The organism is Wenyingzhuangia heitensis, assembly GCF_011762155.1.
GTDB lineage: Bacteria > Bacteroidota > Bacteroidia > Flavobacteriales > Flavobacteriaceae > Wenyingzhuangia > Wenyingzhuangia heitensis.
Genome location: NZ_JAASQL010000003.1, coordinates 230,686 through 288,356, shown reverse-complemented (window position 1 = coordinate 288,356; position 57,671 = coordinate 230,686). Strand labels below are relative to the sequence as shown.

Annotated in this window: 37 protein-coding genes and 3 tRNA genes (2 of these 40 only partly in view); 34 read left to right on the top strand and 6 right to left on the bottom strand. The window is 32.1% G+C overall.

The window, feature by feature from the left end; all coding sequences use genetic code 11:
• A protein-coding gene (locus tag FHR24_RS12040) for an acetyl-CoA C-acyltransferase (protein WP_167189027.1) crosses the window boundary here: on the bottom strand, positions 1-291 show its beginning. The gene continues 891 nt to the left of window position 1, outside the view; only the first 291 of its 1,182 coding nucleotides appear in the window; the start codon lies at positions 289-291; its stop codon lies beyond the left edge, outside the window.
• A gap of 74 nt (positions 292-365) precedes the next feature.
• Here FHR24_RS12040 and FHR24_RS12035 point away from each other — a divergent pair, with 74 nt between their 5' ends.
• From FHR24_RS12035 to FHR24_RS12010, 6 genes are all read left to right on the top strand, one after another.
• Positions 366-2,426 (top strand): HD family phosphohydrolase, encoded by a 2,061-nt coding sequence (locus FHR24_RS12035; protein ID WP_167189024.1) that lies wholly within the window; start codon positions 366-368, stop codon positions 2,424-2,426.
• Positions 2,427-2,507: 81 nt separating this feature from the next.
• A tRNA-Ser gene (locus tag FHR24_RS12030) sits at positions 2,508-2,591 on the top strand.
• 19 nt (positions 2,592-2,610) lie between these two features.
• A tRNA-Pro gene (locus FHR24_RS12025) sits at positions 2,611-2,685 on the top strand.
• Positions 2,686-2,716: 31 nt separating this feature from the next.
• A tRNA-Arg gene (locus FHR24_RS12020) sits at positions 2,717-2,790 on the top strand.
• Between the two features lie 137 nt (positions 2,791-2,927).
• Positions 2,928-4,049 carry a Zn-dependent alcohol dehydrogenase gene (locus FHR24_RS12015; protein ID WP_167189021.1) on the top strand — a complete coding sequence of 374 codons (1,122 nt, stop codon included), beginning with the start codon at positions 2,928-2,930 and terminating at the stop codon, positions 4,047-4,049.
• A gap of 3 nt (positions 4,050-4,052) precedes the next feature.
• Positions 4,053-4,853, top strand: coding sequence for an alpha/beta hydrolase (locus FHR24_RS12010; protein WP_167189018.1), 801 nt, complete (start codon positions 4,053-4,055; stop codon positions 4,851-4,853).
• Positions 4,854-4,855: 2 nt separating this feature from the next.
• On the opposite strand, the gene FHR24_RS12005 is transcribed toward FHR24_RS12010, so the two are convergent.
• The gene (locus tag FHR24_RS12005; RefSeq protein WP_167189015.1) at positions 4,856-5,755 is read right to left on the bottom strand and encodes an AraC family transcriptional regulator; all 900 of its coding nucleotides are present in this window, start codon (positions 5,753-5,755) and stop codon (positions 4,856-4,858) included.
• Between the two features lie 200 nt (positions 5,756-5,955).
• Here FHR24_RS12005 and FHR24_RS12000 point away from each other — a divergent pair, with 200 nt between their 5' ends.
• The gene (locus tag FHR24_RS12000; RefSeq protein WP_167189012.1) at positions 5,956-7,236 is read left to right on the top strand and encodes a glycoside hydrolase family 117 protein; all 1,281 of its coding nucleotides are present in this window, start codon (positions 5,956-5,958) and stop codon (positions 7,234-7,236) included.
• Positions 7,237-7,310: 74 nt separating this feature from the next.
• On the opposite strand, the gene FHR24_RS11995 is transcribed toward FHR24_RS12000, so the two are convergent.
• Positions 7,311-11,534, bottom strand: a complete 4,224-nt coding sequence (locus FHR24_RS11995) for a hybrid sensor histidine kinase/response regulator transcription factor (RefSeq protein ID WP_167189009.1) — start codon at positions 11,532-11,534, stop codon at positions 7,311-7,313.
• Positions 11,535-11,914: 380 nt separating this feature from the next.
• Here FHR24_RS11995 and FHR24_RS11990 point away from each other — a divergent pair, with 380 nt between their 5' ends.
• Positions 11,915-13,309 carry a glycoside hydrolase family 28 protein gene (locus FHR24_RS11990; RefSeq protein WP_167189007.1) on the top strand — a complete coding sequence of 465 codons (1,395 nt, stop codon included), beginning with the start codon at positions 11,915-11,917 and terminating at the stop codon, positions 13,307-13,309.
• A gap of 95 nt (positions 13,310-13,404) precedes the next feature.
• Here the strand turns inward: FHR24_RS11990 and FHR24_RS11985 are convergent, their stop codons facing one another.
• Together FHR24_RS11985 and FHR24_RS11980 are read right to left on the bottom strand one after the other, a co-directional pair.
• Positions 13,405-15,378: a sulfocyanin-like copper-binding protein gene (locus FHR24_RS11985; RefSeq protein ID WP_167189004.1), complete on the bottom strand. Its 1,974-nt coding sequence runs from the start codon at positions 15,376-15,378 to the stop codon at positions 13,405-13,407.
• A 17-nt stretch (positions 15,379-15,395) separates the two neighbouring features.
• Positions 15,396-17,309, bottom strand: coding sequence for a family 16 glycoside hydrolase (locus tag FHR24_RS11980; protein WP_167189001.1), 1,914 nt, complete (start codon positions 17,307-17,309; stop codon positions 15,396-15,398).
• A gap of 309 nt (positions 17,310-17,618) precedes the next feature.
• Here FHR24_RS11980 and FHR24_RS11975 point away from each other — a divergent pair, with 309 nt between their 5' ends.
• The 20 genes from FHR24_RS11975 (at position 17,619) to FHR24_RS15730 (ending at position 46,821) form a co-directional block, all read left to right on the top strand.
• A complete protein-coding gene (locus FHR24_RS11975; RefSeq protein WP_167188998.1) occupies positions 17,619-17,963 on the top strand; it encodes a c-type cytochrome in 345 nt (114 codons plus the stop codon).
• 5 nt (positions 17,964-17,968) lie between these two features.
• The gene (locus FHR24_RS11970) at positions 17,969-18,727 is read left to right on the top strand and encodes a 3-keto-disaccharide hydrolase (protein ID WP_167188995.1); all 759 of its coding nucleotides are present in this window, start codon (positions 17,969-17,971) and stop codon (positions 18,725-18,727) included.
• Positions 18,728-18,876: 149 nt separating this feature from the next.
• Positions 18,877-20,280: a sulfatase family protein gene (locus tag FHR24_RS11965; protein WP_167188992.1), complete on the top strand. Its 1,404-nt coding sequence runs from the start codon at positions 18,877-18,879 to the stop codon at positions 20,278-20,280.
• A gap of 166 nt (positions 20,281-20,446) precedes the next feature.
• Positions 20,447-22,294: a sulfatase-like hydrolase/transferase gene (locus FHR24_RS11960; RefSeq protein WP_167188989.1), complete on the top strand. Its 1,848-nt coding sequence runs from the start codon at positions 20,447-20,449 to the stop codon at positions 22,292-22,294.
• Positions 22,295-22,305: 11 nt separating this feature from the next.
• Entirely contained in the window at positions 22,306-24,012 is a 1,707-nt protein-coding gene (locus tag FHR24_RS11955; protein WP_208412348.1) for a sulfatase-like hydrolase/transferase, read from the top strand.
• A 110-nt stretch (positions 24,013-24,122) separates the two neighbouring features.
• Positions 24,123-25,814, top strand: a complete 1,692-nt coding sequence (locus tag FHR24_RS11950) for a sulfatase-like hydrolase/transferase (RefSeq protein WP_167188986.1) — start codon at positions 24,123-24,125, stop codon at positions 25,812-25,814.
• A 175-nt stretch (positions 25,815-25,989) separates the two neighbouring features.
• Positions 25,990-26,604 (top strand): sulfatase-like hydrolase/transferase, encoded by a 615-nt coding sequence (locus FHR24_RS15575; RefSeq protein ID WP_208412347.1) that lies wholly within the window; start codon positions 25,990-25,992, stop codon positions 26,602-26,604.
• Positions 26,595-27,533 (top strand): sulfatase-like hydrolase/transferase, encoded by a 939-nt coding sequence (locus tag FHR24_RS15570; protein WP_208412346.1) that lies wholly within the window; start codon positions 26,595-26,597, stop codon positions 27,531-27,533. Before FHR24_RS15575 ends, FHR24_RS15570 begins: the two co-directional genes overlap by 10 nt.
• Before the next feature lie 270 nt (positions 27,534-27,803).
• Positions 27,804-30,872, top strand: coding sequence for a glycoside hydrolase family 2 TIM barrel-domain containing protein (locus tag FHR24_RS11940; RefSeq protein WP_167188983.1), 3,069 nt, complete (start codon positions 27,804-27,806; stop codon positions 30,870-30,872).
• A 37-nt stretch (positions 30,873-30,909) separates the two neighbouring features.
• The gene (locus tag FHR24_RS11935; RefSeq protein ID WP_167188980.1) at positions 30,910-31,956 is read left to right on the top strand and encodes a LamG domain-containing protein; all 1,047 of its coding nucleotides are present in this window, start codon (positions 30,910-30,912) and stop codon (positions 31,954-31,956) included.
• Positions 31,957-31,959: 3 nt separating this feature from the next.
• Complete coding sequence (locus FHR24_RS11930; protein WP_208412345.1) at positions 31,960-33,498, top strand: sulfatase family protein; 1,539 nt, start codon at positions 31,960-31,962, stop codon at positions 33,496-33,498.
• A 12-nt stretch (positions 33,499-33,510) separates the two neighbouring features.
• Complete coding sequence (locus FHR24_RS11925) at positions 33,511-34,635, top strand: glycoside hydrolase family protein (protein WP_167188977.1); 1,125 nt, start codon at positions 33,511-33,513, stop codon at positions 34,633-34,635.
• Between the two features lie 5 nt (positions 34,636-34,640).
• On the top strand, positions 34,641-36,377 hold the full coding sequence (locus FHR24_RS11920; protein WP_167188974.1) for a glycoside hydrolase family 2 protein: 1,737 nt from the start codon (positions 34,641-34,643) through the stop codon (positions 36,375-36,377).
• A gap of 5 nt (positions 36,378-36,382) precedes the next feature.
• Entirely contained in the window at positions 36,383-37,849 is a 1,467-nt protein-coding gene (locus tag FHR24_RS11915) for a sulfatase family protein (protein ID WP_243846548.1), read from the top strand.
• A gap of 209 nt (positions 37,850-38,058) precedes the next feature.
• Positions 38,059-40,152 carry a LamG-like jellyroll fold domain-containing protein gene (locus FHR24_RS11910; protein ID WP_167188970.1) on the top strand — a complete coding sequence of 698 codons (2,094 nt, stop codon included), beginning with the start codon at positions 38,059-38,061 and terminating at the stop codon, positions 40,150-40,152.
• A gap of 153 nt (positions 40,153-40,305) precedes the next feature.
• Positions 40,306-41,727 carry a glycoside hydrolase family 28 protein gene (locus tag FHR24_RS11905; protein WP_167188967.1) on the top strand — a complete coding sequence of 474 codons (1,422 nt, stop codon included), beginning with the start codon at positions 40,306-40,308 and terminating at the stop codon, positions 41,725-41,727.
• A 1-nt stretch (position 41,728) separates the two neighbouring features.
• The gene (locus tag FHR24_RS11900) at positions 41,729-43,264 is read left to right on the top strand and encodes a sulfatase-like hydrolase/transferase (RefSeq protein ID WP_167188964.1); all 1,536 of its coding nucleotides are present in this window, start codon (positions 41,729-41,731) and stop codon (positions 43,262-43,264) included.
• Positions 43,265-43,270: 6 nt separating this feature from the next.
• Entirely contained in the window at positions 43,271-45,244 is a 1,974-nt protein-coding gene (locus tag FHR24_RS11895) for a beta-L-arabinofuranosidase domain-containing protein (RefSeq protein ID WP_167188961.1), read from the top strand.
• Between the two features lie 71 nt (positions 45,245-45,315).
• Complete coding sequence (locus tag FHR24_RS11890; protein WP_167188958.1) at positions 45,316-46,689, top strand: sulfatase; 1,374 nt, start codon at positions 45,316-45,318, stop codon at positions 46,687-46,689.
• A gap of 9 nt (positions 46,690-46,698) precedes the next feature.
• Positions 46,699-46,821, top strand: a complete 123-nt coding sequence (locus FHR24_RS15730) for a hypothetical protein (RefSeq protein WP_262886528.1) — start codon at positions 46,699-46,701, stop codon at positions 46,819-46,821.
• A gap of 162 nt (positions 46,822-46,983) precedes the next feature.
• On the opposite strand, the gene FHR24_RS11885 is transcribed toward FHR24_RS15730, so the two are convergent.
• On the bottom strand, positions 46,984-49,416 hold the full coding sequence (locus FHR24_RS11885) for a LamG domain-containing protein (RefSeq protein ID WP_167188956.1): 2,433 nt from the start codon (positions 49,414-49,416) through the stop codon (positions 46,984-46,986).
• Positions 49,417-49,754: 338 nt separating this feature from the next.
• Here FHR24_RS11885 and FHR24_RS11880 point away from each other — a divergent pair, with 338 nt between their 5' ends.
• From FHR24_RS11880 to FHR24_RS11855, 6 genes are all read left to right on the top strand, one after another.
• Positions 49,755-51,053, top strand: coding sequence for an MGH1-like glycoside hydrolase domain-containing protein (locus FHR24_RS11880; protein WP_167188952.1), 1,299 nt, complete (start codon positions 49,755-49,757; stop codon positions 51,051-51,053).
• Between the two features lie 36 nt (positions 51,054-51,089).
• Entirely contained in the window at positions 51,090-52,607 is a 1,518-nt protein-coding gene (locus tag FHR24_RS11875) for an alpha-L-fucosidase (protein ID WP_167188949.1), read from the top strand.
• A gap of 5 nt (positions 52,608-52,612) precedes the next feature.
• The gene (locus FHR24_RS11870; RefSeq protein ID WP_208412344.1) at positions 52,613-54,049 is read left to right on the top strand and encodes a sulfatase family protein; all 1,437 of its coding nucleotides are present in this window, start codon (positions 52,613-52,615) and stop codon (positions 54,047-54,049) included.
• A gap of 2 nt (positions 54,050-54,051) precedes the next feature.
• Positions 54,052-55,461, top strand: a complete 1,410-nt coding sequence (locus FHR24_RS11865) for a sulfatase-like hydrolase/transferase (protein WP_167188946.1) — start codon at positions 54,052-54,054, stop codon at positions 55,459-55,461.
• A gap of 112 nt (positions 55,462-55,573) precedes the next feature.
• Positions 55,574-57,085, top strand: coding sequence for an arylsulfatase (locus tag FHR24_RS11860; RefSeq protein WP_208412343.1), 1,512 nt, complete (start codon positions 55,574-55,576; stop codon positions 57,083-57,085).
• Position 57,086: 1 nt separating this feature from the next.
• Positions 57,087-57,671, top strand: partial view of a sulfatase family protein gene (locus FHR24_RS11855; RefSeq protein WP_167188940.1) — the 5' portion only. The gene runs 930 nt beyond the window's last position; 585 of the gene's 1,515 nt are visible here — the first part of the coding sequence; the start codon lies at positions 57,087-57,089; its stop codon lies off the right edge, out of view.

Below are 57,671 nucleotides of genomic sequence, written 5' to 3'. Positions count from 1 at the left end.
AGAAATGGCTTTCATACCCGATGCACAAACCTTGTTAACCGTGGTACAAGGAACGGTATTCTTTAATCCTGCATAAATTGCAGCTTGTTTAGCAGGAGCTTGTCCTAGGCCAGCTTGTAAAACGTTTCCTAGGTACACTTCTTCTATTAAGTTTGATGGAATTTTTAGTTCATCAATAATTCCTTTTATAACAATAGCACCTAACTTAGGAGCTGTTATGGTAGATAAACTTCCAGTAAAACTACCAATTGGAGTTCTTTTAGCAGCAACAATTACAATTTTTTCAGACATAATAGAAACAGATTAATAGTATATTAATTTACAAAAATTAATTGTTTATTTTTGAGTAATATCAAAATCACTTAATGAAAAATATCATTAATCGTATCTATCAAAATCAATCCATTATTTACAAGATCTTTTTGTTTGTAATAGTGGTTTTTTCTATTGTTTATTTTTTTCCAAAAGGAGGGAAGTTTAAGTATGAATTTCAAAAAGGAAAACCCTGGCAATATGAAAATTTATTAGCTCCTTTTGATTTTGCAATTCAGAAAACTGATGAAGAGATTTCAAAGGAAAAAGAGGAGCTGACTAACGAATCTACTGTATATTACGAGTACAAAGAAAATATAGAATTAGATGTAAAAAAGAAGTTTAAAAGTTTTTACGATGAATCTATTCAGGACAAAGGACTTGTTAATAATTTTAATACTCAAATTTACAAAGCAACTGCTATAGATTTAATTAGTTTTATTTATAACAAAGGTTTTGTAGATACAAGTATAAAAAAAGGGGGGGCTTCTGATAAAATGGTTTTTATTAGAAAACAACAAGAGGTTAGTAAAATGGTTTTTGGTCAAATGATTACTCCAGATGAAATATTGCCTTTAATTAACACTACACTAAAAGATCAGGTAGACTATACATACAAAAGTATTATTACAAATATATTGTCAGAAGTTTTAGTACCCAACGTATTTTTTGATGAGGTGTATACCAATAAAGACTTAAAAGAATTACTTTCATCAATATCTTATACCAAAGGAAAAGTATCTACCAAAGAGTTAATTATAGCTAGGGGAGATATTGTGGAAGGAAAAAAGTTAGAAGTTTTAAATTCCTTAAAAGAAGAATACAAGTCTCAAATATGGACAAAAAAGAATTATAGATGGATTCTTACAGGTTACATTATTCTAGTTTCTTTAGCTATGGGAATGTTAATGTTGTTTTTGTATTTAGATAGAAAAGAAATTTATGAAAACAATACACAAGTAACCTTTATCTTTTTAAACGTATTGTTAATGGTGTTTTTAGAAACACTAATGATAAAACAACAAACAGAATATTTATATGTAGTACCTGTGTGTATTTTGCCTATAGTTATGAAAGCTTTTTTTGATGCTCGTGTAGCTATGTTTTCTTATTTATTGATGGTAATAATGCTTGGTTTTGTAGTTCCCAATAGTTTTGAGTATATCTATTTACAAACTATTGCAGGTTTTGTAACTATTTTAACGGTGTCTGATATTCATAAAAGAGGAAACTTGTTTATTTCGGTTATTAAAATAACCTTGGTTTATATGCTTACTTATTTGGCTTTTTATATAATTCATGAGGGTGGAATAAGTCAAATAAAGAGCAGTTATTTTGTATTGTTTGCTTTAAATGGAGTATTGTCATTTTTGTCTGTGTTCTTAATCTGGTTGTACGAAAAATTATTTGGCTTGGTGTCCGATATCACTTTGTTAGAATTGTCTAATACCAATAGTTTATTGTTAAGAGAGTTAAACGAAAAAGCTCCAGGGACTTTTCAGCACTCCATGCAAGTCGCTAATTTAGCCGAAGCTGCAGCGAATGAAATTAAAGCCAATGTAATGTTGGTAAGAACAGGAGCACTATATCATGATATAGGAAAAATATTAAACCCTTTTTATTTTACAGAAAATCAATCAACAAGTGTAAACCCACATAACGAATTATCTCCTAAAGACAGTGCTAAAATTATTATAGGACACACCATAGAAGGGATAGAATTGGCTAAAAAATATAGATTGCCAGACAGAATTATTGATTTTATTAGAACACACCACGGAACTAGTTTGGTATATTATTTTTATAAAAAAGAGATGGAGCAAAATCCAGAAACAGTAAACCAAGACGATTTTAGATATCCAGGACCTATACCATTTTCTAAAGAAACATGTATTTTAATGATGTGTGATGCAGCCGAAGCAGCCTCTAAAAGTCTGTCTGAACCTACTGCTACAGCTATAGATAGCCTAATAGAACGTATTGTTGAAAAACAAAAATCAGAAGGACAGTTTTTAAATGCAAATATTACTTTAAAGGAGATAGAAAGTGTTAAAAAAGTGATTAAGAAAAAGCTTAAAAACATCTATCATGTAAGAATTGAGTATCCAGAGTAAAAAAAAATAAAAAAAGGTTGCAAGCATTTAACTAATCTTATATATTTGCACTCGCTAAACGAAGTATGTTTCATACTTTAAGGAGAGGTGCCAGAGTGGTAATGGAGCAGTTTGCTAAACTGTCGACGGGTAACTGTCGCCAGGGTTCGAGTCCCTGTCTCTCCGCTTTAAAATGATGACTACTCGGGGTGTAGCGTAGCCCGGTCATCGCGCCTCGTTTGGGACGAGGAGGTCGCAGGTTCGAATCCTGCCACCCCGACAAAATGTTTTCGTAGAAACATAAAAACTACGGGCCCTTAGCTCAGCTGGATAGAGCACCTCCCTTCTAAGGAGGCGGTCGAAGGTTCGAATCCTTCAGGGCTCACTTAAAACCTTACTATTAATTTAGTAAGGTTTTTTTGTGTTTTATAGCTTCCTTTTTATAGTTAAGTATAATTATTTGTTAATAAAGTGTAATTTAAGGTGGTTTATAAATGATAATTTCACCAAAAAATAAAGAACATGTTAGCAAAAGCAGCCATAGCAAAAGGAGATGGAAAGTTTTCTATAGAAGAAATTGAAGTAAAAAATCCGATAGGAGATGAGGTTTTGGTTAAAATTTTGGCAGCAGGATTGTGTCATACAGACCATGATTCTTTAACATGGGGGCGAACTATTATTTTAGGACATGAAGGTGCAGGAGTGGTTGAGGCTGTTGGAGAAAACGTGAAATCTGTACAGCCAGGAGATAAAGTTATTTTAAACTGGGCTATTCCTTGTGGTACTTGTTTCCAATGTCAAGAACAAAATCAACATATTTGTGAAAATAATTCACCTGTAGTTGCAGGTGATAATTTGCCTGATGGTGAAGTATCCAAAGGTCACGCACGATTAGAAAGCACCTTGTATCAAGGAAAAGGAATAGAAAGATCTTTTAATATAGGAACTTTAGCAACACACACTGTTGTGAAAGAGCAGGCTGTGGTAAAATACAATACAGAAATTCCTTTTAGTTCGGCATCCATTATTGGTTGTGGAGTGATGACGGGTTATGGGTCTGCGGTAAACACTGCTCAAATTAAACCAGGTTCTAGCGTAGCTGTAATTGGTAATGGGGGTGTTGGTTTAAATGTAATACAAGGAGCTAGAATTTCTGGTGCCGTTAAAATTATAGCAATAGACACCAATCCTACTCGTTTAGAAATGGCTAAACAATTTGGTGCTACTCATACCATTCAAGCTGATAGAAATGATAAAAATTTACAAAACGCAACGGCACAAGTAAAAGAAATTACAGGGAATGGAGGTGCAGATTATGCTTTTGAGTGTACGGCAATCCCTGCTTTAGGAGCTGCTCCTTTAGCGATGATTAGAAATGCGGGAACAGCTGTACAGGTTAGTGGTATTGAAGAAGAGGTTACTATAGATATGCAATTATTTGAGTGGGATAAAATTTATATCAATCCTTTATATGGTAAGTGTAGACCGCAAATAGATTTTCCTATTTTATTAAATCTATATCAAAAAGGTGATTTGTTGTTAGATGAAATGGTAACAACTACCTATAAATTTGAAGATTTAGAACAGGCTTTCAAGGATATGTTGGCAGGTAAAAATGCAAAAGGTGTAATTTTATTCGATTAAATAATGTCAAAATTTAGAACTACAGAGCTATCTGATGCTCAATTTGAATCTAATAATTTAAGATATATTACTGTAAAAAGTAACAATTTAAAAGGGAGGGGAGACTTAAGTGTTTTTGTTCCTTCGGATAAAGAATATTCAGATTTACCTATTGTTGTTTTATTGCATGGTGTATATGGTAGTCATTGGATTTGGTCTCAAAAAACAGGAATTCATTTAAAAATGAAATCGTGGATTGAAGCTAGAGAAATTGAACCTATGATTGTGGTAATGCCTTCTGATGGCTTGTGGGGTGATGGTAGTGGATATGTGCCTCATTATACAGGAGTTAATTTTGAAAAATGGATTGTAGAAGATGTGATTAATGCTGTGGTAGAGTTAATTCCTCAAGCATCAGAAAAATCTAAGTTGTTTATTTCTGGATTATCTATGGGAGGGTTTGGAGCCTTAAGAATAGGTTTAAAACATCACGATAAATTTACGGGAGTCTCTGGGTTGTCTTCTATTACGGTTTTAGAAGAGATGAAATTATTTGTAGAAGAGGATTTAGAAGCATATCAACAAAGTATTTCAGAAAATATTTCGGTCTTAAAAACAGCTTTAAAACACAAAGATAATTTGCCTCCGTTTAGGTTTGATTGTGGTGTTGATGACGAATTAATTGAAGGAAATAGAACATTACATCAAGAATTAAAAAAAGAGGGAATTCCCCATATTTATAAAGAAAACCCTGGAAAGCACGAATGGATTTATTGGGAAACACATATTAAAGAAACCATATTGTTTTTTAACAATCTTCTTTAAGGTTAGGTTGTAATTTCTCTACTACTTTTTCTGAATTTAAAAGGAGATTCTCCTACTATTTTTTTGAATTGTTTGTTGAAATAAGGAACAGAATTGTAGCCACATTCGTATCCAATTTCTTTAATAGCCATGTCCGTATTGGTTAATAATCTTTTGGAAAAATCTATTCTGATGTGATTTAAATAATCAGAAAAAATCATTTTAGTTTCATTTTTAAAATACCTGCAGAAAGAAGGTAATGTCATATTAGCCATTTCTGCACAGGTTTTAATATCTATGTTTTGATTGTAGTTTTCCATTAAATATTCATGGATTTTTAACATTCTATGAGATTTAAACTGAAAATTTTCAGTTAAATAGTTTTCCGATGCTAAAATGGAATAATCACTTATACTAACTAGATTTAAAATTTTTAAAAGCTTAATTAATTGATTAAATGCATTTTCTTTAGGCATTTCTTCTAATAAAGAAATAATCTGATTTTTGTATTGTCCGTCTATTTTTAAACCTCTAGAGGATAGTCTTAATATTTTTCTAATTCCTTTTAATTCGGGAATATTAACAAAGCTAGACCCAAAAATATTTTTTTTAAACTGTACATAAATTGACTCACAAAATTTATTTGGATGTTCTTCTAAGTAGTTGTTGTCAGTAATCCAAGCATGAGGTAAAAAACTTCCTAGTAACACCAAATCACCTACTTCAAACTTTTCACCATGATCTCCTACTAAGCGAGTTCCAGCCCCTTCTTTAATTAATAAAAGCTCAAACTCTGGATGATAATGCCAGTTTCCATTAAAATATTGCTGTTTGTATACTCCTGTGTGAAATGAAGCATGTTCTTTTTTCTCAATTTTTTCTAGAGAAACAACAATTTTTTTTGAAGTTTGGTCGGTTTTCAAATGATAATAATGTTTTAATTTATGCTAATATAGTTAAATACATGTGTTTTTAAAAATAGATATTTAAAAGTTTAAAATCTCATCAAACTAGACAATATATAAACATGGTTATTTTGTGTCTACGGTTTTTAAATTAAAAGGTATCTTTAAAATCCTTTACTAAATAGAGGGAGTTTTAAAAACAAATAAGAATTAAAATAATGATGAAAAAAAACTATGTAATAGGAGTAACAATGTACTTTGTACTCTTGTTGGTTTCTTGTGGTACAGCAGAAAAAGAAAAAAATAACGAGTCAGCAAAAGCATTTCCGTTTATGTTGCCAGATGAAAAACCAGACAGGGAGTTAAGTGCGGCTATGGAACGTTTGTATGATGATTATGCAGCTCCAAAACCAGAGGAGAACGAATTGTTTTCTCAGTTTAAATACACAGAATTAAAAGGGTTTAATTATAGCGATGGTGACGGTACAATAAGTAGAAGAGATCCTTCTAAAATTGTTTTTCACAACAATAAATATTACGTTTGGTATACATACAGACATACATCAACTCCTCCTCAGGGAGCTAAAAAAAGTAATGATACCATTCCGTCATCTGACTGGGATTTGGCAGAAATTTGGTATGCAACCAGTACAGATGGTTTTAACTGGGAAGAGCAAGGAGTGGCTATTAAAAGACCCAAAAAACCGATTGTAGGTTGGAGAGCAGTTACCACTACAGATATTTTAGAGTGGAAAGGGAAATACTATTTGTATTATCAAGGATTTATGGAAGCAAGCGGAAAAAGAGGAGATGATTGTCCTGTAGCAGTATCTTATGCAGATTCTCCTGATGGTCCTTGGACTCCTTATAATAAAATTGTAATTCCTAACGGAGAAGAAGGAGAGTGGGATCAGTATTCTATTCACGATCCATATCCGTTGGTGTACAAAGGAAAAATTTATTTGTATTACAAGTCTGATACAGGAGTAAAACCACATTGGGTTAGAATGCAAGGACTGGCTACGGCAGATAATCCTTTAGGTCCTTTTACAAAAAGCCCTTTAAACCCTGTAATTTCATCAGGTCACGAAACTTCTTTATTTCCGTTTAAACAAGGAATTGCTGCATTGGTTTATAAAGACGGAAATGAACACAATACCATTCAGTACGCAAAAGATGGAGTTAATTTTGAAATAGCATCAATTACAGAACTAATGCCATATGCTGCTGCTCCTTTTGTTGCAGATGCGTTTACTGATACTAAGGATGGTAGAGGAATTACTTGGGGAATTTCACATTTTATCAACTTAGGAGGTAGAGGAAAAATACATTCTAAATTGGTACGTTTTGATTGTGACTTAAGTCAAGACATAGATGATCCTGAAATGAAACAACACAGAGTTAACCACGATACAGATGTGTATTACAGACAAGGGTTGAGTATGAAACAAAAAGCAAGAATAGCTAAAGAAAACAAAGAATTAACCAAATCTAAATAACGGTTTGGTTGTTAAAAAAGTAAAAAGCATCTCTAAAACTAGAGATGCTTTTTTATTTGAAATTTATTTTTTACTTATTCTTCGTTAACTCCAAGATTATTTTTGTTAATGTAGTCACTAGGGGTCATGTTAAATTGTTTTTTAAAACATTTGGCAAAATAAGAAGGGCTATTAAATCCAGTCATGTACATGATTTCTTTTACAGATAAATCACTTTTTTCTAACAATTGCACAGCTCTTTTTAATCGAATACTTCTAATAAATTCACTAGAAGATAAACCAGTGATTTCTTTCAGTTTTAGGTATAGATTACTTCTACTAACGCTCATTTCTTTCACCAACATTTCAACACTAAACTCAGTATTCATCATGTTTTTCTCTACAACTTCCATGGCTTTTTCTAAGAAAATTTCATCGGCAGAGGTTACTGTAACATCCTCAGGTTTTAAAATAATTTCTTGGTTAAAACGTTTTCTTAGGCTGTCTCTTTTGCCAATAATATTTTTAATTTTTAGTTGTAGTAACTCTAAATTAAAAGGTTTGGTAATGTAATCATCGGCACCACTTTCTAAACCTACAAATTGATTGTCTTGTGACGTTTTAGCGGTTAATAAAATAAAGGGAACATGGCTTATTTCTGAGGTTTCTTTACATTTTTTACAAAATTCAGCTCCGTCCATTTCTGGCATTACATAGTCACTAATAATAATATTAGGGACTTGCTTTTTGGCTAGTTCATATCCTTTTAAACCGTTTTCGGCTTCTAGTATATTGTATTTATCTTTTAAAGATTGTTTTATAAATGATCTAATATCTTTGTTATCATCTACTACTAAAACAATTGGCAGTTCAGAGCGTTTTCCAATCATTTGTTCGTCTTTTTCTTGATCTTGAACAGAAACCTGATGTGAAGATGATACGTATGCAGTTGTTGTGTTTACATTGTCTGTTTCGGTACCAAGCTCAATATTAGGTTTGTCTAAATAGGCTTGTTTGTCGAGTGGTAAATTTACCGCAAATGTAGAACCACCCCATTCGTTATCTACTACAAAAATAGTTCCCTGGTGTAAGTCTACTAGGCTTTTAGTATAACTTAATCCTATACCTGTTCCTGTAGGATTGGCTAGTTCTTTGGCAGAATTGCTGTAAAATCTATTAAAAATACGTTGTTTTTTAGAGTCTGTAATACCAAATCCAGAATCGCGAACCTCTATTACTAATTTATTGTATACCGATTTTTTTGTTAGTTTTTCTGAATGATAGGTTTTTTTGATATATACATATACGTCTACAGTTCCGTTTTCAGGACAAAATTTAAAGGCATTAGAAAGTAAGTTGTTCATTACCTTTTCTAAAGCATCTGGACTAAAGTAAGCGTATATTTTTTCTTCTTCTGTTCGTATGGTGTATTTAATTTTTTTCTTTTCGCTAATAAACCTAAAGGGTTCTGCTATCTCTTTAATAAAACGAGCAATATTTTTATGGTATATGGTTAAGCCCATTTGACCTTTATCCATTTTCTGAAAGTCTAAAAGCTGTGTAACCAATCGTAATAAGTAATCAGTGTTTTTATCCATTAATTGGTATTGATGCTTGACTACATTTTCATCTAACAACCCAATTTTAGTTTGAAGATATTCTAAAGGACCTTTTATTAGTGTTAAAGGAGTTCTAAATTCATGAGAAATATTGGTAAAGAACTCCATTTTCATTTGTTGTAGTTCTTCGTATTTTTCTTTTTCTATGGTTTCTAATTCTAGTTCGTGCTTTTGCTCTGTTCTAATAAGTGTAAATCGCCAAAAGGCAATTAACAATCCTATTACAATTAATACATATATAATATAAGCCCAAATAGTTTTCCAAAAAGGAGGAGTAATTTCTATCACAATTTTTTTAGGACTGTCATTCCAAATACCATCTCCATTAGAAGACTTTACGCTAAAGGTATATATTCCTGGAGATAGGTTTGTGTACGTTGCAAAACGCATTGTAGAATTGGTGTAGTTCCATTTTTCTTCAAAACCAGATAATTTGTAAGCGTATTGGTTTTTTTGAGGAGAGGAGTATTGTATTCCTGTAAACTCAAAAGAAATGCTGTTTTGATTGTGTTTAAATTCAATTCTGCTAGTATTGTTGATCGAATTTTTTAAAAGGATATTTCCGTTGTAATCTTTACCTACTTGTATTTTTTTGTTAAATAAAGAAATTTTAGTAATTAAAGTTTGTGGTGCGTGTGGATTGTCTTTTATGTTTTCCGGATAAAAAGAATTAAATCCATTTATACCACCAAAAAACATTTCACCATCTTCTTTTTTATAACAAGCTAATTCTTGAAACTCATTACTTTGCAATCCATCATAGGTATTGTAGTTTTTAAAAGTACTTTGTTCAGGGTTAAATTTGGTCAATCCCATATTAGATGATAACCATAAATTTCCGCTATCATCTTCTAAAATTCCTTTAATTACATTGTTTGGCAAACCATCATCATCTGTATAAGATTTAAATTTTGCATGTTCCTTTGTTGGGTCAGATATTAATTTGTTCAAACCTCCTCCAAAAGTACCTATCCATAATTCACCTTTTTTAGTTTCGTGTATAGATAGAATATAATCGTAGCTTAAGCTGTTTTTGTTTTTAGGATTGTGGGTGTAAGATCTAAATTTTGGGTTTTCTTTTTCTATTTCGGAATATGGTAATTTACTCAATCCTTTACCGGTTGCGAACCACATGTTTTTATGTGAATCTTGAAAAATATTTCGAATAATGTTATTAGAAATTTGGTTTTTATTTCCTGTGTTATAAAAGTTTTTATGAATTTTAAATTGACCATTTTCATACTTTAATAAAAAGACTCCTAAGTTATAAGTTCCAACCCAAATATTATTCAAATGGTCTACTGTTATTGCAAAAACCGCATTTGTAACTGCTTTAATTTTAATAGGTTTGGTGTTGTAGTTAGAGTTGGGGTTGGTAATGTCTATAAAAGAAAGGTTAGGAGGGTTTGCACCACCAATTAATAAAAGTTTTTTGTTAATTGTTTTAAATTCTTTTAAAACAATTGGTCTTGTGCTTGCTTTGGGAATTTGAAGAAAAGGGTTAGTGCTATTGTAGTTGTTTTTTTGATAATTTAACCCACCTCCTTCGGTTCCAATCCATAGTGTTTTATTAGAGTCTTCTAGAATGGCTCTAACTTTATCGTTGCTAATACTATTAGGGTTTGAAGTTTGGGTAACATGGTTAAACTTTTTTCTTTGTGGGTCTAGCTTATTAATACCTCCTCCGTTTGTACCAATCCATAAAATTCCTGTAATATCCTTGTATAAGGAGGTAACAATGTTTTTGCTTATACTATTTGGGTTTTTAGGATTGTTTATGTACGTGTTTATTAGTTCTGGGATCTTGTGTTTGTCATCGTTTCTAAAGCATAATAGACCGTTTTGAGTAGCAACCCATATTTGGTTTTTAGCATCTATAGAAATACTGACACAAGGTCCAGAAAAAAACTTTTTTAGTTTTCGGGTTCCTTTTTTTTCGATAAACATTCCATTAGATGAAGCAACTATAAGTCTGTTGTTAGAGTCTTCTGTAATTTGTTTTATTTGATTTGTTCTCGGTTTCGTTTTGTCTTTATAAAATTCAAATTCAATATAATTATTAAGGTCTGTTAACTTGTACAGGCTATATATAGTTCCCACATACAGTTCTCCTGATTTAGACTCATAGATAGTAGTTACGCTTTTGTTTTTAATTAAATGATTTTCAGGTAGGCTTATATGATTAAAAACAATAGAATCTTTAGAAGTAGGTTTGTTGCAATCTACCATGTCTAATCCTTCTTTGGTACCAATCCATAATCGGTTTTTAGAATCGTGATATACAGAAGTAATATAATTGCTTTTTACGGAATTGTTAGACTTTTTAGAGTGTAAGTAATTTGTGAATTTTTCTGTTTTACTATCAAAATAATTAAGACCTCCACCAGTAGTACCGATCCATAAATTATTGTCATTATCTCCCGTAAGTCTAAAAACTAGATTGCTGCTAATTGAATTTGGTTTGTTGCTAGGTTTGTAGTGTGTAAATTTATATCCATCATATTTGTTTAAACCATTGTGGGTACCAAACCATAAATACCCATTTTTAGTTTGATGAATTGTGTTAATATCACTTTGAGACAACCCATCTTTAACAGATAAATGTGAAAAGATGACATTTTGTTGAGCGTAACAAAACGTAGAAATAAGAAATACAAATAATGAAAGTATATGGAATTGTCTTAAGTAATTTTTAAACATAAACAGAGGTCATAATTTTAATAGTATTTGAAGATGTTTTATTTTAAAAACCCATCAAACAAATGTCTTTACATATCAAATATAAGGCATTTATAGTTCTTTGTTAAAAGGAATCTAAAGCTAAAGTTATTCTAAAACTTAAAGCAATTGGTTTTAATTAAAAAAACACATAAACTTCTTTAAAATAATTGATATTCTTTAATTTAATTGAGATACATATGATTTTATATCTAGTATAGATGATTCCTAAGTAAATCTCTAATTCTACTTTGTAAGTTAACTAAAAAAACAATGCATTTGTTCATTAAAAAGAATTGATTTGTTTCCCTTTATTGGTGCCTAAATTTATATTTTGCTCATCAATTTTAATTTAGATAGCAATGAAAGTTTTTTTATTAAGTTTTATGGTGTTTTTACAAACTCAGGTTTTTGCAAAAACCTACAATGTAATAGATTTTGGAGCCAAGGCAGATGGTGTGACCAAAGACACCAAAGCCGTACAAAATGCTATTGATGCTTGTACCAAAGAAGGAGGAGGAATTGTTTTAATTCCTGCCGGAAAAACGGTAATGATTGGGACTATTTATTTAAAAGATTTTGTAACACTTAGGGTAGAAAATGGAGGGGTGTTGTTAGGAAGTCCAAATTTTAAAGATTATGCTACTGATACCCATAAAAATACTTATAAAAATGAAACTCATATGGATAGATGTTTGATTTTTGCCAGTGATGCAAAATCATTCGCCATTGAAGGATATGGAATTATAGATGGGAATGGAAGTCCTAAAAACTTTAATAAAAAAAACGGAAACGGTCGTCCTATGATGTTGCGTTTTTTAAACTGTAAAGATATTCATATGCGAAATATTACGTTGCAAAATCCTGCTGCATGGACATCTGCTTGGTTGTATTGTGATGAAATTGTAGTTGAAGGAATCAAAATTAAAAGTAGAATTAATCACAATGGAGATGGATTAGATTTTGATGGATGTACCAATGTTAGAGTGGCCAATTGTTCTTTTGACACAAGTGACGATTCTATTTGTTTGCAAACTTCTAGACCAGACAAGCCATGTAAATTTATAACAATTACCAATTGTGTATTTACAAGTAAATGGGCAGCCATGAGAATTGGATTGGCTTCTCGTGGAGACTTTGAATCTGTAACCGTAAGCAATTGTACTTTTCATGATATTCTAGATTCAGGTTTAAAAATTCAAATGAATGAAGGAGGAGTTATGAAGAATATGACCTTTTCTAATATTGTAATGAAAAATGTACCAAGACCTATTTTTATGACATTTTGCCAACAAAGAGCAGGAGTAGATGCTCCTTTAGAAATGTTGCCAATGAAAGCGATGCATAATTTTGTGTTTGATGGTATTATTGCTGATAATAGTGAGTTAGATGTAAACTCTGCCATTTTTATTACAGGAATGCCAAATCATGATATTACAGATGTTCAGTTGCACAACATACAAATGACAGTTGCTGGTGGTGGAACCAAACAAGATGCAAAAAGAGAAATAAAAGAATATACGTTAGAAACATTGGGGAATTGGTGGCCAGAGTTTAAAAAAGTAGGAGTGCCAATTCCTGCATCGGGAATTTATGCTCGCCATTTAAACGGGTTTTATATAAGTAATTTTCATGTAAAAACAGTCAATAATGATGAGAGACCTCTAATAGTTTTAGAGGATGTTAAAAACAATAAAATAGACAATGTTTATTTAAATAGAAAAGAAATTAAAAGAAAACAAATAGTTAAAAAATAAGAGTTGATAATTTTCTTAAATAGCAAATAAAAAGACAGCAACCTATTTCTAGGTTGCTGTCTTTTTATTTGTGATTCTCTTAATATTAAGAAATATTATTTTACAATTAACTGTGTTTGCATTGTATAAGCATGACCAGGGAATGTACAAACAATCCAGTACTGCCCAGGTTTGGTTGGAGCTGTAAAGTAGATAGTCTCTGTGCTTTCTGGTCCAACAATTCCTGAATGGAATAACACCAAATCAGTATCTGGCACATAGCTTAATTCGGGTCCTTCTAAACCTAGTTGTAGTGCCATATTTCCTACAGTAACAGGAGTGTCTGCTCCAGGTTTCATAATTACCATGTTATGTAACATGTCATCATTGTTGGTTAAGGTTAACTGAATTTTAGATCCACTCTTTATAGTAATTTTTTTCAAGTTGTATTGTAGTCCAGGAATTGTACCTAATTCTATTTTTTCATCTGCACCTTTTTTGCCCCATGAAGCTGGCATTTTTGTAGCACGTTTAGGTTGGTCGATTACTTTTTTAGGAGTATCAGCCATTGCCATGTGTGCAGATTTTAATTTACCACCAGGTACTTCGTTTAAAGTGTAAAATCCTTTATTGTGTAATAACAATTCTCCAGATTTAGATTCCAAATTTGGCATTTCAATTTGGTGAATATATCCTAAACGCATACCATGAATAGTCAATTTAACTTTTAATCCATCTTTAGAAACTTCTGCATGGTGAACCATTGCAGATTTAAGCTCTTCAATTGGACTTCCGTAAGTTTGGTGGTATTTGTAAGTAAAAGAAGCTACTTTGTAGTTCATAATATCTTTGGCCATTTTTTTGTCTACGGGTTTTGTGAATTCTAATTCAAAACCATCATTTAAAGCTTTCATTGTTTTTACTTCAAAAGGTGTTTTACCTGTCCAAACTAAACGTTGTAAACCAAATTGTTTTCTACCAATAGATCCCCATCCACGACTTGTCATACCCACAAACATACTATTGTCGTTACTCCAGATCATTCTTAAAACTCCAGAAGAAAAACCTTCTACAAATCCAAAAGCAGCTCCTTGATATACTCCGTTTACTTTTTCTAAAGAAACACGAACAATTCTACTATTTCCTTGATCTCCTACAAACATTTGTCCTTTAAAAGGTCCAAAATCACCTTCGGTAGTATCAAAAATAATGTCCGAAGTAGAAGTTCCTAAAATAGTATGTGGTAACCATAAGGCAGGAGCTTTTAATTCTTTTAACTCTTTACCGTATTCATACATAGAAAGGTAGTCAGATTTAATGTCTGAAGGTTTTAGTTTTAAAGGAGAGTTTGGTTCATCTGTCCATCTTAAACTTTCTGGATGTCCAGCAAAATCACCTTTTTCTAAATGTGTTATTCTACCAGAACCAACCCAGTCTCCTTGGTTTTCTGAATAAAAAATATCTCCGTTAGGCATAATACCTAATCCTGCTGGAGATCTAAATCCTGTAGAAAATGGAATCATTTCTCCTTTGTTGTTAAATTTTAAAAGCCAACCTCTCCATTTAGAAAAACTCTGTCCACCGTTTGCCCACGTAACGTTTAAGTGAACAAACATGTTTCCATCTTTGTCTACTCTAGGTCCATAAGAATATTCGTGATAGTTACCAGACAACGGCCAAGAGAAAAAAGTTTTGTAATAATCTACTTTTCCATCTTTGTTGTCGTCAATCAACTCTGTTAATTCACCACGTTGAGAGGCAAAAAATGAATTGTTTCTGTATGCCAAACCTAAAACTTCGTGCATACCACTTGCAAATAAGCTATAAGTAGGTTGTTCAGAATTGGGTTTGTCAATTACCCAAACTTCACCTCTACGAGTAGAGACTCCTAGTTTATTATCGTCTGTTAAAGCTAATCCCCCTACCTCTAGTGTAATATCTTTGGGAATGGGAACATCTACTATTTTGTAATATTCAGCTTCTTGAGCTGCAAGTGCTTTGTTTAGTACTTTGTTTTTTTTCTGTGCAACTACCGCTTGATTGATGAAAAGTACGCTTGTAAGTGCTAGTATTTTATGAATTGTTTTCATTTTGTGACTTTTTAAAATTACCAGATTATAGTATAGTTGATTGCTTGTTTTCCTGCAGGAATTTTAACAAGCAATTCATTGGTTCCTTTTATAGAACGAATAATAGGAGTAATGTTTCCATTTCCAGAAAAATCTATATAATAATTATTATCTATAATATAGACTCCATCAGATCCAATTTCTATTTGAGAAGCATCTGTTAATTTATGCCAAATTTCTGATTTAGAATCTGTAGTAATTTGTCTTTTTAATTTTCTTTCATCAGAGGAAGGAACAAACTTGTTGCTAATGTTAGCCCCATTTAGTTCACTTAAAAAAGTAGGATTGTTATTTGTATCTACTTTGTATCCTTTCTGAATTAATTTAGTGTCGTGTTGGTATCCTTTAGCTAATTGTTTTTTGGTGTTGTAGTCTTCTTTTGGCCAAGCATCTTTTTCGTTTTTTAAAAGTGCAAAATCTTCATCTCCATGAAAAGAAATAGTAGGTCCATCAGGGTATCCTAATTGTTCTTTTCCTCTAGAGTGCCACATATGTGTAGCGTTTAAAAATCCTAAATTCCAAACATGTAATAAAGAACCTGTTTCTAAATCATATGCATAATTAATTTTTTGAGGAAAGCCAACAGAAATAGCATGAGATCTTTTAACTCCTTTGTGCATCATAAAACTACGTTGTGTAACAGCATTGTTTTCTTGTGGATCTATAATTAAAAAACGCATATAGGTTTTTGCTTCTTCTCTTTCAGATATTTTTCTTTTCTGAATGGAATGACGTTGCATTCCTTCTCCTTCAACAAAAAGTTCAAAACCAGAATTCCCCCATCTACCTACTTGATTGTATATAACGGTAAAAGGAACTTCTCCTTTTTTAAGTTTACGTAATGCATAGTTAGGTATTTCGGCATTGTTTTGGTTTATGTTCATAACCGTATCATCTCCTATGGCTAATAAAGCACCACCAAAAACTCTCATTTCAAAAACATAATTAGCTGTTTCAGGAATGGTAAAAGTTCCTGTATAAGCAATTAAGTTTTTTGCATTTTTCTGTACATCTTTAAGAGGAGAAATAGCATTTACTTTTTTATCCTTTATTTTTTTTAAGTTGTTAATTGCTTTAATTCCACTAATTTTTTTATTGCTTTCGTAAATAGTAGCCTTAATGTTGTTAATAGCTATTTTACTGTCTTTATTATATAGTTTGTATTTTATGTTTTTAAAAGCGACAGGTCCGTGGTCTCCTTGTAGAACAATTGGTCCCATAGCTTTTTCATCTTTTTGAAAACTAGCTCCACGTGTAGGTCCTGTTACTTCCGCATTTTCAACAATTAAAACTCCGTTTAGGCTAACTTCTTCAAACCAAGCATTTTTAATTTTCTCTCCCTTATCGTTAAAAGTTGGAGCGTGAAAAATAATTTTTAAGTGTTGCCATAAACCAGGAGCTTTGGCTGCATTTACAGAAGCAGCAGTACCTTCATATCCTTGTTTACCTTTTTCTTTGTTTTTGTCCCAACGTTGATATACGCTACCTATATCGCTATATTTTGGAGTTTTAACACCCCAACTATCATATAGTTGAATTTCATATCTACCTTGGAAATAAATTCCAGAATTAGAACCTACAGGCATCATTACATCAAGTTCTAGTTCAATGTCACCGTGTTCAAATGTGGTAACAAGGTGTTTGTTCTTTTTTTGATCATTGGTGTTTACCAATATCCCTTTACCTTTTTTAGCAAAAATGGTTTTCTTTTTAGTTCTGTCAATAGAAACGCTAGAGGCTACCTGCCAATTCTTACCTGTTTTTTTAAAATCAGATAAATCATCTAAACTTATTGTACTATAAGGTATAGATATTTGTTTTTTTTGAGCAACTAGATTTCCGAAGAAAAGAAAGCAGCTAAGTACTAAATAGGATAGTATTTTGTTTTTCATTTTAGAGTTTTGTTAAAGTGTAATTCGGAATTATTTCCTATATGTTTTGTTATTTTGTGTTTAAATAAACAGATGTATTACGGAATAAGTATGTTTGTGATAAAAGTATTAAACTTATTGTTTTAATGTGTTCAATATTATTCATTGGCTAATATCAAACGATTTTTTAAAAAATAAATAAGATTTTTATGAAAATTTTAAATGACTACTACAGTAGTTATTATCTTTATAGATTAAAACTAAAGAGTATCATATAAAACCTCTATTGGTTGTAGAAAATAATTTTAACACTAAAAAGCACATTGTTATATGAAACATATCATTACCTCGGTTTTTGCATTATTGGTAATTATGAATGCAAAAGCACAAAAAAAGACAGAAGAAAAAACACAAGTTGTTTTATCTGATGAAGAAATTAAACCCTTATTACTTAAAAATGCTTGTATTGGTTGTCATAAAAAAGATAAAAAATTAGTAGGACCTGCTTTTAAAGAGATTGCAAAGCGTAATTATTCTAATGAAAGAATTTTAGAATTAATTTACAAACCAGAACCTAAGAATTGGCCAGAATATAAAACACCAATGGCTCCGTTGTCTTTTGTAACCAAAGAAGATGGTTTAAAGTTAGCCGCTTGGATCAATTCTTTAAAATAAACTAGATGAAAAAAATAAAATTTTTAGCAATATTATTTTTAGGAATGCTAAGCATAAATGCACAAAACAAAGAGTTGGCAGACCCTAAAGATACAGAAGTTTACCAGCCAGTTCCTCCTACAGTACAACCCTACAGTCAACAAGGTGTCCCTAGTGATGCTATTGTTTTGTTTGATGGAAGTAGCTTAACAGAGTGGGAATCCTCAAATGATAAAACAGCAACTACCTGGAAATTAAACAAGGCTGATAAAAGCATGACCATTCACAATGGAGGTACCAAAGAAAATGCAACCATTCAGACCAAAAAAGAATTTGGATCTGTACAACTACATATAGAATGGAAATCTCCTAGTAAAATTGTAAAAAGCGGTCAGGGTAGAGGTAATAGCGGTGTGTTTTTACAAGGTCGTTATGAGGTTCAGGTACTAGACAATAATAATAACGATACCTATGTAAACGGTCAAGTGGGTTCTGTATACAAACAATCTATTCCTTTGGCTAAGGCATCTGTGGCTACAGGAGAATGGAATACGTATGATATTATATATCATGCACCAGAGTTTGATGGAGATAAGTTGGTGAAACCAGGAACATTAACCTTACTACACAACGGAATTTTAGTTCAAGATCATTTTGTTATCAAAGGCCCTACACAATATAGAGGAGTGCCAAAATACAATTCACACGGCAAAGCTTCAATTAAGTTACAAGACCACGGTAGTCCCGTTAGTTATAGAAATATTTGGGTAAGAGAATTAAAATAAACAGAACACATAAGTATAAAAAAAGCATCGTTGTATAAATTACAGCGATGCTTTTTTAATCATATATACTTCTAATAGAGACGTATGTTACAATTAAAGTATAAGTATACCTTTAAATTGCAATCATTAATAATCATAAAAAATAGATAATGACCTTAAAAAAAATAAGTTTGTTTTTGTTTTTAGCTGTTGCTACCGTTGCAACGGCTCAAAAAAAGCCCAATGTATTAATTATTCTATCAGACGATCAGGGTTGGGGAGATGTTGGTTTTAACGGAGCTAAAGACATTCCTACTCCCAATTTAAATGCTTTGGCAAAAGATGGAATTATTTTTAGCCAAGGATATTCGTCTCATCCTTATTGTAGCCCAAGTAGAGCGGGGTTGCTAACAGGTAGATATCAACAAAAGTTTGGACACGAAAATAACCCAGAGAACGAAAAACAAGAAGAAGATACTGTAATAGGTTTGCCTTTAGATGAGTTGATGATTTCTGAATTGTTACAGCAAAATGACTACCAGACATGTGCCATTGGGAAATGGCATTTAGGAAATGCAAAAAAGTTTTTACCCAACCAAAGAGGTTTTGATGACTGGTATGGATTTAGTGGAGGTGGATTTAACTATTGGGGAAGAACAACTCCAGAAAATAGAGCATTGGGAGTAATGAGAGATGGAAAATTGGTTCCAGAAAATGAATTGACCTATTTGACGGATGATTTTTCTAACGAAGCTGTGAATTACATTGATAAGTATACAAAAAATGAAAAACCATTTTTTATGTATTTGGCTTACAATGCACCACACGCACCTATACAAGCTACCAAAGAGTATACAGATAAAGTAACGCATATAGAAGATGGAGAAAGAGCAGCTTATGCCGCTATGGTTGTAGGTATGGATGCTGGAATTGGAAAAGTAATTCAGAAATTAAAAGACACAGGAGAGTATGAAAATACTTTAATTATTTTTTATAGTGACAACGGAGGTCATGGCCATGGAGCAAGTAGTTATCCGTACAGAGGTCATAAAGGAATGTTGTTTGAAGGAGGAATACGTGAACCTTTTACCATTACTTGGCCTGCAAAAATTAAAGGAAACAGAGTATATAAAGAGCCTATTATAGCGTTAGATATTTTTCCTACCATTATGGCAGCAGCAAATATAGAGGCTCCTCCATCTAAAAAAATAGATGGAGTTGATTTAACATCTATTCTAACTAAAAAGAACAAAACCTTAAAAGAGAGACCTATGTTTTGGCAATATTCTGGTGGAGAAGGCTATGCAGTAAGAGATGAAAATTACAAGCTAATCTATTCGTATTACAAAAAAGATACCTACTTATTTGATATCGAAAAAGATGAATTAGAACAAAACAACATTGCATCTGAGCATCCTAAAGTGGTGGCAGAGTTAACTGCTAAATATAAAAAATGGGCAAAAGACAATGCACAACCTCTTTGGGAAGATGCTCATTTATTTAACTGTAATAGAGAAGAAAAAAAGCGAAATATTATCATAAACAAAGCCATAGCAGGAGATAAAAACAAATAATCATTTTTTTAAAACCATTCAAGACCCCTAGTAAATACTAGGGGTCTTTTCTTTATAAAATCATATGTGTTCTATGTCAAATCATACGTGTTTTTAATAAGAGAGTTGTTATTTAAACCTTATGCTAAAAAAAAGTCTTAACACTACTTAAACTAAAAGGTGTATTATGAAAAAACGAATATCAGTGCTAATTCTCATGGTTTTGAGCTTGCAATTAACAGCTCAAAAAACAAAACCAAATATTCTTTGGATAATGACAGATGATCAAAGAATGGATTCTAACGCTTATTTTAACGAAATTAAAACAGGGACTAAAGAAAGCCCATTAGGATATGTAGAGTCACCCAATTTAGATGCCTTGGCAAAAGAAGGAGTGGTGTTTCCAAACATGCATTGTCAATCCCCAGGTTGTGCTCCTTCAAGAGCGGGTTTAATTATGGGTAAATATTCATTTCGTTCGGGAGTTTATGGATTTGAATACTTTCATAACAATCCAGATTTTTTTAATCAATTACTCCCTTCAGCAATGGAAGATCAAGGGTATCAAACTGCTTTGTTTGGTAAAACAGGTGTGCGTTTAAAAGGATACAAATCTAAAACGCCTAAAGAAAAAATGGGCTATTATCAACAATATGTAGATTATGGACAAGATTTAAGACGTACCGGAAATACAGATTGGGACAATACTTCTGTTTGGGGAAAAGTAGACGGAAAAGGACAGAAAATTGATGATAGAGTTAATTTTTATTATCCTGATGGAACTCATAAGTCGTTTTCTAGAAAAGAAACCATTTCTGATGCTGAGAAAAAGATAAAAGCAGAAGTAGAAAAAGAATTAGATATTTTATATGCATATACACGTAGTACATCAGACATGATTATTGGAGGTGTAAATTCTATGCCCGCAGGTAAAACATTAGATGGAAATATTCTTACGGAGTTTTTATCGTATTTAAAAAATGAAAATAAAAGCTATAAAATATTAAGTGGAAGAAAGTTTAAAGGAGCAGATTCAAGTAAACCTATATTTGCAAACTTGAGTTTCCACTTTCCACATACACCGGTAATGCCACCAAAAGAGTTTAGAGACCGTTTTAAAGACAAGGTGTATGAAATTCCTGAGTTTGATAAAAAAGAATTGAAAAAACTTCCGAAGCAACTACAAGATTATTATAAAAAAACTAAAATTGACGGTTTAAAATACGAAGAAAAGCAACAAGCTATACGTGATTATTACGCTTTTTGTGCCTACGGAGATGACTTGATTGGAAAGGCAATTCAAGAGTTTAAAGCATATAGTAAAAAACACAAACAGGAATATGTAATTGTATACGTATGTGGAGATCATGGTTGGCAATTAGGAGAGCAAGGAGTAGAAGGAAAGTTTTCTCCTTGGGATTTGTCTACGCACACAACCGCTATTGTAGTCTCTTCTGACAAAAAAACATATCCTGCAGGTAAAGTATATGATGGGTTTACAGAATATGTTGATGTAATGCCTACATTATTGGCTGCTGGTGGAGCAGATTTATCGGAGCCTAAATTTAATTTTTTAGACGGGTACGATATGGGAACGATATTAAAGGATAAAAAATTAAAGAGAGATTATATTATAGGAGAAATAAATCACGTAGTCGGACCAAGGGCTTATATAAAAACTAAAGACTTTTCTTTTTCTATGCAAACAAGAGCACATAGAGGTAAAGCAAGTAAAAAGTACCCGCCAAATGTTGATGTAAAATGGGGTTTAGAAGCTCCAAGAGAAGAGGTGCAAATGGCCTTGTATGATTTACGAGTAGATACCAAGGAAAGAAATAATGTAGCAAATGATAAAGAATACATTGCGTTAGCAGATTGGTTCCGTAATAAATTAGGAAGTATTGTTTTAGGAGATGGTCGTGTAGAGTGCGATTGGGGACAAGCAAATACCTATAATATTAGCAATTTTGCAAAAGGATCAGATGATAAAAAAGCGGACATTCCTAAAAAAATAATCCCATCAATTAAGAAATAAAAAGTAATAAAATGATTCAAAAATTAAGTTTTCTATTGTTGTTAACTACCAGTTTGTTAGTTGCACAAAAAAATAAAAAGCCAAATATTATTGTGGTTTTGGCGGATGATATTAGCGCACGAGAAATGCCTATTTACAAATCAGACACTTGGAGTCCACCCACAGGTGGTAATACACAAGATGTAAAGTATAGAGCAAACACTCCTGTCTTAGATAAAATAGCACAAGAAGGTTTGTATATAAAAACTGCCTGGGCTGCGGTAGTATGTTCTCCTAGTAGAGCCATGATGATGACAGGTCGTTATGCACACTTACACAAGTGGTGGGGGAATAAAACCACAGGAAAATATACTAATGAAGAGGGGAAACCTGCTACGTATCCTTTTTACGAAAGTTCACCTTTAGGAATTGCAGAAGTAGCAAAACAAGGAGGTTACACAAGTATTTGGGCAGGGAAATCGCAAATGCGTAATCCTAACTTAAATAAATACGGATTTGATGAAGGAGTATTTACTCCAGGGGAATCTTCTATGGAAGGGGAAAATCCTTACACTGATTTTCAAGTTGAATTGAAAAAAGTTGATGGTAAAAAACAGGTGATTAATAATGATACAGGAGAAAAAGCTGCTACCTATCCACAATCTGGTTGGTATTGGAAACCTCATGTAATGTTAATGAACAATCCATCTTCTAAAAAACAATTTGAATGGTGGCCAAATACCAAAGAATCTAAAAAAGAATACGGTTTAAATACTTACGGTCCCGATGTAGAATTGGATTTTATTTTCGATTTTATGGAGCGTAAAACCAAAGAAAAGAAACCTTTCTTTGTGTATCATACTACACATTTAGGTCACGATGCTTTTGATTTTTTTAATCCACAGACTCATACAAAATGGCCTGGAACTCCAAAAGTTGAATGGAAAAATGGGAAATATACAAGAACACAACCAAATGTAACTGGAGATAAAGGAGTATACAATACACATGGTACAGTAACAGAACCAGGAATTCATAATCACATCAACTATTTAGATTATCAAATGTCTTTGTATTTGCAAAAATTAAAAGATCTAAAAATAGACAAAAACACTATTGTTATTTTTTGTGCAGATAACGGAACAAGTGGATATGGTAAAAACAGTGCAGAGTCTCAAAAGGGAACACATGTTCCTTTTATAGTATACGCTCCAGGTTTAGGATTGACTAAAAAAGGAGAACAAGATGTATTGGTAAATTTAGCAGATGTACTGCCAACTATTGCAGAAATTGGTGGAGTTAGTCTTCCTAAAGATTACGAAATTAACGGAGTTAGTTTGTGGCCTTTCTTAACCACCAAGCAAAAAGAACACAGAGAATGGATTTATGGTTACAAAGACGGACAGCAAATTATTAGAAGTAAAAGCGTGTTAAAAGACGGGTTTAATAAATGGTATGATGTAAGTAACACACCATCGGATTTAATTTCTTATCCAAAAATTAACAATTGGAATGATGCTTCTAAAGAGTTAAAAGAAGAAAAGGCAGCATTGGAAAAAATTCTACCTCAATTTAATACATTCAAAACAGCTCAACATGGTCCATTAACAGAAAAACATAAAAAACAAGTAGAAGAGCAAGAGGCTTTAAAAAAAGAAAAATTAAAAGCGTTGAAAGCTAAAAAAAGAGCAACTCAACAAGCTAAAAAGAATAAGAATAAAAAGAAGGAAAAATATTAAAATAGAAATCAAGTTAAAAAAGAACCTGTAGCGAAAGTTACAGGTTCTTTAGGTTTAGGGCTGTCGGAAACGTTCCCGATGATTCATAAATAATGTTTAAATTTAAAAAGATGAAAAAAATAACCTTGTTACTGTTTCTAGCTACATTATCAATAATGGCTCAGAAAACGAAAAAACCTAATATTATTTTGGTGTTGGCTGATGATATTAGTGCACGAGAATTCCCCATTTATAAATCAGATACATGGAGTTCTGCTATGGGAAACAAAAATTCTCAAGATCCTAATTTAAGAGCTAGTACTCCTGTGTTAGATAAATTAGCAAAAGAAGGAATGTATGTAAAAACGGCTTGGGCTTCTGTGGTTTGTTCTCCTAGTAGAGCTATGTTAATGACAGGTAGATATCCGCATTTACACAAATGGTGGGGAAACAAAACCATTGGACAGTATACCGATGAAGACGGGAATTTAGGAACCTATCCTTTATTTGCAAGTTCTCCATTAACTATTGGTCATGTGGCTAAAAAAGGAGGTTATGCTTCTATTTGGTCTGGAAAAAGTCAAATGCGTAATAAAAACTTACAAAATTTTGGTTTTGACGAAGGAGTGTTTACTCCAGGAGAATCGGCTATTACAGAAATTGGAGAAAATCCATATTCAAACTTTACGTTAGAACAAAAAAAAGTAAATGGAAAAAAAGAACTGATCAACCTAGACTCAGGAAAACCATTAGACTTTTCATATTATGCTTCTTCTAGTTGGTACTGGAAACCTCATGTAATGTTAATGAATCACCCATCCTCTAAAAAACAATTTGAATGGTGGCCAAATACCAAAAAATCTAAAAAAGAATACGGAGTAAATACCTATGGACCCGATGTAGAATTAGATTTTATTTTCGACTTTATGGAAAGAAAGGCAAAAGAAGACAAACCTTTCTTTGTATACCATACTACGCATTTAGGACATGGAGCTATGAATTATTTAAACCCAGAACAGCATAAATACAAATGGATTGAAACTCCAAAAATTACTTGGAAAAACGGAAAGTATATTAAAACAAAACCAAATATTACTGGGGGAAAAGGAGTGTACGATACGCATAATTCTTTATCAGAAAGCGGAATTCATGCACACGTAAACTATTTAGATTATCAAATGTGGTTGTATTTAGAAAAGTTAAAAGAACTAAATATTGATGATAATACTATAGTTATTTTTTGTGCGGATAACGGTTCAAGCAAATACGGTAAAAACAGTCCAGACTCCCAAAAAGGAACACATGTACCGTTTATGCTGTATGGACCTGGATTTAATTTTACCAAAAAAGGAGAGCAAGATGTGTTGGTAAACCTATCTGATATTTTACCCACGATTGCTGATTTAGTAGGGTTTGAATTTCCAAAAGATTATGAAATTAACGGAAAAAGTTTAATGCCATTTTTAACAACCAATAAAAAAACACATAGAGATTGGGTGTATGGGTACAAAGATAATTTACAAATTATTAGAGGAACAAAAGTGTTAAAAGATGGTTTGGACAAGTGGTACGATGTAAGAGAGTATCCATCGGATTTAATTAGTTTTCCTGAAGTAAAAGATTGGGAAAATGCAGACAAAGAGTTGATTAAAGAACGTGATTACTTAAATGGTATTTTACCAAGGTTCAATCAATTTGATGAAGCACAAAACGGACCTCTTTCTGAAGCACATAAAAAGAAAATAGTAAAAGATAAAGCCAAACAGAAAGCCAAGAAATTGGCAAAAGTAGCAGCAAAAACCCAAAAACAAAAAATCAAGTAAAAAGTAACTACTCTTTCAAAGTAAAACTCCCAAAGAACAAAGTCTTTAGGAGTTTTATCTTGAATGGATAGAGGATTGTGTGTTTATAAATCATTTATGTTGTCTCTAGAAACATTTGTGAAACAAAGGAACTAATTTGAGGATTAGATTTGTTTGTCAATAAAAATCAGAAATAATGAATTTTACAAAGTTTTTTATAATAGTAATAAGTTTGGCTTGTACTTCTTTAGGATACACTCAAAAAAAAACAAGACCCAATATTGTTTTTTTGTTAAGTGATGATCAAACAAGTATTGCTACAGGTTGTTATGGAAATACTCAAGTAGTAACTCCTAATATGGATAATTTGGCAAAACAAGGAGTTTTGTTTAAGAATCATTACAATACCACCTCTATTTGTATGGCAAGTAGAGCTATTATTATGACAGGTATGTATGAATATAAAACAGGTTGTAATTTTTTACATGGACCTTTACCAAAAGAGAAATTTACTAAATCATATCCTGTTTTATTAAAGCAAGCAGGTTATTATACTGGGTTTGCAGGTAAATTTGGTTTTGCTGTAGACAATGGAACTAATTGGAATGAGAGAACACAAGAAGTATTGCCAGGACAAGAATTTGATGTTTGGGCAGGGGGAATTGGTCAGACTCATTACAAAACAGATAAAAATAAAGCAATAGCCAAATATGCGAAAAAATACCCGCATAGTTCTAGAGCATATGCGGCTTGGGCTCATGATTTTATAAAACAAGCAAAAGTACAGGGAAACCTTTTTGCATGTCTATAAGTTATAAAGCACCACATTTGCCTTTTACTCCAGATACATATTTTGATTATGTGTACAAGGGGGAAAAATATAAAAAACCAGAAAACTATGGAGCTAAAAACGCAGAACATTTGTCTGCTCAATCCAAATCTGGTAGACAGTATAGCGGATATGAGTTTTGGAGAGATTCTGAAGAAAATTATCAAACGGCTATAAAAAAATACAATCAGCTAATACACGGAGTAGATTATTCTTTAGGGATGATTAGAAAATCATTAGAAGAACTAGGGGTTGCAGATAATACCATTATTATTTTCACAAGTGATAATGGTTACAGTTGTGGTGCACATAATTTTGGAGGGAAAGTATTGCCGTATGAAGAAGCATCAAAATCACCATTTATTATTTTTGATCCAAGAGCAAAAAAACAGTCTATAAAGATTAGTGCAGTAACGGCCAATATAGATATTGCTCCTACAATTTTAGAATATGCGGGAGTAAAAATCCCTAAAAATATGGATGGATTAAGTGTTGTTAAAATAATAGCAAAACCAACAAAATTTAAGAATCGTAATGTAATGTTAACCAATATGTGGGGGAGTGATGAGACTCAGGAAATGGCAGTGGTAAATAAAGATTGGAAATATATTTATTGGCAATACCAAGATCATAGAATGAAGCCTACCGAAGAATTGTTTTATGTAGGAAAAGATAGATTAGAAATGACGAATCATGCTACGGACTCTCAATACAAACAGCAACTTAAAAAAATGAGAAAAGTGTATGATAAACAATACAGGCAATTGGCTAAAAATGTAATAACATATAATAATTATCAAAAATATATTACGCTGTTTAACAGAGAGGCAAATGTTCATCAAAAACAACCTTTGTATACCGATGATTATGGAAAAGATCAAAGGAAAAAAGAGTTAGAAAAAAAGCATTAAAAAGTAAAAAACTATAGAGGGACTAAATGTCTTTTGTATAGCAGTTAATTTAAATAAAAACCTTGTAAAGTAGTTACAAGGTTTTTTTATGCTTTTTACTTAAATTATAGATAGTTAAATAGTTCTCTTTCCGATAACGTTTCCGTTGAAAAAAAAGGGGTTTTAGTGTTAAAATGACAGTATTTCAACACTTTCTTTAAGCTATAAACTATCTTTAGGTATCCAAAAGGCGAAAAGTCTTTTTTAGAAGAAACCAAACTATTTTATCAGATGAAAATGTATTCATACAAAAAAAGTAAATCTTTAATAAAGGGTATAACTTTATTAGTATTCGCATTACTACTAGGATGTAAGTCAGTAGTTAAAAAAGATGATATTGTGCCAGAAGAAGCATATTCTTTAAATGGGAATTGGAAGTTTAATACCATTTATGGACAAGGGCATAACTACTTAAATGTTGTAGAAAAATCAGAAAATATTATTATAGATAATGATGATAAAAAGCATGTTGAAATAAAAGGAAATTGGAAAAAAAGCAAAAAAGAGAACAAAGGAGCTACTTTTTATAAAAAGGACTATTTGGTTAAAAATTTTAAAGCCGGTGAAAGTAAAGATAATTATGTTCGTTTTCATCCATATTTTAAAAAGTCGGGGTATTATGAGGCTTTTATAACACATCCTTATGCAAGTCATAACAAAGCGTTGTACACCGTAAAACATAAAAATGGAGAGTCCTCAAAAAAAGTAAGCTCAAGAACTTTTTGTAACGAGTGGATCAGTTTGGGGATTTTTCAGTTTGATAATAAAGATGATAACTATATTGAAATTACGGCAACTACAGAAGGACAAGTTCCTGCCGATGCAGTGATGTTTCAGTCTATTTCTAAAGAAGCTTTTGAAGAAGCTCAAGATTTACCAAGCAAAATATTTTTACCCTCTCATGATGATTCCAAATGGCACAATTTAAAAGTTCCGGGTCATTGGGGAATGATCAATTCATATTCAAATTATACGGGAATAGGTTGGTATCGTAAAACATTTGAACTACCATCTCATTGGTCTCAGCAAAAGGACGAAAGAGTTCGTATTCAGTTTGGAGCTGTTTATCATTTAGCAAAGGTTTACTTAAATGGAAAATTAGTGGGTGAGCATAGAGGAGGATTAACTCCTTTTGAATTAGATATTACAGATTATGTAAAGTTTGGAGACAAAAACGTGATAGCTGTAGAGGTTAATAACGATTTTATTGTTGGGGCTACCTGGAACTGGGGAGGAATTATTAGAGATGTGACCATTAAAAAAGACAAAGATGTTCGCATTCAATTACAATACATTCATGCAGATCCAGATTTAGAAAAAGGAACGGCAACCATTGATTTAAAAGTTCGTCTAGAAAACAATTCTAATAAAACAAGAACGATAGATGTACTTTCTAAAATAAAAGAAATTGCAGATGTTACTTTATCTCAAGAGGGTGTTGAGGTAGCTGCAAATAGCACAAAAACCATTGTGTTAAAAGGAAGTTTAAAAGCGAAAGATGTAAAGTTATGGCATTTTGATGCTCCACATTTATACACCTTACAAACAACTATTTCTGATGCTAGCGGAAGTTTAGATTCTAAATTTGATGATTTTGGAATTAGAAAAATAGAGTTGACAAAATCTCAAATGTTATTAAACGGAGAACCTATTAGAACAGGAGGTTTTAACCGTGTGAGCGAGAACCGTTACTTTGGATCTTCAGAACCGTTAGAGATTTTAGAAAGAGATATTGATTTAATGAAAGCTTCGGGAGCTAATTTTATGCGAATTATGCACGGAACTCAAAATGAAAAATTGATTGAATTGTGCGATAGAAAAGGAATACTATTGTTTGAAGAAGTCAACGTTCGTCATCTAGAAAATGCAGAATTTACAGCACCAGAATATCCTTTAATCAAATCATGGTTAAAAGAAATGGTGGAGAGAGATTTAAATCATCCAAGTATTATTGGTTGGAGTGTAGGAAACGAATTAAAACTGCACTACGACTATGCTAAAAACATGATGGATTATGTACGTACAGAATTAGATGAACATAGGTTATTAACTTGTGTAAGTAATTCTGGTCAAAAACAAGCCTATACTCCAGAAACCGATCCTAATACACATGTAGATATCATTATGCACAACATGTATAGATGGCAAGGACAACCACAAGAGATTTTAAATACGTTAAGAGAAAAATGGCCAAATAAACCGGTGTTTATTTCAGAATATGGATTTGATCCTTATCCAACGGCTTCTTTAGATGGAGATAAGCCTATTGTTTCAGAATGGAACCAACATTACAGAGGTAAAAACGAATTTGTAATTGGTACTTCTATGTGGACGTTTAATGATTATAGAAGTAGTTACGGAGGAACCTCTGCAGAAGAAAATAGAGTTTGGGGTGTGATAAATGTTTGGGGACAAAAAAGACGTTTGTTTGATCGTTTTCAAAAAGAAAATAGTCCTATAAAGATCTTAAATTTAGGAGAAATTGATTTGTCTAAAAAATCAACATCTATAGAGATTACAACAAAAGAAACTTCTAATTATCCTAGCTATACCTTAAAGGATTATAAGTTGGTATATACATTCTCATCAGAAAAAGGAGACGTATTGTTAGAAAAAGAAGTTGCGTTGCCAACATTACATCCAGGAGCTTCTTGGAGCGGTAAAATTGATTGGGAAACGCTTAACAACCCATACCTGTTAAAAGTAAAAATTGTAAACCCATTAGGATATGAAAGAGGTAAAAAAGAGACCTTCTTTAAAGTACCTAATACTCCAACTATTAAAGAAGTGATATCAGGAAACAAAGGAGTTAGAGTTTATTTTGACAAAGCTTATGGAGTAAAAGAATACGTTGCAGCATATAAAACCAAAACAGGTGCTTATCAATATACACAACCTACTATTTCAAACTTTATAGATATAGATAGCTTGTCTAATTCTCCGTTCCAAGTTTCGCTGACAGCAGTTAATAGCAAAGGGAAGAGTACTCCTTCTGAGGAAGTTACAGTTACATTAGGAAACAAATTGTTACCACCAGTTATTTGGCATTCTTTTATGGATGATCAAAAATTAGTGATAGGATATTCTAGCGATTTTGAAGATGAAAATTATACGGTTGCTTATGGAACTAATAAAGAAAATTTAGAAAATAAAATGACCTCTAACGTAAGAGGAATGATGACGATTGATTTAAACGAGAGTGTAAAATCACCTATATATATTAAAATAAAAAGAGAAGTAGCAGGAAAAAGTAGTGAATGGTCTAACACAGTAGAAATAGGATTGAAATCTGTAGAGTAAAAATAGTTTCAAAAAAAACAAACCAAACGAATAAAAAATGAATATGAATTATTTTGCTTTTGTAGGATGTCTTTTGATATCTGTATGTGCAAAAGCCCAAACTCCTAAAGAACTTCCCAATAAAAATGGAGAGCAGTATACAACGTATAGAGATAACAGTGTTTCTGATGAATTCAATTCAAACTCACTAGATACGAATAAATGGTCTAGAAGAAATTCTGGAGGAGCTTCTATTCAAAATTATGATACCGATGAGTCATTAGTGGTAATTGAAAAAGATGCAGATGGAACTCAATATATTTCCATAAAAGCATCTGCTCCTAACGGAGTACCTAAAACAGCTGGAATAGTAAACAAAGCATCTGCTTTTTATGGTTTTTATACAGTACGTTTTAGGTTTAGAGGTTTTAATACTTCTGATGTTAAAGAAAAAGGATCTATTTGGCATCCATCTGTTTGGTGTGGTGTAACCAATCACCATTCAGACGATAAAAGAAAATCTACGAAGAGTAAGTTTTGGACAGAAATAGATTTTATGGAATGGGAAAATGGAGCCAATGGTTGGAGTAGTGATGCTCCTGCAAGATTAACAGATAGTTACAGAAAAACTCGTAAAGTAGTGACCAAAGGAAAAGATGCCGAAAAAGCAATTATGACCAAAGGTCCTTTTAAAACCTATGCTCCAGAATGGCAAACTTTAGGGCTTGAATATACTCCGGAATATATAAAATTATGGCAGTGGAAAAACGGAAAATGGGAACACATAGGTGAAAGAGTTGTTCATTTTGTAGAAGAAGATGTAACTACTCCTGAAAAAAAATATACCCTAAGTACCATTGGTAAAAATGCCAGACAACCTACTTTTTGGGTGCTAGGAAATATTGTTGCGGGCTATATTCTTAAGAAAGTAGAAGAAGGAACAACAACACATACGATGAATGATTTGGCAACAGATTTTGATTTTTTTAGATACTACAGACATAACAGTATTCTTGATGAAGATTGGTTGTGGGAAAACGGAGTTCGTAATGGTGGAGGTAAAGAATTAAAAGATACTTCTTTTATAGAGGCTATAAAAAAATAGAGAATGAATTTATTAAAGATAACAGGTTTTTTTATGTTGTTTGTAACAACTCAGATTACAGCTCAAAAAAACATCATTTTAATCTTGTCAGACGATCATGCTTACCAAGCAATTAGTGCTTATGGAGATCGGTTTGCTAAAATAGCCCCTACACCCAATATTGATAAATTGGCCAATGAAGGAATTAGGTTTGATAGAAGTTATGTAGGTAATTCTATTTGTGCACCTTCTAGAGCAACTATTTTAACAGGGAAACACAGTCACAAAAACGGAGTAATTACTTTAAAAGAAAGATTCAATGGAAATCAACCTACCATAGCAAGTGTTTTACAAACATCAGGATATGAAACCGCAGTAATTGGTAAATGGCATTTAAAATCAGATCCTGTCGGATTTTCTTATTGGGATATTTTAATTGGACAAGGAGATTATTACAATTCGGATTTTAAAACACCAAAAGGAAAGTCAATAGAAAAAGGTTATGTAACCGATGTAATTACAGATAAAGCAATGAATTGGATTTCAGAAAAAAGAGATCAAGACAAACCTTTTATGATGATTATAGGGAACAAAGCTCCACACTCTAATTGGATTCCTCCTTTACAGTATTTAACAACATTTGATGAGGTACATATTCCGGAACCTAAAAACTTATTTGACAATTATAAAACCAAATCTTTAGCTGCAGGAGAAACAGATATGACTGTTGAAAAAATGCCTATGGGTTGGTATTGTCAAGTTTGGAGTAAACAAGGTAAAACACCAGATAGATATAACGATTTTGAAGGAGCTTTATGGAAAAGAGCTTATGGCAGATTGTCAAAAGATCAAAAAGCAATATTTGACAAAGCTTTTGACCCTAAAAATGAAGCTTTTTTAAAAGCAAATTTAAAAGGAAAAGATTTGGTGCGATGGAAATATCAAAGAATGATGCAGAATTATTTAGGTTGTGTAAAATCTGTGGATGACAATGTGGGGAGATTAACGGAATTTTTAAAGAACCAAAAATTAGACAAAAACACCATTGTAATATATGCATCTGATCAAGGATTGTTTTTAGGTGAGCACGGATGGTACGATAAAAGAATGATGTATGAAGAGGCTTTTAAAACTCCACTAATAGCTTATTGTCCAAATACAATTCCTGCCAAACAGGTAAACACAGATTTGGTGCAAAACATAGATTATGCTCCTACTATTTTAGATTTTGCCAATGTGAAAATTCCTGAAGAAATACAGGGGGAAAGCTTAAAACCTTTGTTTTTAGGCAAAAAAGTAAAAAACTGGAGAGAGAATTTATATTATCAGTATTATGAATATCCTGCAGGACACCAAATACAAAAGCATGAAGGAATTGTTGGCAAACGTTATAAGTTGATTCATTTTTATCAAATAAATGCTTGGGAGTTTTACGATTTAAAAAAAGATCCTAAAGAGATGAAAAATGAATATGATAACAAAAAATATCAGAAAAAAATAAAGGAATTAAAAAACGAATTATTAAAGTTAAAAGTACAGTATCAAGTACCCAAAAATAAATAAAATCATAAACCAATGAAAAGAATATTAAGTGTAATAGCAGCTATTTTATTAGTATCATCATGCGCTCAAAAGCCAAAGAAAGCTCTATCAGAAAAAAAAGAAGAGCGAATAGAAAATTATAAAATAGAATTCGGAAAAGTATCTAAAACTTCAGTTTTTAAAGAAGACGGATTAAGTGTTTGGGGAGGAACTTTGGTAAAAGGAGAAGACGGATTGTATCATATGTATTATTCTAGATGGCCAAAAAACATAGGTTGGGAATGGGTAAACTATTCAGAAATAGCCCACGCAACATCAACCTCTCCTTTTGGACCTTTTAAATTTCACGATGTAGCTTTAGGAGAAAGAGACAATAACAAGTGGGATGGAACTACTACGCACAACCCTGTTGTTTTAAAAGTGAAAGGAAAATATTATCTGTATCATATGGGGAATACAGGAAACAAAAAAATTGTAAGCGTACCAGGAAAAGCAAAAATTAACTGGGAGCATAGAAACAATCAGCGTATTGGTGTTGCAGTTGCAGACAATCCTAATGGACCATGGACGAGGTTGGACAAACCTGTATTAGATATTAACCATGAAGATGAAAATGCTTATGATGCTTTAATGACATCAAACCCATCTGTTTGTGAAATGAAAGATGGAAAAATACTAATGGTATACAAAGCTGTAGGTAAAAAGTTTCCGTTACCAGCAGGAGGACCTGTAGTGCATATGGTGGCAATTGCAGATACTCCAACGGGACCTTTTAAAAAGTTTCCAGATCCTGTGTTTGTGTTTGAAGGAGAACGTTTTCCTGCAGAAGATCCATATATCTGGTATCAAGATGGAAAATACAGAGCGATTGTAAAACGTATCAAATTTGAAGGGAAAAAGAGAATTTTCTCTTTAGTGCATTATGATTCTGAAGATGGAATTAAATGGGATAAAGCAAAGAATTTTGAAATTTCGGACAAAACGGTGACATGGGAAGATGGAACTACCACAAAGTTTAATCACTTAGAAAGACCACAAGTTTTTAGAGAAAATGGAGAGCCTATTGCTTTGTTATGTGCAGCAGATACCATTGATACAAACAATATTCGTCACTCTTTTAATATCCAAATCCCTATTAAAATTACTAAAGAAAAATAGAAAAAATGCGTAAATTTTTAAGTTTACTTTTTATCACATGTTTGTTTGGATCTTGTGCCAATAATAAGACTTATGAGGTGTATAATTCTTATCAGAAAACCATATCGTTAAATGGTGTTTGGCAATTTTTAGCATCTAACAATCTAGATGAAGCTAACGTTGTGCAAGATAGTTTTGCTGAGTGGGATACTCTAAGAGTTCCAGGTAATTGGGACACTAAAGAGCGTTATGCTACGTATGTGGGTAAAGGGTATTATCAAAAAAACTTTACGCTTCCTAAAAATTGGGAAAACAAACAGATTAGGTTAAAGTTTGGAGCCGTGTACCAAACGGCTAAGGTTTGGTTAAACGGAGAGTTGTTAGGAAAAAATGTAGGAGGTTATTTGCCTTTTGAATTTAATATTACAAATAAAATCAACAAAGACGGAGAAAACTCATTGGTTGTCATGGCTGATAACACTATCCGTAGAGGAGCTTGGTGGGCTTGGGGAGGAATTAGTAGAGAGGTCTCTTTGTTGGCTGATGAAGAGCTTAGAATGGTGAATCAACACATCTCTTCTGTACCAGATTTTGAGAATAACAAAGTGTCTTTTACGATTAAATACAAGATTGAAAATAAAGGAAGTTCTGCTGCGACTGTCAACATCAAATCAAATATTAAAGATGGAGAAAAGATGGCAGTGCAAACAATAAGCGTACCTGCAAACTCTACACAAGAGAAAATAGTAAAATTCCAAAAAGATTTATCCGATTATAAATTATGGGATTTTAACAATCCTAATTTGTACAAGTTACAAAGTGAATTGGTGGTGAACGGAAATGTACAAGATGTAGTTGCCGATAATTTTGGAATTAGAAAGTTTGAAGTAAAAGGAGAGCAATTCTTTTTAAACAACAATGCTGTTCGTATGAATGGAGTAAACCGAGTGCACGATCATCCTGATTATGGAAATACAGAACCTGATCATTTAATTTTAAAGGACATGAAAGACATTAAGTCTTTGGGTGCTAATTTTTCTAGATTAATGCATGCTCCTTTGTCTAAAAACATTTTAGATTTTTGCGATAAAAATGGAATGTTGTTGGTAGAAGAAATTCCGGTTTGGGGAGCAGAAGATCCTAACTCAAGACCTAACAATTCAATAACAAAGCAATGGATGAAAAGATTGATAGAAAGAGACTTTAATCATCCATCTGTAGTAGCTTGGAGTGTAGGGAATGAGTTAAGAACAGATCAACCTAAATGGGGAAAACAACACTTAACCAAAGGTCAATATACTTATGTAAACGAAATGATTGATTACACCACTTCTTTAGATACAACAAGGTTAAAAACTTATGTAAGTAATACTTCTTATCAGGGAGGAGAGGTTGGAAAAGAACCGTATGAAAAAGTAGATTTTTTAAGTGTAAACAGCTATGGTAATGCCTTGAAAATAGTAGAAAAAGTACACGATAGATTTCCGAACAAACCCATATTTATATCAGAAATAGGAAAAGGGCAAATAGGTCCTGTTCCCGATGCTGTTTTAAAAGACGAATTGGTAGAGTACATCTACAAGTTAAAAGACTATCCCTATGTAACGGGAGTTTCTATTTGGAGTTACAATGATTATAGAAGTGATTACAAAGGAACACCAGAATCTGGATTTAGAGAATGGGGAATTGTAAGTGAAACAAGAGAACAAAAGAAAGCGTACAAGCAGTTAAAAGATGCGTATCAATATTGGTTAGAAAAATAATAGATATGAGATTTAATATTAAAAAAAAGATAGTAAAAGTTTTATGTTTGATGTTGGCAATTGTCACTTATCAAATAAAAGCACAAGAAAAACAACCCAATATTTTATGGATCAATTCGGATGATTTGGGAAGAGAATTGGCTTGTTATGGAGAGCCTGTGGTAAAAACACCGCATATAGATGCTTTGGCAAAACAGGGAGTTTTGTATACCAATGCTTATGCCAATGCTCCTATTTGTTCTGCAAGTAGATCGTCTCAAATTACGGGAATGTATCCTACGGCAGTAAACAGCTTAGACCATCGTACGTTAAACATGACCGAGTTGCCAGATGGAATTCAGCCCATTACAAAATTTTTTAAAGATGCTGGTTACTTTGTTAGTAACGGTAGTGGACTAACCATGTTAGAAAAGGGAGGAAAAAGAGATTACAACTTTACCACAAAAGTAGATTATGACGGAACAGATTGGGATCAACGTAAGGAAGGACAACCGTTTTTTGCACAAGTACAAATAAAATATCCGCACAGAATTTTTTCTAGAGATAAAGAGAATCCTGTAAATCCAGATGAGGTAAGATTGCCAGCTTGTTATCCAGATTACCCTTTGTTAAGAGCAGATTGGGCTTTGTATTTAGAGTCTGTTCAGCATTGTGATGACATTGTAGGAAAAATTTTACAAAAATTAGAGGATGATGGACTGGCAGACAATACGATTGTATTCTTTTTTGGAGATCACGGTCGTCCGCATTTAAGAGACAAGCAGTTTTTGTATGAAGGAGGATTGCAAATTCCATTAATTATTCGTTGGCCAGAACATTTAAAGCCCAATAAAAAAGACAAACGTTTGGTGAGTTTGGTAGATGTTGCTGCTACTAGTTTGGCTGTTAGTGGAATTAAAACTCCATATCCGCTTCACGGAAAAGTGTTTTTAGGAAAAAACAAAACCAAACGTAAGTACGTTTACGGGTTTAGACAACGAGCCGGAGATGCTGCAGAAAATTTAAGAAGTATTACTGATAGCCGTTACAAGTTAATTTGGAACAGAACTTATGATAGACCTTGGATGCAATTAACAAGTTATAAAAAACTACAATATCCTGCTTTTGCGTTGTATCATTATTTGCATAGCAAAGGAGAGTTAAAAGCTCCATACAATCAATTTATGGCAGAGACCAAGCCAGAATTTGAATTGTTTGATTTGAAAAAAGATCCTTCAGAGTTTAATAATTTAGCAGGAGATAAATCGTGTAGAAAAATTCAAGAAAAGTTGTTTCAAAAATTATCATCAAACTTAAAAGAGTATGAGGAAAATATGATTTTAGAAGATGAAGCTACTATTGAGAGAGCAAAAAAAGGATCAAGAGTATATTATAACAAAGCACTACCAAAACAAAAGCCAGGCTTAAGTGTAGATGCCAATTACGAAGAAATTGTAAAAGACTGGGAACGCAGGTTGTTACATAAAAGATAAAATGTACCACACAAAACTATTGATAGCATTGTTGATTATTTCTAGTATGATTTGATAAAATAAGAATTAAAACATTTAAAAAAAACGCTATCTATTTTTTAGGTAGCGTTTTTTGATTAGCTCAACTAGAGCTAAAGGCAGAATAAAGAATATAGTTTATATTATAAAAACTATTTTTATCTTGTAGAGCTAAAATTGGCTGTTGGTTTATGAAATTTGTAAAGCTTCTATTTTTAATATTTATTTTAAATACAAAATTAGGTGCTCAAAAGTTAGAGCAACCTGTTCCCTTTTATTCGGATGATTTATTTACACTAAGTCAGAATAGCACCAATAATTTAGCTCCTTATGACTCTGATGTTGTAAGAGGAAAAGTAGCAAGGTTTATGTCTCAATCAGACAAAACATTAACTTTAAAAAATAAAAGAGAAAAGGAAATTTCTTTAAGTTTTTGGTTTTTACCCAAAGATTTAGAAATCCATTCAGGAACACTTTTAGGAGAAAATGAGCTTTTTTATTTTAGATACTTATCTAACCGAAAATTTCAGTTCAATCATTATTTAAAAGACAATGTTAATACCGCCAGTATATTAAGTGATAATATTTGGCAACACATTGGTTTTACGTTAAATAGTAGTGGGTATTTAATCATATATTACAACGGCGAAGCAGTTTTAAAAAAACAAATTTCATCAACATGGTGGCAATATCCAGTTTCTGATTTAATTGTAGGGAAAGATAAGTATGGAGTAAATGCAGAAGGTTGTATTGATCGCTTAAAAATTTGGGATACTTGTCTTAATGAGGAGCAGTTTAAAGAAGAGTATCAAGCTACATTGCTACAGGCAAATTTAAGCAACAAACTTCAAGTTTATTTACCCTTAAATGGAAGTTTAAAAGATGTTTCGTCAGCATCTAAAACCGTAGAAAACATCAATCAAGTTCGTTTTATAAACGATCCAGTAAAAGGAGATGTGGCTAATTTTAAAAATAAAGACTCTTATTTAAGAGTTAAAGATGTAAACTTTCAAAACCAAATTACAATAAGTGCTTGGGTAAAAACAAAATATCAAAAAGAAGCTGTTGGAATAGCAGGAAATAAAGATTTTTCTTTTCGATTTCATAGATTAAGACAAAGTTTATGGTTTAACATCCCCATGATGTTTAATACAAAAAGTGCTAAAGCCAAAACAAAATTGAGAGATTGGGTACACACAGCTATCACTATAAATTACAATCATAAAGCTGTTTTTTATATAAACGGGCAGTGTATAGATAGTAAAGCCATTGTGGGAAATACAGGAAAAGAAAATTATTTAGAAATAGGAAAAAGTTTGTGGGAAGATTATTTTACAGGTCAAATGAGTCAGTTTGCATTGTGGAACAAAGTACTAACCCCAAAGGAAATAAGAGATGTTTATGAAGGAAAGCTAGAAGCAGATTTATTACAGCAACAAAAAGCACCAAATTATAGCATAATTTATAGTGTTGGGTTTGTTTTAGCTCTAGGACTTGTTTTGTGGTTTGTTGTGTTTAAAAAATCAAAACGAAAAAGAGCTGAAAAAACAGAGCCTAGTTTGTCTTTAAAAACTGAGTTTTCTAAACAAAACGCTCTCTACTTTTTTGATAAATTTAAAGCCTTTGACAAACAAGGGAATGATGTTTCCTACGAATTTACACCCACTTTAATTAGATTGTTTGTTCTTGTTTTAGTCTTTCCAAAACTTACAAATAGACAAATAAGCTCTAAAGAACTTTCTAATATTTTATGGGAGAATGACAATGCTGCTCAGCAAAAAAACAACAGAGGAACCAATATACACCGTTTAAGAAAGCTGTTAGCTAATTTTGATGAGATTGTTTTAAAGTATGAGAACAGAGAATGGATGTTTGAAATATCCGATCAAGTTTTTATTGATTTGCCATTTTTTTATGAGGAGTCTATAGATAAAATAGTATCCTATCCTTTTAAAAGTTTAGAACTTTGTGATGCTATAAAAATAAATTCCTTTGATAGTATTATTGCACAGTTAAACGATTTTAATTTAGAAAAATTAAAAGAGCAAGGCAAAAAATATATTGAAGAAGAAAATTGGGAACAATTACAAAAAGTAGCAAAACTAAGTTTTAGTATAGATTCTTTAAACGAAGTAGCTTTAGCCTATCAAATAAAATCATTGTTACACTTAGGAAAAAAACAAGATGCATTAAAAGTGTATCAAAATTTCTCAAATCATTACAAATCAGTTCTTAATGATGATTTTAAAACTTCGTTTGATGATTTTTTGACCTCTTTAAAATAGAGAACATATGTTTTTTAGTTAGAATTACCCCTTTTATTACCCTGCTTATTACCCTTATATTTAATCATGTAGCTTTTTATTTGTAGAGAATTAGAAACCTAGGTATCTAAATTTAGACCTAACCTAAAAATGAATCTAACAAACAATTACTATATGAAAATCAAATCAATTCACTTTTTATTTTTACTCGCAACCTTGTTGTTTTCTTGTGCACCAAAAACAATGGTGTGGAATGTAAAAGACTTTGGAGCAAAAGATGATCATAAAACCATAAATACCAAAGCAATTCAAAAAGCAATTGATGAATGTACTTTAAAAGGAGGAGGAACAGTACTTGTAGATGGAGCTGTGTTTGTGTCTGGAACTTTACTACTAAAAGATAATGTAGATTTAAAAATAACCGAAAATACAACTTTATTAGGGAGTATCAACCCAAACGATTATCCAATTGTAGAGCCATTTATTGATGCGACAGGTCAGTTTAGAGGGCAATGTTTTATTGGAGCTATAGATGTTAAAAATATCTCTATTAGTGGAAAAGGAACTATAGATGGTCATGGAAAAATGTTGTCTCCTAAAAAAGTAAAAGAAACATTAAAAAGATTAGGATTAACAGAGGTGAAGCCAGATTTATCAGGGCTAATATCTAAAACGAATAATTACGTTAACAATAACATTCGTTTGTCTAACAGGCCTTTTTTGGTAAGAATGGTTAGATCACAAAATGTAAAATTAAAAGACATTCATTTACGTCAACCCGCAGCTTGGACTTTACACTTTTTAGAATGCAATAATTTTGAGGTTGATGGTATTTCTATTTACAGCCATGCTAACAGAAATAACGATGCTATTGATATAGATTCAAGTACCAACGGAGTTGTTAAAAACTGTGATATAGATTCTGGTGACGATGCCATTTGTTTTAAATCTACTAGTCCAAAACCAACAAATAATATAGAAGTTTTTGATTGTAAAATAAAGAGCGAATGGGGAGCTATTAAGTTTGGTACAGAATCTATGGGAGATTTTAAAAACATTACCGTTAGAGATTGTTACGTATACGATACCCGAGGTGGTGGAATTAAAATTTTAAGTGCAGATGGTGCCAACGTAGAAAATATTCTAATAGAAAACATTACAATGGAAAACGTGGAAATGCCCATTTTTATTCGTTTGTGCGAACGTAGATTGGTGTACAGAAATGCAGAAAGAAAACCAGTAGGAAGTATTAATAATGTTGTGATTAAAAATATTACTGCCAAAGTTTCAGATAACAAAGAGTTAAGAATGAATCCAACAACAGGGTTTTATTTTTCAGGAACCCCCAATCATAAATTAGGTAAAATAACCATAGAAAATGTAAATGTAAGTTTGCCTGGAGGCGGAACTGAAAAAGATACAAAAATTGTAGTTCCAGAAAATGAAGAACAATATCCAGAATTTACAAAATTAGGAGCCACACCAGCCTACGGATTGTATGCTAGACATATAGAAAAATTAGAAACCAACAATATTTCTTTCACATTGCGCAATCAAGATGTGCGAAAAGAAGTTGTAAAAATAAATGTAAACTAACATGAGAAAATTATTTAAAATAATTGTGTTGATGCTTGTTGTATCACTACAAATTACCGCTCAAAACAAGTCTAAAAAACCCAATGTATTATTAATTTATACAGATGATCACAGGTATTCTGGAATACACGCTTTGGCAGGTCAAGACGTAAAAACTCCAAACATAGATAAATTAGCAAACGAGGGACTAATTTTTACCAACACCTATTTAATGGGGGCTTATACAGGTGCTACTTGTATGCCAAGTAGAGCACAATTACTTACCGGTAGAAAAATGTTTGATCTAAATGGTATAGGAAGTGTAATTCCTAAAGAGCAAGTAGCCATAGGAGAAACTTTTTTAAAAGAAGGGTACAACTCTCATATTGTTGGAAAATGGCACCAAGACAACCAATCTTTAGGAAGAATGTTTAATAGTGGTGCTACCATTATGAGTAGAGGTATTTATTTAACAGATCATTACAGAATGCCTTGTTGGGATTGGAGAGCAGATGGAAAGTATGCTAAAAAAGATGCCTATATTTATGTGTATGATAAAAAGGGGAATGTGGTCAAACGATCTGTAGATCCTAAAGAAAAAAAAGGACCTATCAATACAGAAAAAGATGGACCTCATACTTCAGAAATATATGCAAGTCAAGCCATAGATTATATCCAAAAAAACAAACAAGAAAAACCTTTTTTTATGTATTTGGCTTTTCATGCCCCACATGATCCTCGTCAAGCACCTAAAAAATATAAGGATATGTACCCTGAAAAGAAAATAAAGTTGTTGCCATCGTATATGCCACAGCATCCTTTTGATAACGGACATTTATTTCTTAGAGATGAGGCACTAGCACCTTGGCCTAGAACTCCAAAAGTTGCTCAAAAGGAATTGTCAGATTATTATGCAATTATTACACATTTAGATGCTCAAATAGGTAAAGTAATCAAATCTTTAAAAAAAACAGGACAGTATGAAAACACCATTATTGTTTTGTCTGGAGATAGTGGATTAGCTGTAGGAAATCACGGTTTAATGGGAAAACAAAACGTATATGATGAAGATGGAGTTCACGTACCATTTATCATTTCAGGAAAAATTAAAGGAAACGGAAAAAGGATAGATGCATTTAGTTATATCCATGATATTTATCCAACAATTTGTGATGTTGCAGATATTAAAATTCCAGCTTCTGTAACCGGAAAAAGTTTAAAACCTGTGATTGATGGTGAAAAAACACAAGTAAGAGATTATACCTACCATGCTTATAGACAACATCAAAGAGCTTTTAGAAAAGGAGATTATAAATTAATAGAATTTGTAAGAGCTCCAGATTCTCATAAAAAACAAGGAGATTTTGTAGCAGGTAGTAGAGTTACATTGTTATTCAATTTTAAAAAAGATCCTTGGGAAACTACCAACTTGGCTTTTTTACCAGAATACAAAGAGGTGCTAGAAAGTATGCAAAAAGAAATGCGTAAAAAAGCAATAGAACTAAATGACTATAAGGAGCATAATAACTATCCTGTAGATTTTTGGGATTACTACTAAACCAATATGAAAAAAATACAATTTTATATTTCTTTTGTAATATGCTGTTTGTTGTTTCAAAACAGCAAAGCACAAACATATTACGGAAAAAGTAAAGAGGTTGCTCTAACTCAAATTCACCCTAAAGGATGGATAAAAGAATTTTTAAAAAGACAAGCAAACGGATTGGGAGGAAATCCTACGGTTTCAGGATATCCATTCAATACCAATATGTGGATGGAAGATATTCACATTCCTGTAGGGCATGCGGGTAAAGATTTGTGGCCTTATGAACAAACCGCTTATTTTTTAGACGGTTCTTTGCGTGCAGGTTATTTACTAGGTAATAAGGATTTGGTGAGTTATGCACAGAAAAATTTTGCATATACATTAAATAACGTTCAGGAGCATGGTGTTTTAGGACAGCCTAAAGCTGATGATTGGGCAAGAGTGGTTTATTTCCGAGGAATGATGGCAGAATATGATGTAACTAAAAATCAAGAAATCATTTCTAAAATGTCAAAACATTTTCTTGAAAAACCTCGCTTATTTAATAACGGACGTGGGTTAATGAGTTTAGAACCTATTTTGTGGTTATATGACAAAACAGGAAATAAAAAACTATTAGAATTGGCTAAAAGCAGTCTGCACAATATAAGGAACACAAGTTTAGGGGGTGAGTACAAAAAGAATAAACTAGATAATGAACACTCTTCTAGAGTATTAGGTAGAATGCTCTCTGATGAAATACCTAAAGGACATGGTGTTGGTTTTACAGAACAAGTAAAATTACCTGCTATTTTATATTTATATACTGGAGAAAAAAGATATTTAGATGCCACTTTAAATGCAATTAATAAATTAGAAAAAAATCATTTTTTGGTAGATGGAGTGCAAAGTTCTGTAGAGCATTTAGCAGGTAAGTCTGTAGACATGGCTCATGAAACTTGTGATATTGTTGATTTAGTTTGGAGTGTAGGTTATGTGTTAATGGCAACTAATAATGGACATTGGGGAGATGTAATAGAGCGTGCCGTTTTTAATGCTGGTTTAGGGGCTTTGGACAAAGAATTTAAAGCACATCAATATTATTCAGCACCCAACCAACCTGTGGCAGCAGAAGAAACCAACCAATTTAACATGGATAAAAAATGGGGAGGCATGGCACAAGGTAGAATGTGCTATAGAACGGGACACGATACAGAATGTTGTACCGGAAACATCCAACGTATGATACCTGCTTATGTAGGTAGAATGTGGTTAAAGAATACTAAAAATGATGGTGTTATTGCAGCATTATATGGAGCTTCAAGTTTTATGTTTCTAAAAGACAAACAAGAGATTAAAATCCATCAAGAAACAAAGTATCCTTTTGAAGATCAAATTAATTTTGAATTTGAGTTAAAAGAAAAAAATAAGTTTTCTTTCACAGTGCGTATTCCCGCTTGGTGTATAAATCCTGAAATAAATATTAATGGGAAAAAACTAAAAAAGTTTAGAAAGGTAAATGGAATGGTTACTATTTACAGAATGTTTAAAAATAGAGATACTATTGTTTTAAAACTTCCTATGGAAACCAAAATAACAACTTGGGGAGAGTATAATAAAGGGTTTGCAATAGAAAGAGGTCCTTTGGTTTACGCATTACCTGTTCAAAATAAAACCATCACATTTCCATATATAGGAGATCCTAAGTTAGTTAATTTTCCTAATAAATTAATGTATCCAACTTCTGATTGGAGTTATGCTTTAGATGCTAAAAGTATTAAAGATCTTACCGTAAATAAGTATACAACTGAACAATATCCTTGGGATTTAGCACATACACCATTGCGTATTAATGTGCCAGTAAAAAAAGTATTGAACTGGAATATTAACGGGACTAAACATTTAGGAGTGTTTCCAAAAGAATTAGAGTTTTCTAAAGAGAGAAAAATGGTAGAATTGGTTCCGTTAGGAGCTACTTATCTAAGAATGACATTGTTTCCAAAAGTCAAATAATAAATACACATAAAATGAAAACAAGACTGATTTTTTTATTTTTTGTATGCCTGTCTTTCACTACATATGAGATGAAAGCACAGCAAAAACAACCCAACATACTATTTATAGCGATAGATGATTTAAGACCACAATTAAATGCTTATGGCTTAAACCATATGATTACTCCAAATTTAGATGCTTTAGCGGCAAAAGGGCGATTGTTTAAAAATCATTTTGCTCAAGTACCCACTTGTGGTCCATCTAGAGCTGTAATGTTAACAGGACAAAATTTAAAATCTAAAAAAGAAATTTATCATCCTTATTTAGGAAATAAATTAGCCAATCAACCTGAAACAGAAAATCCTGAAACGTTTATTCATCATTTAAAGCAAAATGGATATTATACTGTGGGTATGGGAAAAATAAGTCATAGTATTAGTGGTAAACGAAAAAAAGCGTATGAATTACCTTATAGCTGGGATACTTTTATTAGTAACAAAGACGGTTATCAAATGTATGCTAGTGGAGCAAAAAGAAACAAAAAAGTAACACCTCCGTTTGAAATGTTAAAGGTAAGCGATGAAACTTATCCTGATGGTAGACTGGCACAACTAGCCATAAAAGAATTGGAAAAAAGAGCAACGTCTGACAAACCTTTTTTTATGGCCGTTGGTTTTTTAAGACCTCACCTTCCTTTTTCAGCTCCTAAAAAATATTGGGATTTGTACAATAGAAAGGAGATTCCATTATCACCAAATCCGGATGCTCCAAAAGATGTTGCAGATGAATTTTTACATCCCAGTAGTGAGTTTTTTGGGCAGTATTACTCACCAGAAAAAGGTGGTGTTAGAAAACGTATTTCAGATGCGTATGCTAAAAAAGTAATTCATGCCAATTTTGCTTCTGTTAGTTATGTAGACGCTCAGGTAGGTAAAGTATTAAATAAGTTAAAAGAATTAGGCTTAGATAAAAATACAATTGTTGTTGTTTGGGGAGACCATGGTTGGCATTTAGGAGATCAAACAATTTGGGGGAAACACAGTGCTTTTGAAAACGCATTAAAAAGTACCATGATTGTAAAAACTCATAAGATGAAAAAAGCAGGAAAGGCTACAGAAAGTTTAATAGCTACTGTAGATGTTTATCCAACTATTTGTGAATTAGCAGGAGTTTCAAAACCTGTAGGATTGGATGGTAAAAGTTTTGTTTCTATACTAAACAATCCGAAGAAAAAAACTAGAGATGCCGTTTTAAGTTATTGGAGAGATGTTGTTAGTTTAAGAACAGATAGATACAGGTTCGCTGTTTATAACGATGGAAAAAGTCAGGAAATGATGTTGTTTGATCATCAGAAAGATCCAAATGAAACAGAAAATATAGCCACAAAACACCCTGAAGTTATAACTAATCTATTGCCTTTGTTAAAAAAGATGAATAAAGGATATTTGCCTGATTTAAAATAATTAAAAAAGATGAAAAAAATAATTGGTTTAATATTAATCACACTCTCTGTAAGTGTGTTTGGACAGCAAATTGTGGAAAATGCTTTAGTAGTAACAAAAGGAAAAATGTTGTTTTCATGTGATCATTACTAAAAAAGAAGATATACTCCAATGTAAAGTAGATAATATGATAGTGCAATTAAAATCGGAAGGAATTAATCATTTAGAATTAAACAAATTTGGACCTACAATTACAGGAGTAGATATTTTGTTTGACAACCTTAAAATATGGGAAGCAGAATAGAATAGTTGCTGCTATTCCCATAAATAATCTATGTCTTTTTGTAAAAAGTCGTTTAATGTATAGCTAAAAGGGATTGCGTTGGTTGCCTCGTATTTCTCACAAAAAGTATCAAAAAGAAAGATAACTTTATTTTTACTTCCTAGTTTAGATAAACAATGTAATTGGTAATATAGTGCTTGTATGTTTAGTTCGTCTATTAGCTGTATATAGTTGGTTATTTCTATTACTTTAGAATCCTTTTTGTACTTAAACTCTTCCTTTGCATATAGGATTAAAAGGTCTAAGAGATCAAAATTTAAATTAGATTTTTCTTTTAATAACCAATCGGTTTTGGCATCTGTTAAAAACTCTCCTTTTTTTACAATATCAAATAAAAGGGGATAGTTTGTTTTTTTAGATTTTATAAAATCTAATACCCATTCATAATCTACAAAAATGTGCTTTTCTAAGTTAACCTTCCATAATTTATTTTCATAAACAACAGTAATTCCTTTTGCATCTTTCAGTGTTTTTTTTAAAACATTAAAAGAAACTCCTCTGTTGTTAGCAGCTTTAGAAGGGGGGAAGCCTTCCCATAAAATATCGGTAAGTTCACGAGTGCTAATTCCTTTATTATTTTTTAAGGTTCGTAATAAAATCAATAAAAATAATTCTTTTATTTTAGGAGAAAAACGATCAGATAAGTCAACTCCGTTAGCCACTAATAACCTAAAATGACCAAATAAGTATATGGTGTTTTCTTTTTGAGGTTCACTTTTTCTTAGGGGAATCTCAATAATAGAGTTGTTTTTTTTACGTTTAAAATACATCCAAATAAAACCAGAAAATAGTAGTACAAAAATTGGGATTAAAAATAAATAGCGATGGGTTTCTTTTGTGGTTTTTAAAATGGTTATAGCATTACTATTTAACCATTTTATTTCGTTAGGACTTAGTGTTCTGTTCCATATATGTAAGTTGTCTACATATCCTGTAAAGTAGTTTTGTTGTTTTATGCTGTGCCCTAATAAAAGGTGAGAGGTACCAATATAAGAGGCATGATTGTTAGAAGAACCGATGAGCTCACCATTTAAATAAATACTTTGGGTTTGCGTATAAATATTATAAGTAACGACCAGTTTATGCCATTCGTTGGGTTCTACATAATAATCAAGTTTGGTGTCGTTTGTATAAAATCCAAAAGTTAGTTTTCCGTGCAATAAATTGATGTGCAATCCTTTTCTAAAACCTTCTTCATTACTTCCTAAAATAGCGTAATTATGATGTGTCGCAACAGGACTGTATTTAAAATCTATAGCCATAGAAAAGCTAGAATTTACAATATCATAATTGTCTGATGTATTTAATTGAATTACGTTCTGTTTTTCAATTTTCAGAACACTTCCTTTGTTTTTGTCATTTACATATAGAGGAGTGTTTTGTGCTAGTTTTTCTTTTTTTATTTGATTTTCTAAGTTATTGTCAAACTTATAAAACCCAGTTAATCCATTTGAAATGTCTAGTTTTTTAGACTTAAAAACAATGTTTTTATTAAGTTCTGTTTTAGATATGGTTAGGGTATTGGGATTAAATTCAATACCTTCTTTTAAGGGGTGTAGTATAAATTTACCTCCCCTATAATAAGGGAAATTAAAATACCCACCTGTTAAAGATTTTTTATGATGTATCCAATTTAATTCATTTACAATACTATTTTCATCAATCACTTTCCCTTTAATATAAGGAGTTTCATTTAATAACTTGGTTAAAAAATAAATGGTTGATGCATGCTTTTGGTGAGAGTAAAAAATAAAATTAGGATGTTTTCCTGTAATTTTCCATTTACTCATTAAGTACCGAATAGCAAATGGATTTGCACTAATACTATTCCAATCTTTAGGGGTGTTTTTGGTAGCTAATTCTTTAGTAGTAAAACGCGTAATTTTTAAAAATTCATTGTTTAATCCAATAGCGGTTGCTTTATTTTTTATAAAATCAGAAAGGTTAAGAATATGGTTTGTTGAATTGTTAAGAAAAGTAGTTTTACCAGTGGTTTCTTTAAAAATAAGAAGCTGTTTTTTGTTTCGTAAAATATCCGCTACAGACGGCCATCTTTCTCCTTTGGGTTGGTAAAAAACAAGATTTAATAATCCCGATTTTTTTAGATAGTATTCTACTATAGAATCATCTCCGTTAAATTTTAAAAACAAAGGAAATGTTTCTGTTTTGTCTTGCTTTAATTTTGTTTTTAAGAGTGTTAAAAAATTAGAAAAAAGAAAATCTCCGTTCTTAAGTTTTAAGGTTAGTAAAGAATCTTTTTGAATTAATTCAATAGACATTCCAAAGTTTTCATGGGTGTGTTTGTTTTTAAAAATAGCTTCAACACTTTCTGAATCAGAAAATTCGGCAATAGCAAAAGATTGATCGCTTATGCTTTGTCCAAAAATATTGATTGTAAAACACAAAAAAATGAGCTTTAGAAAAGTAGGTGTAAAGTTGATGTTACTTTTTGAGTGCATAAAACAAATTAAATTCTATAGAGACTATAAAGTATCAAACTTAATCAAAAGCAATAAAAATTAATAGATTTATTACTTAAAATACAAACACAAAAGATTTTTTTATGGAAGAAAACCTTAATGTTAATATTTTTTTCAAAAAATTTAATGTGTTGTTTTGTAGTATTTTATGTTTTTAATTAAGTGGTTGGTTAAGTAGTTGTTAAGCTGTTTTATAATTTTTTATTAAGTTGCTTTTAAGACAGGCATCTTTACTTTTATCTCATGATTGTAAAAAAATGACGATGAATATTATAAAAACGGTCTTGGTTTTCTTTATTGCGATTAACTTAACGGCTCAAAAAAAATACATAGCCCCAAAGGATGTCGCGTTTAATTCAAATTCTATTGTTTTAAAAACAAGGTTACGAGAATTAAATAACAATATTAGTAAACACGGTATTCTTTTAGATACGCTGTACACGCACAAAAAATTATTAACGGGATATAGTTATATGCAGTTTTACGATTGGGACTTATATTTTGAAAATATTTACATGTCTTATTACGGAGTCTCAAAATATAACTTTGATAATTTAGAAGGGTTTTTTGCGGTACAAGATCCAGATGGATTTATAAAACGCTCTTTTGGACCCAAAAACTTTGGAAACACACACCATTTTAAACCATTTGTGGCACAAATTGTTTTGTTAGGTTCTAGGCAAGTTGGTAATTTTAAGTGGGCAGAAAAAAATTATCATCAAATTCAACTGTATTTAAAACATTGGTTTGAGTATGACACAGACAATAACGGATTGGCTTATTGGTCTGGAATCCAAAAAGGGAGTTGGTCTGGTGCTGCAGATCATAGCGGTATGGACAACCAAAACACAAGAACTCTAGGAAAAAGTGAAGGTGTAGATTTAAATTGCTATTTGGTAAGAGAGCTAGAGGCAATTGCAATTATTGCTGATGAAATTGGTAAAACAAAAGAAGCCAAAGCTTATCGTTTGCATGCCGGTAAACTAAAAAAAATGATCAATAAATACCTTTGGGATGATAGTACTGGTTTTTATTACGATAGAAACGAAGAGAATGGTGAAACTACGTTTGTAAAATCAGTTTCTGGATTTACGCCTATATGGGCTGGAATTGCATCAAAAAATCAAGTAAAAAGAATGGTAGAAGAGCATTTAAAAAATCCTAAAGAGTTTTGGACAACATATCCAATACCTAGTTATGCTTTAACAGAACCAGATTATCGTCAAAATTATCAAGGACAAAAAGGATGTAATTGGAAAGGGTCTACGTGGATTCCTACAAATTATATGATTTGTCATGGTTTGTTAGATTATGGCTATACATCTCTAGCAAAACAAATTGCCTTAAAAACTTACAATATGGTCCTGGGAAATAAAGCAACTAGAGAATTTTTTAATGCAGAAACAGGAGAAGGTTTAGGGATGAATCCGTTTTTTGGATGGTCATCTCTGGCTTATATTCTTCCTTTAGAATTAGAACTAAATTACAACCCTACAGATTTAAAAGAGAAAAAAATAAGCCCTTTGGTAAAAAATAAAATGGGGATTAAATTTTATGAATAAAAAGAAAAAACACGAACTATAAAACGATAACATCTAATGAAATACAAAATTATAGGATTTCTAATTGCAGTAACAGCAACAGTATCGCTATCAAACGCACAAGAAAATTTTAAACCAAATTGGCAAAGTTTAAATAAACACAATCCCGCTCCAGATTGGTTTTCAGATGCTAAGCTAGGTGTATATTTTCATTGGGGAGTTTACAACGTGCCGGCAAATGGTAACGAATGGTATGGTCGTTTTATGTATGACAAAAACCGTAGAAAAAATTGGGGAAAAGATATTTACGATTATCATACAAAAACTTATGGTAGAGAAAAACAATACCATGATTTTATTCCTGAATGGAAAGGGGAACAATTTAGTGCGAAAGAATGGGTTGATAAATTTGAACATATGGGAGCTAAATTTATTGGAACCATTGCAGAACATCACGATGGCTTTTCTCTTTGGGAAAGTAAAGTAAACCCTTGGAACTCTAAAGATATGGGGCCAAAAATTGATGTGGTGAAAGAAATTGCTACAGAGGTTAAAAAACGCGATTTAAAATTTATGACTACGTTTCATCATGGTTTTCACATGCTATTTTTTCCTAAAAAAGAAAATTCAGTGTTACGTCCAGTCTCAGAACATATTGCGGTTTATAAAGACCTAGAATATCCTCAAGGTGGTAAATATAATATTTTGTACGGAAACACTTCTTATAAAGAAGAATGTGATATTTGGTTGGAAAAATTAAATGAAGTCATTGCTGAATATTGTCCAGATTATATTTGGATGGATTTTGCACAAGGTTATGTTGATGAAAATTATAGACAACAATTTTTAGCAAACTATTTTAACAAAGCTGCAGCTTTAAACAAAGAGGTTGTTGTAAATACCAAAGGAGATTTTTTTCCTACGGATTTGGCTATCGTTAATTTAGAAAGAGCAACTATGGAAGATATTACTCCATTTGTATGGGTAACAGATTTTCAGTTAGGAAGTTCTTGGGGATACAATAAAGACAAAAGAACCGCAATCAATCCGAAAAAAGCCATTCGAATTTTAGCAGAAGTGGTAAGTAAAAATGGAGTTATGATTTTAGCAGCAGCTCCAATGGCAGAAGGAATTATTCCTGAAGAGCAAGTGGCAGCTATGGAGGGAATTGGAAACTGGTTAGGAGCATATGGAGAAGCCATATACAACACACGTCCGTTTGTAGAATTCGGACAGGGTCCAACAAAATTGGTAAGAAACCCTAATGATGATTGGAATGCTTACGGAGCAATTAAAGCTGGTCTTCAGGATTTAAATGATCAAGATATTCGATATACAAAAAATGGAAATACAGTGTATGCAATTCAATTAGGATGGCCAGGTTCTAAAAAAGAAATCACGCTAAATACTTTTGCGGGAAAAGCCAAAGATTTAAAAATTAAATCGGTTAAAGTTTTAGGAAGTAGAGAACGTATCCAATGGAAAAAAACGAGTACAGGACTCCAAGTTACTTCTCCTAAAAAAATGCCTAAATATGGTGAAGCTGCAATTGTTTATAAAATCATTTTAAAATAGAAATAATGAAGAATTATATAAAAAAGGGAATTAAATCGATAGCTTTTATTGTTTTAGCCATTGGTTTTGGACAGAGAATGCAATCACAACAAAAAAATGTAATTGTTATTTTTACAGATGATCAAGGATATGAAGATCTAAGCTGCTTTGGTTCAAACAAAGTAAAAACACCCAATATTGACCAAATGGCTAAGGAAGGGATGAAACTGACAAGTTTTTATGTTGCTTCTTCTGTTTGTTCTCCTTCTAGAGCGGCTTTGTTAACAGGTAGAATGCCTAAACGTGTAGGGATTCCAGGAGTGTTATTTCCTAAAAAAAATGAAAAAGGACTTTCTCCAAAAGAAATTACCATTGCAGAATTGTTAAAAGAAAAAAACTATGCAACGGCATTGGTTGGGAAATGGCATTTGGGTCATGCTAAAAAATATTTGCCACTCAATCAGGGGTTTGACTCTTATTACGGAATTCCGTACAGCAATAATATGTCTATTGCATCCGGAATTGATATTTCGCCAAACGTGGTGCTAAATGATGGATATACCTTAGAAATGATGCAGTCAGATATTCAAAAAGTAGACAGCGGAGATAAAAAATATAAGAATGAATTAAAAGACAAAGCTCCTTTGTTAAGAAATAATGAAATTGTTGAATATCCTACAAATCAAACCACTTTAACAGAGCGTTATACCAAAGAAGCTGTTTCGTTTATCAAAAAAAATAAAGAGAAACCATTCTTCTTATACTTCGCACATTCTTTTCCACATGTTCCTATTTTTGTAGGTGATAAATTTAAAGGAATTAGCGGGTCTACACCTTATTACGATGCAATTGCAGAAATTGATTGGAGTGTTGGAGAGGTTTTTAAAGCTTTAAAAGAAAACGGCTTAGATAAAAACACATTGGTCATTTTTACTTCTGATAACGGACCCAACAGTCATGGTTCTGCAAAACCTTTAAAAGGAAGAAAATTTGAAACATACGAAGGTGGTCAACGTGTCCCTGCTATTTTTTGGGCTCCCAAAGAAATTAAAGCAAATCTTGTAAGTGATGAAATAGTTTCTTCATTGGATGTTTTTCCAACCATAGCAAATTATACAGGAATAACAATACCCAACGATCGTATTTATGATGGCTATGATCTTACTGATTTTATAAAATCAAAAGACAAAAAATCTCCAAGAAAAGAAATGTATTTCTACGGATCTAACTCCACAAAAATTGATGGAATTCGACAAGGAGATTGGAAATATTTAATAAAAGGATACAGAAAAGCACGCTGGTACAAACCCAAAGGAGATGACTTAGTCGATAAACTTTTTAATTTAAATGAAGATATTTCAGAGTCAAAAAACTTGATGGATAAGAATCCCGAAAAAGCACAAGAATTGATTTCTAAAATGGAAAATTTTGATAGTACGATTCCTGTAATTAAAAACAAATAACAATGAGAAACAGAAACCTATACGGGTCAATCTTAGCAATGTTTTTTCTAACGATTTCAATAGCGCAAAAGAAACCAAACATCATTTTAATTATGGCAGATGATGTAAGCTGGAACTGCTTTGGAACCTATGGTGCCAAAGATTATAAAACACCTAATATTGATGCTTTAGCTTCAAAGGGACTAAAATTCAATCACTGTTATTCTATGCCTATTTGCACACCATCACGAGTAAAGATCATGACGGGGCAATATAATTTTAGAAATTACACGCATTTTGGATATTTGAATCCAAAAGACAAAACATTCGGAAACTTAATGAGAGATAATGGCTATAAAACAGCCATTGCAGGAAAATGGCAATTGAATGGATTGTATAATAATTTACCCGGCTCACTAGATAAATCAAGACCTTACAAAGCAGGATTTGATGAGTCTTGTTTATGGCAAGTAACTACCGAAAAAACAGGAAAAAATGGTGGAGAACGCTTTTGGAGTCCTCCTTTACTAAAAAACGGAAAATTTTTAACTATAGAAGATAACAAAGGAAAATACGGTCCCGACATCATGTCTGATTTTGTGTGTGATTTTATTGAAACCAATAAAAATGAACCTTTTTTCGTGTACTATCCCACCGTTTTGGTACATAGTCCATTTGTTCCTACACCAGATTCTGTAGGAAATGGAGATAGAACTCAAGCGGCTAACAAAACACCGAAAGACCAAAAGTTAAAAAAAGAGAATTATGTAGCAATGGTCAATTATTTAGATAAAATAGTGGGTAAAATTGTTGCCAAAGTTGAAGCTGTTGGACAGCTTGATAATACCATAATCATGTTCACTTCTGATAACGGAACCGCTTCTATAACTTCTAAATGGAAGGGAGAAAATATTAGAGGGGCCAAAGGTAAAACAGTAGATATGGGTACACATGTTCCTTTGGTAACTTATTGGAAAGGACACACACCTGCAGGAAAAGTTAGTGAAGATTTAATTGATTTTACTGATTTTTATACAACCATTGCTGATGCAGCAAAGATTAAACTAAATGATACAGATCCAATTGATGGTCGCAGTTTTTTACCGCAACTTGAAAATAAAAAAGGGAATCCTCGTGATTGGGTTTTTTGGCAATATCAACCGTATTGGGGAAAATTTGAAGGGGTTCAATTTATAAGAAATCAAACGTATAAACTATATAAAAACGGAGCATTTTATAACATCCAGAATGACCTACATGAAAAACACGATTTAAAACTAGAAACAAATAATTTAGGAGCAAATAAAGCAAAAAAAGAACTTCAAAAAGTTCTTGATTTAGCACCTCCTGCTCCAACAGTTATTGGAGGGAGAAGAGCCAAGGAAAGAGTAGTATATCCAGATTGGAAGAATATGGTAAATCCAAATGATTAAGCTTAAAAGCGATATAAGAATGCTTAAAAATATATTTCTTAAAACTCTAGCTGTATTCTGTTTCATAACAAGTCAAATAAATGCACAAAAACAGCCCAATGTTCTCTTAATAATGGCAGATGATATGGGGTTTTCAGACATTGGTTGCTATGGAGGTGAAGTAAAAACTCCTAATTTAGATAAGTTGGCAAAAAATGGAGTTCGTTTTAGTCAATTCTACAACAATGCGAGATGTTGCCCTACAAGAGCTTCTATTTTAACGGGATTGTATCCACATCAGGCAGGTGTTGGCGGAATGGTTGGTCATGGTCATGGAGACTTAAATAATACTTCAGTAACTATTGCTGAGGTTTTAAAAACGAATGGTTATGCAACCTACATGACAGGGAAATGGCATGTTTCCGATTCAAAAACAAAAGACGATATACATAGTTGGCCTAACCAACGTGGGTTTGACAATTTCTTTGGAACCATAACGGGTGCCGGTAGCTATTTTGAACCTCATACTTTAACCTATAATAACAAAGATGTTGTTTTAAAACCTAGTGATAATTTTTATTATACAGATGCTATTTCAGACTCTACTGTAAGTTTTTTGAACAAGCATTATCAAGAAAAGAAAAACCAACCTTTTTTCTTTTATGTTGCCTACACAGCTCCTCATTGGCCTTTACATGCTTTGGAAAAAGACATCAAAAAACACAAAGGCACCTACAACAAAGGGTGGGATATTTTACGGGAAGAACGCTTGACTAGAATGATAAAATTGGGAATTGTTCCTAAAAACACAAAATTAAGTCCTAGAAATCCAAACGCAAAAGCATGGAATACTATTGAAAATAAAGAATGGGAGTTGCAACGAATGATGACTTATGCTGCTCAAATTGATAATATGGACCAAGGTATTGGACGAATTTTAAACAAACTAGAAAAAAATAAAGCTTTAAATAATACACTAATTATATTCTTATCGGATAATGGAGGTTGTGATGAACAATTAAAAGGTGTAGAAAAATGGGTGAATACTAAAGAGGTTACAAAAACATTAGACGGAAAAAAAGTATCCAAAGGAAATATTCCAGGTGTACTATCAGGACCTGCATCAACTTATATGAGTTATGGAGGTGCTTGGGCTAATTTAAGCAATACCCCTTATAGAAAATATAAAAAATCTGGGCATCAAGGCGGAGTTGCAACTCCATTTATTATGCACTGGCCAAATGGTTTTAAAGATAAAAATATCATTAAAAAAGAAGTAGCAAGCATTATTGATGTAATGCCAACTATAATAGATGTGACCAACGGGAATTATCCTAAAATCTATAATAACAATAAAATTCAATCTATGGAAGGATTGAGTTTAGTTCCTGTTTTAAAAAACAAACACTTAAATAGAGATGAGTGGTTTGTGGAGCATGGCACCAATAAAGCTTACAGAAAAGGAGATTGGAAAATTGCGTATTCAAGAGATAGAAATAGAAAAAAATGGGAGTTGTATAATTTAAAAGATGATCCTACAGAATTAAATGATTTGGCTTTAAAGGAACCTGAAAGACTTATTACAATGATCGATAAATGGAATAACTGGGCAGAACGTGTCATCAGAAAAAAAATAAAAAAGTAACATGAAAATATCTATACATAAAATCAAAATATTATTGCTGTTTATTGTAGTAACTAGCAATATAAACGCGCAGAACAAACCCAATATATTAGTTATTATGGCTGATGATATTGGTGTGGGAGATATTGGTTATTATCACACCCAACGTACAGGTAAAAAACCGGTAGTCCCTACTCCAAATATTGACAAGCTGATAAATCAAGGAATGCGTTTTTCTGATGCACATTCACCAGCATCATTATGTGCTCCTACGCGTTTTTCTATGATGACAGGAAATTTTTCTTATCGAAACAAAAAAGGGCCTTGGGGAGTTTGGGGACCTGATAGAGATGCTGGAATTGAACCTAATTTTACCACAGTAGGAAGAATTGCTAAACAAGGTGGCTACAAAACAGCCTTTTTTGGTAAATGGGGCTTAGGTGGAGATTGGGACTCGAAACCTAAAACAATTCAAACCTATAACAACATAACCAAAGGAGCTAGTTATTATGGCTTCGATTATTCCATTGCACTTCCTGAAGGAATTCAGAATGTTCCTTACGCTTTTTATGAAAATGGAAAATTTATGAAGTTGAAAGAGGATTCT

What these genes read in the sequence shown, in the direction of transcription:
- FHR24_RS12035 (WP_167189024.1), top strand. Translation starts at nt 366, where the DNA reads ATGAAAAATATCATTAATCGTATCTATCAAAATCAATCCATTATTTAC.
- FHR24_RS12015 (WP_167189021.1), top strand. Translation starts at nt 2,928, where the DNA reads ATGTTAGCAAAAGCAGCCATAGCAAAAGGAGATGGAAAGTTTTCTATA.
- FHR24_RS12010 (WP_167189018.1), top strand. Translation starts at nt 4,053, where the DNA reads ATGTCAAAATTTAGAACTACAGAGCTATCTGATGCTCAATTTGAATCT.
- FHR24_RS12000 (WP_167189012.1), top strand. Translation starts at nt 5,956, where the DNA reads ATGATGAAAAAAAACTATGTAATAGGAGTAACAATGTACTTTGTACTC.
- FHR24_RS11995 (WP_167189009.1), bottom strand. Translation starts at nt 11,534, where the DNA reads ATGTTTAAAAATTACTTAAGACAATTCCATATACTTTCATTATTTGTA.
- FHR24_RS11990 (WP_167189007.1), top strand. Translation starts at nt 11,915, where the DNA reads ATGAAAGTTTTTTTATTAAGTTTTATGGTGTTTTTACAAACTCAGGTT.
- FHR24_RS11985 (WP_167189004.1), bottom strand. Translation starts at nt 15,378, where the DNA reads ATGAAAACAATTCATAAAATACTAGCACTTACAAGCGTACTTTTCATC.
- FHR24_RS11980 (WP_167189001.1), bottom strand. Translation starts at nt 17,309, where the DNA reads ATGAAAAACAAAATACTATCCTATTTAGTACTTAGCTGCTTTCTTTTC.
- FHR24_RS11975 (WP_167188998.1), top strand. Translation starts at nt 17,619, where the DNA reads ATGAAACATATCATTACCTCGGTTTTTGCATTATTGGTAATTATGAAT.
- FHR24_RS11970 (WP_167188995.1), top strand. Translation starts at nt 17,969, where the DNA reads ATGAAAAAAATAAAATTTTTAGCAATATTATTTTTAGGAATGCTAAGC.
- FHR24_RS11965 (WP_167188992.1), top strand. Translation starts at nt 18,877, where the DNA reads ATGACCTTAAAAAAAATAAGTTTGTTTTTGTTTTTAGCTGTTGCTACC.
- FHR24_RS11960 (WP_167188989.1), top strand. Translation starts at nt 20,447, where the DNA reads ATGAAAAAACGAATATCAGTGCTAATTCTCATGGTTTTGAGCTTGCAA.
- FHR24_RS11955 (WP_208412348.1), top strand. Translation starts at nt 22,306, where the DNA reads ATGATTCAAAAATTAAGTTTTCTATTGTTGTTAACTACCAGTTTGTTA.
- FHR24_RS11950 (WP_167188986.1), top strand. Translation starts at nt 24,123, where the DNA reads ATGAAAAAAATAACCTTGTTACTGTTTCTAGCTACATTATCAATAATG.
- FHR24_RS15575 (WP_208412347.1), top strand. Translation starts at nt 25,990, where the DNA reads ATGAATTTTACAAAGTTTTTTATAATAGTAATAAGTTTGGCTTGTACT.
- FHR24_RS15570 (WP_208412346.1), top strand. Translation starts at nt 26,595, where the DNA reads ATGTCTATAAGTTATAAAGCACCACATTTGCCTTTTACTCCAGATACA.
- FHR24_RS11940 (WP_167188983.1), top strand. Translation starts at nt 27,804, where the DNA reads ATGAAAATGTATTCATACAAAAAAAGTAAATCTTTAATAAAGGGTATA.
- FHR24_RS11935 (WP_167188980.1), top strand. Translation starts at nt 30,910, where the DNA reads ATGAATATGAATTATTTTGCTTTTGTAGGATGTCTTTTGATATCTGTA.
- FHR24_RS11930 (WP_208412345.1), top strand. Translation starts at nt 31,960, where the DNA reads ATGAATTTATTAAAGATAACAGGTTTTTTTATGTTGTTTGTAACAACT.
- FHR24_RS11925 (WP_167188977.1), top strand. Translation starts at nt 33,511, where the DNA reads ATGAAAAGAATATTAAGTGTAATAGCAGCTATTTTATTAGTATCATCA.
- FHR24_RS11920 (WP_167188974.1), top strand. Translation starts at nt 34,641, where the DNA reads ATGCGTAAATTTTTAAGTTTACTTTTTATCACATGTTTGTTTGGATCT.
- FHR24_RS11915 (WP_243846548.1), top strand. Translation starts at nt 36,383, where the DNA reads ATGAGATTTAATATTAAAAAAAAGATAGTAAAAGTTTTATGTTTGATG.
- FHR24_RS11910 (WP_167188970.1), top strand. Translation starts at nt 38,059, where the DNA reads ATGAAATTTGTAAAGCTTCTATTTTTAATATTTATTTTAAATACAAAA.
- FHR24_RS11905 (WP_167188967.1), top strand. Translation starts at nt 40,306, where the DNA reads ATGAAAATCAAATCAATTCACTTTTTATTTTTACTCGCAACCTTGTTG.
- FHR24_RS11900 (WP_167188964.1), top strand. Translation starts at nt 41,729, where the DNA reads ATGAGAAAATTATTTAAAATAATTGTGTTGATGCTTGTTGTATCACTA.
- FHR24_RS11895 (WP_167188961.1), top strand. Translation starts at nt 43,271, where the DNA reads ATGAAAAAAATACAATTTTATATTTCTTTTGTAATATGCTGTTTGTTG.
- FHR24_RS11890 (WP_167188958.1), top strand. Translation starts at nt 45,316, where the DNA reads ATGAAAGCACAGCAAAAACAACCCAACATACTATTTATAGCGATAGAT.
- FHR24_RS15730 (WP_262886528.1), top strand. Translation starts at nt 46,699, where the DNA reads ATGAAAAAAATAATTGGTTTAATATTAATCACACTCTCTGTAAGTGTG.
- FHR24_RS11880 (WP_167188952.1), top strand. Translation starts at nt 49,755, where the DNA reads ATGAATATTATAAAAACGGTCTTGGTTTTCTTTATTGCGATTAACTTA.
- FHR24_RS11875 (WP_167188949.1), top strand. Translation starts at nt 51,090, where the DNA reads ATGAAATACAAAATTATAGGATTTCTAATTGCAGTAACAGCAACAGTA.
- FHR24_RS11870 (WP_208412344.1), top strand. Translation starts at nt 52,613, where the DNA reads ATGAAGAATTATATAAAAAAGGGAATTAAATCGATAGCTTTTATTGTT.
- FHR24_RS11865 (WP_167188946.1), top strand. Translation starts at nt 54,052, where the DNA reads ATGAGAAACAGAAACCTATACGGGTCAATCTTAGCAATGTTTTTTCTA.
- FHR24_RS11860 (WP_208412343.1), top strand. Translation starts at nt 55,574, where the DNA reads ATGGCAGATGATATGGGGTTTTCAGACATTGGTTGCTATGGAGGTGAA.